The sequence below is a fragment of the Candidatus Protochlamydia phocaeensis genome (genome assembly GCF_001545115.1).
Taxonomy (GTDB): domain Bacteria; phylum Chlamydiota; class Chlamydiia; order Chlamydiales; family Parachlamydiaceae; genus Protochlamydia_A; species Protochlamydia_A phocaeensis.
This window is the reverse complement of the sequence record NZ_FCNU01000021.1, coordinates 1-57,671: the sequence shown is the minus strand read 5'-3', so window position 1 is coordinate 57,671 and position 57,671 is coordinate 1. Positions and strand designations below refer to the sequence as shown.

Here is a 57,671-nt window from a genome sequence, read left to right as displayed (position 1 = left end):
CCGGATTTAATCAGCGAGTCTTTTAAGCAGCTTTTCACAACGGTCAAAACGCAAGGGGAGCTGATAGGGACTCTGGCATTTGAAACAGCTCCGCAAAAGTCTTCTTTGAATCTTTCCTTAAATGATGGCATTTATCAATTTAAAAACCGCTCTTGGGATTTAAAAAATTGCCGGTTTGCTATCGCGGACGAGCAATTGTCGTTCTCCGCCCTTTCTTCACATGAAAGATGCTCTTTTCAAATCCAAGGGACAGCTAATTGGCCTGATTGCGACAAGGGCGCATATGTCTTAAATGACCCATTTAATCCTTCTTCTGCGCTTTCTTTTCCTTTAACAATCAACTGGTCCGATCGTTCTAAGGAAGGCTTTCGCATTCAAGCAGTTAAAGGCCTATTTGGCGGGATAAATTGCGACTTGAACGCCTCTTCTGTAAGTGAAGAATCTCCAAATTGGTCAGCTTTGGAAGGGAGCATAGAAGTGGATTTTAACCAAATAGGCCCCTTGTTGACGCCTTCTTTGGCCCAGAAGATTCACGATTTGAAACTTGGCTCCCTCTATACTTTTTCGGGCCATTTTTGGCTTAATTCCAATGAGGATGGCTCTATTTGGGACGCTCTCTTCTTTCAAGGAAAGCTCCTTAGCCGAGATGCGATTTTAAAGGGATATCAATTTGCCTGGCTGGAGTCGGATATGAATTATAGTCCCAAGCATGTCGAATTGCAAAATTTGACGATTCAAGATCCAGCTATTTATCTGACCAGTGCAAAAATGACTGCCGTTGAGGATGAGCGCACGCAAGATTGGTGGCTATTTATCCCGCAGCTTAGCATTAAAAAATTTAGGCCGGCTTTATTAAGAAAAAGTGAGGAAGATATCCCTTCTTCTAAATTTAAAACGCTTTTAATTAAGCGCTTGGATTTCCAGAATTTCTCAGGCAACTTCGCTCATCTTCCTAGCTGGCAAGCGCAAGGGAGCTTGCACTTTCAGAATGCGTCGCGCAAGAATATCTATCATCCCTTATTGGCTATTCCTGCAGAAATTATTTTGCGGCTAGGCCTTGATCCCCATGTCCTAAATCCCGTTACCGGGACGATTTATTTTAATTTGCAAGGAGATCGGTTTTATCTAACAAAATTTAAGGATGTCTATAGTGAAGGCAGAGGATCAAAATTTTATTTAGCCGATAGCCATACACCTTCTTGGATGGATATGGATGGTAATTTGTCTATTCAAATTCGAATGAAGCAATATAATTTGTTTTTTAAATTAGCCGAGCTCTTTACTGTCTCTGTCCAAGGTCATTTGAAAAATCCCAAGTATGCCCTGCAAAAGCATGTCAAAATGCCAAGGAAAGAGCCGCAACCCTCTCTGGTTGGCGATCAAGACTACTAATCGGAATGTGGAGTTTTTTGCCCTTTCGACTGCGTCAAAGCCGTGGAGATAAATAAATGATAAGCGCTTTCACGTCAGTCCAAAGGACAAAAAAACTCCAAACTCAGGTTACTAATCGCTTCTTAAAAACACATGTTTTTATTCATTACAAGAGCAGAGGAAAAATAAGAACGGGAACGGATCTAAAAAATCCTTCAAGCGTCCTGTGTGGCCTGCTCTGCCTTAATCTTTATCAAGGGGCAGGAAGGGTATCTAGTTTTAAATTCACTTGTGCATAAATTATCTAAACCCTCAAAATTGAACGTTTTAACTCGAGTTTTGAGTTTTTAAGCGTCTTTTGGCAAATTGCGGGTACTAAGTCGGAGAAAAAGGACAATGAAAGTCACACAATGGAAAAAAGTCATCTATGGAGGTTTACTGGCCTCATTGCTTCTCTTTGGAGCGGCCCGCCTCTATTATTCTTTAACAGATGACTTTCGTCTGTCTAATATGACTTATCAATTTGATTTTGAAGTTCCTTGGAAGGTTGAGCCTTTAACGGGGGAAGAGCAAAGGGATTTGACTGCCATTCTACAGCAAAAATTCTTCTATATTGGGAAGGGAGCGCAAAGCTATGCCTTTGCAAGCGAAGATCAAGCCTATGTTTTAAAATTCTTTAAATTCAAACATGTTAAGCCGAATTGGCTGATTCATCTCCTTCCACCCGTTTCTCCCTTTAATCACTATAAGGCGCATTATTTGGAGCGCAAAAAGCGCAAATTAATCGGGGTGTTTGAGGGCTATGATCTCGCTTATCGTAAAAATCGCCAAGCGGCAGGGCTCATTTATTTGCATCTTGGGCCAACGGATTTTATCAAGCAGCAAGTAACCGTCATAGATAAATTGGGCTTAAGGCATCGCATTAATCTGGATGACGTCGTGTTTATGGTTCAAAAAAAAGGGGAGACCCTTCGCGCTCGCCTCACGCAGTTGCTTAACGCCAATCGAGTGCAAGCGGCAAAAGAGGCCATCTCCCGCTTATTGGATATGTATGAACAGGAATATCAAAAGGGAGTATACGATAGGGACCACGGCGTGCTATTTAATACCGGCTTCATTGGAGACACTCCCTTTCACTTAGACGTAGGCAAATTAAGTGAAAATGAGCAAATGAAGCAAGTCGGTTATTATAAAAAAGATTTAGAACACGTGGTTTGGAAAATTGATGCTTGGATTAAAGTCCATTATCCTGCTTATTATTCTGATTTGACAGCTCATTTAGCGCAGGAATATAAAAAAAGGACAGGAGAATTATTTGATGCTTCTTCCATTGATCCGCAACGTTTTAAAAGAAAAAAACGGTCTATGCTCTGGGGGCGCGGATAAAGGAAAAATATGGCTGCGGGCGCTCAAGGCTTCTTGCTTGCATTTATTCTTTCCTTCGCGTTGTTTGCATTGCCGGGAATTTCTCTCTCCCGATCCGGCTGTTCTTTGTATGTCGTGTGCGTCTTTATTGGAATTGCTCAATCCCCAAGATTTTTGCCCATCTTGCTTCAATATAAAAGAGGAAGATGATCCCCTTTGCCTCCATTGCCTCCACTTTCCCTCTCTTTTTTTTCGGATGGCAGCAGCTTTTGATTATGAAGGGCCCGCCGGTTCCCTCATCAAGCATTTAAAATATTTTAATCAGCCTTATTTGGCAAAAGGAGCTGCCGCTTTTTTGCTCGCTCAGTTTTTTCGCTTAAAATGGCCCATTCCCGATGCGCTAGTTCCCGTTCCTCTTTCTAGGAGCCATTGGATTGCTCGTGGCTACAATCAAAGCGCCTTAATTGCAGAAGAACTAGCAGCCCTTTTACAAGTACCCGTTTGGCATGCCCTCAAGCGTACAGGCGATCCTTATAGCCAAGCCGGGCTACTGTTTGAACAAAGGCAGAGACTGGAAAAAGAGGCGTTTAAATTAAAAAAGACCTATTCGATTCAAGACAAAACCCTTCTTTTGATCGATGATGTCATGACAACGGGAGCTACCCTTCGCCACTGTGCCGAAACTTTAAGCGAAGGCTATCCCTGTGCTTTATACAGCCTAACATTTTGTCGAACTAAAATTGTTTAAAAGCAAAAATCGTATGAATTAATTTCCTTCTTGGATAAAGAAGGCTCTTTTGCAGCCTTCATCCAAGCCTAAACGCAGAAATAGAAATGGCTATTTTGCCAACTCTTGCCTGGATATATTATCCATAAAGGAAATTAAACGAGTTAACGGTCTTTTAGATCTTGTCGTTTACGTTTAAGAGATGTTTACCATGCCTGCGATGACGCTTAATCGCCTCAGTGGCTTGGACGTCATTGGCGGCAGGATTGGTAAACGGAGCGGGGGCAACTCCCACGGAAGCGGTTGTGCCTGTTGTCGCTGTTAAAGAAGAGCCTGAAATGGAATTGGAAGCTGCACTAGGAGAAGAAAGCCCGCTTGCCCCATCTTGCGCTTTTTGCGCTTCTTCTAAGATTTCCTCTTGGATCCTTTCCTTTTCAAGCGTGTCGGCATCAATATCCTCTTGAGTGATCGCGTCTTGCGCTTGCAGAATGCTAGGATCTGTGTACGTTAAAATGCTTGGATCTAAAGGGTTTAGAGAACCGGAGTTAATAGAACTCATAATAAACCTCTAAAAACAATTAAAAATATGAAAGCATGCCAAAAACAGAAAAGAGCCGGCTTGGTTTTTGCCTAGGCTATTTCTACTTTTGGGAGTAAAGCTTGACTAAGCTTTGGTATTAACGCTGCGCAACCGTTTGGTTTGCTTGCGATGCTGCTTGTTGAATTGATCTATCTGAATTGGATCGGGCGGAGTCGGATTCATTAAAGGGCTAGATTGCAAGGAGTGAATAAATTCTTCGGTTTTCTCTTCCTGCTCTTTTTGGATCCCGTTTTTGATGTCTTCGGTAATGTCTTCTTGAACTTTTCTATCTTGATCGATTGCTTCTTGGGCAATTATGTCTTGATTGATGGCTTTTTGTATTCTGGTCACTTCCTCTTCAGTCGAGGAGGAAACAGGACTGGGATTTAATGCACTCATAAGTGACCTCATGAATAGCACGCGATTTATTAATCTCTCTAACTTCCTATTTTGAATTATAGCATTTCTTTAATTATTTTTAACTAAATTTTAATTTTAAATTGTTTTCAATTTAATAGAATTTGAGTTAATCTGTAACTTTCTAATATATTGTTGTATTAAACTATGTTAACGAACATATCTTCTTCTTCTATTGCTAACTTTATTCCCTTCTCTATTGGTCAATTGACTAGAGTAAGACCGCTGAATTGTTTAATTTATGCCATTGCCCTTGGAATTTTAGCCACCTCTCTTTACTTTACTTTTTCTTATTTAAAGAATCGATTTTCTTACAGGCAAGAGACAAATGCGCCTATTCCTGCTCTTTTTCATCGTACTTTGCCACCTTCCTTGCCCCCTACCTGTCAAGTACAGCCTGTTGCCCCTTTATCTCCTCCTCAAGAGCCTTTGTTGACTTTTGATCTACTTGTCCAGAAGTCCCAAGCCTTTGCTCAATCTGTCCCTTTCCCAACGGTTAACAACTTGATTAAAAATTTTGCAGTCACTCCTCAGCTTCAAACTGAAGTGTTAGAGCATGCGCGCGCAACGCGACCGATCTTGCATGCAAAGACATTCCATTTAATCGAAGAGTTTTTAAACCATAAGCGGCAGACGGGGAGCGCTATTGAAAAGGCGCTTTATCAAACGCTGTCTCCGGAAGAATTTTTGGACCGCCTGCTCAGCAAACGGCCTTTGATGTTTATGCAGGCGAGCGATCAATACTTGTTGCGAGATGGAAAAAGGGACGAGGGCGGATTTGAAACAATAGGAACAGCGCAAGAGCAGTCTCCTCTTTGCCTGAGCGACTATCTATCCTATGACGAAATGCAGCTTTCCGCTTTGATAGGCGTATCTGTCCCTACTCATTTTATCAATACGGGTAGTCGATATAACTATGCTAAGTTGGGAAAAAAGGTTTGCGAAGCAAAGGGCATTTATGTGGGGTTGGTAGGGGCGCGCTTTGAGAGGCCTGGTGTAATGGAGTTTCAGCATATGCTGATTACTCCTGAACAGAACTGCCGTGAAAAGGGATATGGGAGGCTTGCCGATCCTTCCCATCCTCAAACGCAAGCAAATAGGATGTGGGCAAAGTTTTATGGAGAAAAGACTGGAGAGAAAGATAATTTTCCATCTTTTGAAGAAGCGGTAGCCGACCAAACGGGGCAATACCTTTGCATCCTTCCGGATTGCTATTTGAACAAAAAAGTTTATAAAGAGCGCTTAAAGCTCATTCTTGAGCCCTTTTTACAAGAGGCCAATCAACGCGCAAAAGAGCAGAATAAGCAGGCTTATTTGCATCTGGCAGGATTAGGATTGGGCGTATGGAAAGTCTGCGACGAGCAGAGCGATTTGATGCTTGAGGTTTATGCGGAGCTATTGGCCAAGCATGAGTTTGCTCATATTTCGGACCTTCATTTTGCTTATTTTCCTCCTCATTCCACTTGTGGAGGTGTTGGGGATGGAGAGTCGCTCCATACGCATGGCCGCCCTATTAAAATTCATTTTTCAAATAGGGACCCGGCAGATAGGCTGGAAGGGGAAAACCAAGGCAAATTACTGGTAGCCCAATATGCATGGGATGGAAATGCCTATCCTGGAAACGAATACTGGGCAGGAGCTCTGAGCGCTTCCGGAGATCCAGCAGCCGCTTGCTGTTCTTTTATTCCCGAGCTGCAAAATCCTTTGATTAATCCCTGCCTGCGAGCAAAACAAGCTTTTATAGCTTCCCAATAGATTTTAAAGCCATTTTTTGCGATGAAAAAATAACAGCATGGCAATGGCCATGCTGGCCATGACTAAAAGAACAATGGGATAACCCCAACGCGTATGCAGCTCTGGCATATGATCAAAGTTCATGCCATATAAACTGCATACAAAAGTTAAGGGAACAAAGATGGTGGAGACAATGGTCAACACCTTCATGATTTCATTCGTGCGAATATTGATATTGGAAAGATAAATATCTAACATGCCTGAAACGACGTCTCGGAAGCCTTCAATAATATCAATCGTTTGAATGAGGTGATCATAAACATCCCTTAAATAAATTTGCGTATTGGGGCTGACATGCGAAGGTTCTAATCGCTGAAAGTGGCTGACGACATCCCGCATAGGCCAAATAGACTTGCGCAGAAAGATCATTTCACGTTTGGCCTGTTGAATGTGCTGCAAAGTGCCGGCTTTAGGAGATCGCACAAGCTCTTCTTCTAAGTTGTCCAAGCTTACGTCTATCTTCTCGAGCACGACAAAATAATAATCGACGATCAGATCTAAAAGCGTATAAGCCAGATAGTCGGATCCCTGCTTGCGAATGCGGTTATTCCTCTGCTGCAAGCGGTCTTTAATAGGCTTGAAAAAATCCGCCTCCCTTTCCATAAAAGAAATGAGAAAGTTCGGGCCGAAAATAATGCTTGCCTGTTCATCTTGCAGCTGGGATTTGGCTTCATCATAGTGGAGCAGGCGGGCGACGATAAATACCTGGTCCTGGTAAACGTCTAATTTGGGGCGCTGCAGCGGATTGAGGACATCTTCCATGACCAAGGCATGAAGTTTAAAATGATTGCCGATGGAGGCTATAGTGGAAGGGTCATTGACGCCATACGCTTGGATCCAAGTCATGTTAGGCTTTTCAATATATTCCAAGCATTCTTGAATAGAAGCATTGTCCTTTTCAATGTATTCGCTTTCGGTATATTCGATAATAGATAATTTGATTGGATGAGAAGGCGGCTCTCCTATAGGGACCAAGGAGCCTGGCGACAGGCCAACTCTTTTGGAACGGCTCTTCAATAAGCGAAACATGTAAAGAGTTAAGCTTCAATGTTACGGCGGACCATGCCGATTTGGCGCCGCAAATTTTCGTCCGTTGCAACTTTCTTCTCTATGCTTTTGCATGCATGCAAAATGGTAGAATGCGTTTTGCCAAAAGATGCGCCTAACATCATTAAAGATTCATTGATCATTTCTTTGGCTAAATACATCGCGACCTGGCGGGGAAGCGCTACATCCTTCGTGCGCGTAGAGCCTCTTAAATCGCTAACGCGTACTTGGAAAACAGCCGCCACACTTTTGAGAATTTGTTCTACCGAAATTTTTTCGCGAGGAGCTTGTTGCAACATCTCTCTCAATGTTTTAGACACAAGCTCTTCCGTGATATTAAGATCGAGAAGCCGACAGTGGGCGCTTAAGCGATTAATCGCCCCTTCCAGCTGGCGAACGTTGTTATGAATATGCTCTGCAATAAAAAAGGCGACTTTATGCGGAATATGCAGTCCTTTCTGCTCAGCTTTATGCTGAAGGATAGCCACTCTCGTCTCTAGCTCGGGTACGCCCATGTGAGCGACCAATCCTCCCTCCATTTTTCCAATTGTCCGCTCAGACAATTTGAGCAGAGAGGGCGGCTTATCGCTAGTAATGACAATTTGAGCTCCCTTATTCTTTAGCGCTTCAAAAGTATAGGACAGTTCCTCTTCAAAGTTGAGACGGTTTTGCAGGAATTGAATATCGTCGACCAGTAAGACATCAATTTCAGAGCGGTAAAAGCGCTTCATGCGATCGACGGATTTATTGCGTAAACTATCGACTAAATCATTGATGAAAGCTTCTGTTGTAATACACTGTACGCGAAGTTTCTTGTGATGCTCTTTTATATAATGGCCAATACTGTGCAAGATATGCGTCTTTCCCAGCCCTACACCGCCATGAATAAAAAGGGGATTATAAGATTGCCCCGGCCGCATCGCCACTCCCATGGCCGCTGATTTGACAAATTGATTGGTAGGCCCCTCAATAAAATTTTCAAACCGATAATTATTGTTTAACTTCAATTCAGGATTCGTTCCATTCTCCTGTTGACTATCCGGCACCTGGACTGAAAAAGACGGCGTAACGGCTTTCTTCTGAGGAGAAGCAATGACAAATTGAATAGCCGGTTCCCCCAGAGCATTAACGGGTAAAAAAGCGCACAGGTCTTTCTTGTAATTAGATAATAAATATTCCTGAACAAAGATATTTGGAATTTCTAAGATAATCTCTTCCGTTGTCGCTTCCAAAACTCGGATAGGGGCAAGCCAGTTACCATATGCGGTGGGTGAGCAGCGTGTTTTGGCAAATGATAAAAATTGAGTCCAAGCATCACGTGTATCACAAGCTAGCATAGTTTCGGTCCTTAAAAAGTTATGAACAACGTTTCCACAACCCAGTCTGGGGCGGTTTCAACAAAGAATCTAGCATGAGCTAATCTTAGCTGGCAAGCAATTTCATTGGGGGCAAAAAGCCGCTTAATGATAACTCATTGATTATCAAAATAACAGCTTCTAAAGAAAAAAACTCTTTTGACTTTAAAATGTTAAAAAATGATTTTAATAATCGTAAGTTGTTAGCAATGAATTTTTTACAATAAATTTCTTTACTGTCATAGCCTTCTTATTGATTCAGACTTAAATGGATAGTACAAAAATTTTCTTTGATGAAAAGAATAAAAAGAAGTGTCAGAAGGGAAAATCGGCAGCTCATATTCTTATTTAAATGCAATTTTAGGGAATTTTCCAAAGAGTTTTTAGAGGGTATCTAAAACCGCTAATGACCTATTCGCGTTCTTTGCCCCTAGAGAGAGAACAATCTCGCCTATCGCTAATTAGTTAACAATGCGGCGCAGTCTCTTAAAAGCCATTCCTGATCTCAAATAAGCCTGCTTTGCCGCTTTGTTAGGAATGCGGAAAAATTTTAAGTCCTATTTTTTAATATGACTTAAAATTTTTTCGCGTTTATAACTACATTCGCATACAGATCATATTATTTCAGATCAAGAACACCCTCTTAAAGGGTGTATTAAAACCCATGATAACTTATATTTGAGATTATTTTCTCTTTAAGAGGCAATAGGAAATAGCGGTTTTAATACCCCTTCTTAAAAGCCCATTAAGATATAGAACGTCCAGTTTTGAATGAAAAGCGTATAGATAGGGAGACATGTAATGCCGTTGTCCTTTTTGCCTTATGCAAAACAATCTATTCAACCGGAAGATATTCAAGCAGTCGCTGCCGCTTTGAAAGAGGATTTCATTACCAGAGGGCCGCCTGTTCAGGCTTTTGAAGAGGCAATTGCCGCGTATTGCGGAGTGCGCTATGCAGTGGCTTTTACGAGCGGGACGGCGGCTTTGATGGCGGCTTATTTTGCAGCCAAGCTTACTCCAGCAGACCGCGTTTTTTCTACACCCAATACGTTCATTGCCACTGTTGGCATGCCCATACAGATGGGAATTTGTCCCCACTTTATTGACATTGACCGTAAAACAGGCAATTTAGACCTAAACTTATTAGGAAAGCTTTTAAAGGCTCCTTCGACTAGAGGACGACCCGTTATTGTGCCCGTTCATTTTGCCGGCCTTGCAATGGATATGCGCGCTTTGGATCATCTCATTTGCGATCCGGAAGCCGTAGTGATAGAGGATGCTGCTCATGCCTTGGGGTCTTTTTATCCAACAGGAGAAAAAGTGGGAAGCTGCGCCTTCAGCCAGATGACCATATTCAGCTTTCATCCAGCTAAAACCCTGACTACAGGCGAAGGCGGCATGGTGACGACAAATGATGAGGGGCTTTATCATCGCCTGCTTCTTTACCGTGACAATGGAATTGAGCGCTATCCTCCCTATTTGCAGCAAGCTGCCTCGCCTGGATATTATGAAGTGCAAGCCATTACAGGTAATTTTCATTTTACAAGTTTTCAAGCGGCTTTGGGATTGAGTCAATTTAAACGCTTAGATGATTTTATAGACAAGCGCCGCCGACTGGTCAGACGCTATCGCATCAACCTTAAGGATAGTCCTGGCATAGGCCTATTGACAGAGGCAAACGAAGCGCAAACGGCATTTCATCTTTTTGTCGTTCAAATTGATTTTGAGAGCTATGGACTTAGTCGGGAATGGGTCATAGATGCCCTTAAAAAGAAGGGGATAGGCGTACAGGTGCATTATATCCCCCTTTATCATCATCCTGTCATGAGTCGCTTCTATCAAGATCAAGAGTGGAAGGACGTTTTTCCGGAAACAGAAAAATACTATGCGCAAACGCTCTCTTTGCCTCTGTATTTTGACTTATCAGAAGAAGAGGTGGATTATGTCTGTCAATCGCTATTTGCTGTCTTAGGAAAATATAAGCGCTAGGATAAAGCTTAGCTATAGGCTAGAATAAGGGCCTTTGCCACATTCGCAATGGCTGGATTGGATTCATTCTTAAGAATATGAGCGAGCTTTAAGGCTTCTTCCTTCTTGCCCAGCATAAAAAAGGCCTTGGTTAAGTTCAGCAGCGTCGGCCCATGGTCAGTTTCCAATTTTAGCGCTTTATCAAAGCATTTTAATGCTTTTGCGGGCTCGTTGAGCTGCAAGTAAATCGCTCCTAAAGTTTGGGCATCATAGGCGCTTTCGGGATCAAGCACATTCAATGCTTCGAAAAAAGCTAAAGCAATATCGTATTTTCCCTGTCTAATGTAAGCATAGCCTGTATAGCGCAGATCTTCAATATGTTCCTCTGTCCACCCGAGCCTTTCCAGCCAATTGATTCTACCCATGATTATCCTTGTAAGAACTGACCTACTCGCCCTACAATAAAGCTTAGCCAATTATTAATCTTATCTATTTGAGCAAAGCAAGCTTTAAGCGCTGATTTTTCCTTCTCTTCACTATCCGATTCGCAGATTACTTCTTCTAATTTTTTCTCGTCTTCATCTTCTTCTTCAAAAGACCCCAAACTAGGGGCGACACGGAAAAATCCAAAAGGAGAGCGGCGTTGATAACGGAAACGAGGGGGAGGAAAAAAGTAGGCCCAAGGCGTCTGAACGGGGATAACTCCCAACAGAAGATCCATTTCCGATAATTTCGGATAAATGTCGACTAACAGGATCTGGGGAGGAATCGACGCCGCTTCGTCTAAGTGATATTGCTGATTGATCTGCTCGATCAACTGTGTCCGGCGCGCATATTGAATATAAATGCCGATGTCTAGCTTATCAATGGTTGTCATACGATCACCTACTTTGAAAAGTATTACTTTTCATAGTCTATTTTAACAGTTATTACATTTTTTAGTAAAATTTACTACTAATTATAATCTATAATTTTAATAATGTGATAGAATTAAAAATCTAATTTTACTGAACAAGCGGTTTTAATGGAAAGGGAAAATCTCTTTTCTCGCAATTTTGATTGGATTCGAGCGAAGAAAAGGCAGCTCCTTACTCGTCGCTGCCGAAGGGCGGCTTATCGGTTTGAATAAAGGGAAAGCGTTTCGGTTTCATTCGCAAGAGCCGCTACGCTGTTTAGTTTTGATAAGTTGATGGTGGTTTCATAGACTTTTAAGAAGTCTGGAAGGAGAGGCGCCGCTAACGCTTCCATATCGCCCAGCGTATGGCTGCTATGTTCGCAAGCAAAGCCTTTGGCTTGATAAATGAGTTTTTCTAGCCATTCGCCGATAGCTGCCGATCCTCTTTGGTAGGGCATGCAATGGGCAAATAAATAGCGGATGAGGGCCACTTGCTGTATGAATGCTTGTTTATCTCCAGTAGAGGAATCCCATTGCATGGCTTTCTCAAAAATTCTTGCAATCTCTTCTAGCGTTTCGTCAATGAGAAACTGATCTTGGTGCATAATGACGACGACGGAGCGCTTGATTCTTTCCACCGGATCGGTTCGAAGATCTTGGTGGGACCAGGTCACGTATTCCGAAAGGGCGTACATCTTGCCGTTCATTTCTAGGCGCACCTTTCCGAATAAGAAAAGGGATTTAAGATAATCTGCATTCTTTTTTATCTGGACGCCTTCCGGAGTTAAAATCTTTTGAGAATAAGGAAAGGAATTAGAGATTTCTCTAAGAATATAGGCGAATTTTCCATGAATATAGAACGCAGCATGCTTCTGCTTGACATACTTGAAGTTTTGTTTAAAGGCATCGATGATTTTTTGCTCTTTTAGGGTAGGAGGATAGTTTTTGTCATCGACATCGGCTTGCTCAATTTCTGGCAGGTCTTTTATATTTGGATCTCCTTGGACTTTTTCTATATAACTAGGAATAAGGCGGTCCAATTCTCTCTCAGCTAAGTCTTGAGCATCTAAGATTTCCACCTCGAAAGAGCACTTTCTCTCCAGACAAGACGTTTCTGTTTTAAAGGTATTTTTCTGTAATCTGCCTTTAAGCGGAATGTGATTTTTAAGCAATTCGCTCAAAAACTGCGTGATTTTTGAATTGAACGCTCCGTATCTTCCCGATATCGCTGTATGAGAGACATCTCCTAAGACATCCCATCTTCTCCTTCCAAAATAATGGCCTTCTTCTGTTCCGTGGGAAATAGCCAGCTCGTGGCGTGTCTGAGCAAAAGAAGAAAGGGCCTGGTGAAAGAACTGTTTTAAATCCCCTTTTTCTTCTACAGCTTTTTCCAGATAAATAAGCTGCCGGGCAATAGCTGCGTCTCGCTTTTGAATATAGTCGCCTTGCTGGCCGCCATAGGCAAGCGGTTCTTGAGACAGGATATAATTGGAAGGATTAAGATTAAGCATGGAATTTCTCAATTTGTTAATAAGATGTTAGTTAATGACTAATAGAATGTGGAATAATTATAATAATTTAATTAAATCAAAGGAATAGTTAATTTCCTATTCTATTTATTTGATTGCATTATTTTTTTTGAATTTACTGTATAAAAGGCAAAAGACTCCAAACTCAAGTTATAAATGTTAAGAGGGAATACTAAAACTTAAATTTGACCCGAAAAGGGAAGGCAGCTGCGAGAGAGCAGCTGCTGTTGATAGGCTTATTGATTTGAATGTATAGAAAGCGTTTTATTCACAAGAGATGTCACGCTATCTAATTTTGATAAGTTGATAGTGGTTTCATAGACTTTTAAAAAATCGGAGAGAAGAGGCGCTGCCAACGCTTCCATATCGCCCAATGTTTGGCTATTGTGTTCGCAAGCAAAGCCTTTGGATTGATAAATGAGCTTTTCCAGCCATTCGCCGATAGCTGCCGATCCTCTTTGATAGGGCATGCAATGGGCAAATAAATAGCGGATGAGGGCCACTTGCTCCATGAACGCTTGCCTATCTCCTGTAGAAGAATCCCATTGCATGGCTTTTTCAAAAAGTTTTGCCGTCTCTTCTAGGGTCTCATCAATGAGAAACTGATCTTGGTGCATGATGACGACGACAGAGCGCTTGATTCTTTCTACCGGATCGGTTTGATGATCTTGGTAGGTCCAGGTGATGTATTCCGATAAGGCGTACATTTTGCCGTTCATTTCCAGGCGCACCTTTCCAAATAGGAAAAGGGACTTAAGATAATCCGTATTTCCAATAAACCTAACTCCATCTGTAGTAAATATTTTTTGAGGGGAGGGGAAGGAATCCGCCAGTCCCTTAAGCGCATAGTTGACTTTTCCATGAATATAGAATGCCGTATGCTTTTGCTTGACGTACTTGACCATTTGCTTAAAGGTATCGATGATGTGTTGTTCTTCTAAGGTGGGAGGATAATGATTTTCATCGACTTGATTGACTTCAGGCATGGCTTTTACGTTTGGGTCTTCATCGACTTGTTTTATATAACTGGGGGGATAGCTGTCCCATTCCCTATCGGCTAAGTTTTGAGCATCTAAGATTTCTACCTCGAAAGAGCATCGTCTGCCCAAACACAATGTTTCCGTTTTAAATTTATTTTTATGTGGTTTGCCTTCGAGTGGAATTTCATTCTTAAGCAATTTGCTCAAAAAATGCGTGATTTTTGGATTGAACGCTCCATATTTTCCTGCTAAACCTGTATGGGACATATCGTCGATGACATCCCATCTTCTCCTTCCAAAATAATGGGCTTCCTCTGTTCCGTGGGAAATGGCCAGCTCGTGGCGTGTCTGAGCAAAAGAAGAAAGAGCCTGGTGGAAGAACTGTTTTAAATCCCTTTTTTCTTCTATAGCTTTTTCCAGACAAATAAGCTGCCGGGCAATGGCTGCGTCTCGTTTTTGAATATAATCGCGTTGCTGGCCGCCATAGGCAAGCGGATCTTGAGAGAGAATATAATTTGAAGTATTAAGATTAAGCATGGAATTCCTTAATTTTTTAATAAGATATTAATTAATAACCAAATAATAGAACGCGGAATGATTATAATAATTTAATTCAATCAAGGGAATACTTAATTTCCTATTCTATTTATTTGCTTGTATTATTTTTTTTTTTTTGAATTCGCTTTGTCATAAAAAATTATTCTTTATGCTAAGAGGTTCTCGTCGCATTGCTAATTGCCTTACGATGCGAAGAAAAGAATGGGAGTATAGGCGATGATAAATTCAGGGAAACTCTCTAAAGACTGGACTTAAACTCTCTTCTATAAGCAAAATAGTATTCTTCGATCATCTTATGGCTATTTACTTATTTAAATTATGAATACATCTGTCCCTCATCGTTCTGTTTTATTAGATGAAGTCTTGCAGGCTTTTGAAGCGACCGCATTAACGGTATTTGTAGATGGCACGCTTGGAGCGGGCGGTCATGCGGAAGCGCTTCTTAGAAGACATCCTGAAATTAAGTGCTACTTAGGCATCGATCAAGATCCTCAAGCGTTAGCTTTGGCCGGCGCTCGGCTGGAGCCTTGGAAGGATAAAATTCAATTAAGGCAGGGCAATTTTTCTCAATTCGATCAATTTTTAAAAGAGTTGGGTCTTGCAAACATGCAAGGCATACTCGTCGATTTAGGCGTCTCTTCTATGCAGCTTGACCAAGCAGAAAGGGGATTCAGTTTTTCTCGCGAAGGTCCGTTGGACATGCGCATGAATCCGCAAGGGCCTCTTACGGCTGCTGACATTGTCAATACCTGGTCCGAGCAGGAATTAGGCCGCATTTTCCGCGAATATGGCGAAGAGAAGAAATGGCGCGCAGCTGCGCACGCGATTGTTCAGGCTAGAAAAATAAAGCCTTTCCAGACGACGGTCGATTTGGCGGTAGCTCTGAGACCTGTTTTGCCCTGGAATCCTAAAAAAGGGATTAATCCTTTGACTCTTATTTTTCAGGCGCTTCGCATTTGCGTGAATGGGGAATTGGATGTGTTGGAGCAGCTATTGCCCAAAGCTATTGAGTATTTATCTCCAAAAGGACGTTTGGCCGTTATCAGTTTTCATAGTTTAGAGGACCGTCTTGTTAAAACGCAGATGAGGCTGGCGGCAAGCGACAAATGGGATACGGTTGGACTGGGAAGCGGCTTGTTCCGCGACAAAGAGCCTACTGTTTCTTTAATAACCAAAAAGCCGGTGGTTCCCACGGAAGAAGAAGTAGCGGGTAATCCGCGCAGTCGCAGTGCTAAGTTGCGGGTTATTGAAAAAATATGAGGGAATGATGGGGCTTCTCATCCGCCTGCTTGTCTGCATTTTAATTGCTGGAATTACGCTCTATAAATACATTGATAAACTCAATGAATTGACAGAGCTGAGGCTGTCCATCCCTGCTGTCACGAAAGAATTAAAGGAAATCCAAGAAGAAAATTTGGAGCTGCAATACAGTATAGAGCGCTTCGAAAGCCCTCTACACCTGATGGAGCTAGCGCGAAAGCCTGAATTCGGCCATCTCAAGCATCCGCCTTTGACGATGATATTAATGGTGCCCGAAGAAACCGTGGATGCAAACGAAGAATAGAGTTATTTACCAGATCAATTATGTCGAATGTACCTATTCACTCTTCAGAACGCAGCAGGCTTGTTTGGATTGCCTTGTTTCTCTTTGTTTTATTTTCCCTTCTGATTGCCCAATTTTATAACATTCAAATCCTAGAAGGTAAAAAATGGGCCCAGCAAGCACAGAAGCAGCATTTTTTTATCGTCAAAGAGCCTTTTATCCGCGGGACGTTTTATTCCAATCCTTTTATTAAAAAGGGGCATTTAGCCAATCCACAGCCATTTGTCATGGATGTTCCAAAATTCCATTTATACATTGATCCTGAGTCCATTCCCTCTCTTCTTAAAGAGGATATTTCTGATTATTTAAGCGCTTCGTTGGATGTGCCCCTTGCCGAAAGGCCTGTCTTCCGCCAACAGTTTGATAAGCAGACCCGCAGCCGCAAGCTGGCCATGTGGCTGGACAAGGAAACCTATCAGGCGATCTACAAGTGGTGGCAAGGCTATGCCAAGCAGCACAAGATTGCGCGGAATGCCCTTTTTTTTATTAAAGACTATCAGCGTTCCTACCCTTTTGGAAAGCTGCTTGGGCAAGTCTTGCACACCATTCAAAAACATAAAGATGAGGCGACTCATCAAGCGTTGCCGACAGGCGGGCTGGAGCTCTATTTCAATTCTTATTTGCAAGGCAAGCAGGGGAAAAGGCGGCTGATGCGTTCTCCGCGAAATTCTTTAGAGACGGGAGAAGTAATCGACTATCCGGATCATGGAGCGGATATTTACTTGACTATCAATCCTTGCCTGCAAGCCATTGCGGAAGAAGAAATCGAAAGAGGAGTCAAAAGATGCAAGGCAAAAGGCGGATGGGCTGCGATGATGGACCCTCGAACGGGAGAGATCCTAGCCCTTGCACAATATCCTTTTTTTTATCCTCCCGACTATCAAAATTATTTCAACGATCTGCAATCGGTTGAGCACACAAAAGTCAAGGCAATTACAGATGCCAATGAGCCTGGTTCCGTCTTTAAGCCTTTCACCGTCGCTGTGGCTTTAAAAGCCAATAAATATTTGAGGCAAAAGGGAGAAAAGGAACTTTTTTCTCCGGAAGAAAAGATGGCAACGAGCAATGGACGTTTTCCGGGCCGTTCCAAGCCAATTACCGATACCAGCTTGCATTACTATCTGAATATGGATATGGGGATGCAAAAATCCTCTAATATCTATATGGGGCGTTTAGCCGAGAAAATCGTTGCGCGCCTAGGAAATGAGTGGTATCGCCGGCAGCTTCAGCTATTTGGATTCGGTCAAAAAACGCATATTGAGCTGCCGGCGGAGAGTCCGGGAGTATTGCCGACTCCCGGTAAATATCATCCGAATGGCGCTCTAGAATGGTCTATTCCCACGCCTTTCTCGCTTGCCATGGGGCATAATATTCAAGTCACCAGCTTGCAGTTATTGCGCGCTTATTCTGTTTTGGCTAATGGCGGCTTTCTTGTCAGCCCGACCTTGGTTCGCCGCATCGTTAAAAGGGACCGCAATGGAGAAGAGTATGTACTAGTTGATAATACGACAGAGGAACGCCTAAAGCAGTTTCCCCGTGTATTAGATGAAGATATTGTTCAGCGCGTCGTGCAATCTATGCGCTATGTCACGAAACCGGGAGGAACGGCTATCCGGGCAGACGTTCCGGGATATACGGAAGTGGGGAAGACAAGTACGCCTAAAAAAATTGTCAATGGCGTCTATTCAGAAACGCTGTACTGTCCGACTTTTGCAGGGTTCACTCCTGTTAAAAATCCGGCATTTGTGCTGGCTGTGACGATGGATGAACCAGAATATGGCTATACTCCCGGCATTGGAAAAAATCACAATGGGGGAAATTGTACAGCTACCGTTTTCCGCGAGATAGCCAAACGTTCATTGGAGTATTTAGGCATTCCGACAGACGATCCTTATGGCTATCCTTATGGAGATCCGCGAAGCAATCTTGAAAAAACGGAATGGATGCCGGAAACGAGAAAGTTGCAAGAAATATACAATAAATGGAATAAGGTTCATCGAGTTGGTAAATAACGCCTTATTCGATTAAGGAATTGCTTGGCTAAAGGACATGCCCTAAAAATGATCGGATAAGTTTATCATTCCATACAAATATAGATAGGTGGATTTAATAGGCGCTCATGATGAAATTAAAAAAATTGCTAAAAGAGGTCTCCGATTATCAAATTAAGGGATCTAAAGAAATTTCCATTACTGGTATCAGCGCAAACTCGAAGCTAGTGGCTCCCGGCAATCTTTTTATTGCCAAGAAGGGGAAGACACATGATGGAGGACAATATATTCCCGAAGCAATTGAAGCGGGCGCCTGCGCTATTTTAACCGATCTTTTCGATCCTTCCCTTAAGCAAGCCGTTCAAATCATTCATCCGCGCATAGCGGAAATCGAGGGGACTCTAGCAGCGGAATTTTATCAGCATCCGTCCGATGAATTATTGATGGTCGGCATCACAGGGACAAATGGCAAGACAACGACCTCTTTTATTATCAAAAATTTATTGGATGAATTCCGAGGGCCTTGCGGATTGATAGGAACGATTGAGTATATTGTCGGAACCCACCGCTATCAGGCTTGCCGCACTACTCCTGAAGTGACTATGAACCATAAAATGCTGCGCGAAATGCGCGCCAATGGATGCCGCTCGGCTGTTATGGAAGTGACGTCTCATGCCCTCGATCAAGGGCGCGTCGATAAAATCGACTTCGATGTGGCTGTTTTTTCCAATTTAACCTTGGATCATTTAGACTATCATCAGACCATGGAAAGTTATTGTGAGGCTAAAAACAAGCTCTTTAGCCAGCTTGGCAAGTATACGAGAAAAAAATCCTCTCCCAAATACGCAGTAATCAATCAAGACAGCCCCTGGAGTGAATGTGTACTTAAAAACTGTTCAGCCATCCAGCTTTCTTATGGCTTAAATCCCATGGCCGATTTATATGCCTCGGATATTCAATTGGGCCGGCAGGGAACGCATGCCAACGTTACTTATCGAGGACAGACAATAAAGGCCTTTTGGCCTTTTGCAGGACGTTTCAACGTCTATAATTGTTTGGCATCCATGGGGGTACTTTTGACTCAAGGAATTTCTTTAGAGGCTATTATTCAGAAAATGGCCAATTTGCCATCTGTTAAAGGGCGCTTGGAACCTGTGCAAAATGAATTGGGATTAAAAATCTATGTGGATTTTGCCCATTCGGATGATGCGCTGGCCAATGTGTTGGAAACTTTAAAAGAAATTAAGAAGGGCAGGGTGATTACTGTTTTTGGCTGCGGTGGAGACCGCGATAAAACGAAGCGCCCTAAAATGGCAGAAGTAAGCGAGAAATATTCTGATTTGAGCATTGTCACTTCAGACAATCCGCGTTCGGAAGATCCTCAGAAAATTTGCCAAGAGATCATACAGGGATTTAAGCAAAAAGACTCTTATCTGGTAGAGGTGGATCGTCGGCAGGCGATTCAGAAGGCGATAGAAATCGCTCAACCGGAAGATATGATCTTAATTGCAGGCAAAGGCCATGAGGCTTATCAAATTTTTGCGCATAAAACAATTGAATTTGATGATGCCAAAGTGGCAGCCGATATTTGCTCCCAGCTCGCTCATCAGTCTCATTCTTGTATATAAAGGTAAGCATGTCTCGGTTGATTAGCTTGTTTAGCTTAATTTGGCTGGTTGTTTTATCAAACGCGTACGCTCAGCCTCTCTACCGTTCCAACGCTTCGCTAGCCAAGCCGGGTTCAATTCCCCAGCTAGGGCCAAAAGAGTTGGCTAATCCGGTCAAGCCCCCTTTGCTTGTTCAAAAATCTCTCATCGTCATCGATCCCGGCCATGGAGGCCATGATGTGGGAACGCAATCGATTTCTAAGCCGCGCTATCAAGAAAAATCGCTCAATCTCGTAACAGCGCAATTTGTTCGCGGTTTCTTGCAGCAGCTGGGCTACCAGGTCATCATGACGCGCGAAGACGATACATTCGTCTCTTTGGAAAAACGTGCACAGCTAGCAAATGAAAAAAAACCGGCTCTCTTTGTCAGCATCCATTACAATTCAGCGCCGAGTGCGCAAGCCCAAGGGATAGAGGTCTATTTCTATCAGTCTAAAGAAAAGAAAATGCGGGCGCAAAAATCCAAACGCTTGGCACAGGCGATTCTTAAAAATACAGTCGCGGAGACTCAAGCGAAATCGCGAGGAGTCAAGCATGGCAATTATGCGGTTATCCGCGAGACGACTATGCCGGCTATCCTCATTGAAGGGGGATTTGTGACCAATGAAGCAGAAATGAAGAATTTAAAAGATCCTACCTATTTAAAATCTTTGGCTTGGGGAATTGTAAAGGGCATCGACGAGTATACGGAAAAGAATAAGGGAGCAAAATAAGGAAAAAAGTGTGTCCTCGGCGCGACTCGAACGCGCGGCCTGTTGCTTAGGAGGCAACCGCTCTATCCACCTGAGCTACGAGAACATAAACTGCTAGCGAATGCTATAAATTCCTGTCTAATAGAGTAAAGGATTAAAGGGTTTCCCTCAAGTTCTTTCCGTCTTTCCCTTCACGAGCGGCTTTGCAAGGGGATAGGCCATTGCTTTTCATTTTTCTTCCCTTCAGGTGCAAGCTTCTCCTTTCCTCCTTTATAAGCTTTTCTTTATTTAAGAATAATTCAATTATTTATCGTTACTTGTTAAGTTAATTTAATTGATTGATTGAATTTTTATGATTTTAATAAATTAAAATTGAATTTAATGTTTTTTTTTGAATTAAAATTCAAAATAAATTGTGATTCATTTAATCAAAAGGAGTATATGTCTTTAATTCGCGATGTTGCGACTGTAGCAAGTATTTTTTCTCTTCCTATTGCTCCTGTTTCTTTTCCTATCATTGGGGCAATTGGTTTACCGGTAGCAGGAGTAAAGGCCCTCTATCATGCGGCGCAATGTTTTTATAACACTTATCAAAGAGATCAATTGTTTCCGGATAGAAGACCTCAAGAGTATATGACTCAAGAGGAGAAATTCTTTTCCAAAAAAGATTTGAAATGGTTGCAATATGAAAATAAGCGCACCGAGCATCGGGATCAATTATTTGAAAGCGGAAAGTTGGCCCGCGCATTTGCCAAGATGCTAGTTCCCATTTTTGGCATTTTCTGGGTGTTGAGCGAATTGAATGCAGGCGGAGCATCGGAAATAGGCTGCTGTTGCGTAGACGATGATCACTATAATCATTGGACTGATCGGGAAGCCGTTCAATATCATATTAACAGATTAGAAGAAAAATTGCGGAACGGTGAAACAGCGGAAGAGGCCATTCAAGCTATCTGCATCCGCGCTCAACGCAGTTAATGAGAGTAAAATTTATCCTGGGTTTTGATTCTTTTCCATTCTAAATTGATTTATCAAATTTAACTTTTATGTTATGCGTTGCTGTTTTAAGTTAAATTAGGATAAGCAATTATGAGTTTATGGAGAACAAAGTCATTAGAATTTTTAGAAGCTGAAGCGAATAGCGGAACGCAAAAACTTGAGCGTTCTTTAGGGGCGATGAGTTTAATTTTACTGGGAATAGGAGCGATTATTGGAGCTGGCTTATTCTCTATTACGGGCATTGCAGCGGCTGAAAATGCCGGGCCTGCCATCGTTATCTCCTTTCTTCTCGCTTCAATCGGCTGCGCTTTTGCAGGACTGTGTTTTAGCGAATTGTCATCAATGATCCCCATTGCAGGCGGAGCTTATACCTATACGTATGCGACATTGGGGGAGTTTGTGGCCTGGATCATCGGATGGGCTTTGATCTTGGAATATGCAGCCGGCGCAGCGGTTGTTGCCATTAGCTGGTCCGCTTATGTCGTCTCTTTCCTGCACGATTTTAACATTCATTTACCTGCCGCCTTATCGGCTTCTCCTTGGCAACCGACCCATCTTCCCGATGGAACCGAGATTCACGGCTTCATTAACCTGCCGCCTTTGCTCATTATTAGCCTGCTTTCCATTCTCTTAATTGGGGGAATCGATAAATCGGCAAAAGTCAACGCCGTTTTAGTTGCCATCAAAGTGGCCGTTGTCCTCATTTTCATTGCAGTGGGATTTCAATACATCAATCCAGACAATTATGAGCCGTTTATTCCACCCAATACGGGGACATTTGGCGAATTTGGATGGAGCGGGATTTTGCGGGCGTCAGGCATTGTCTTTTTAGCTTACATTGGTTTTGACGCCGTCTCAACGGCTGCTCAAGAAGTGAAAAATCCACAGAAAGATTTGCCTATCGGCATTATTGGCTCTTTAGGCGTATGTACAATCCTGTACGTTTTTTTTGCCCTGATTCTTGTTGGATTGGTCCATTACTCAAAGCTTAATGTAGCAGCGCCAGTCGCCCAAGCCATCAATCAAACGCCTTATCTGTGGTTGAATGGCTTGATCAAATTGGCCATCATTTCGGGATTGACCTCGGTCATTTTAGTATTGCTGCTTGGCCAGTCGCGCATCTTTTTTACCATGTCAAAGGATGGGCTGCTTCCTCCTGTATTTTCCCTTGTCCATTCTCGCTTCCACACTCCATGGGTATCCAATCTTGTTTTAATGGCGGTTGTCGGAATCTTTGCCGCTTTTGCTCCTTTATCTTTAGTCGGCCATTTGACAAGCATTGGAACGCTTTTGGCTTTCACAATTGTTTGCGCCAGCGTCATCGTTTTGCGCAAAACCCATCCTGACTTGAAAAGGCCTTTTAAGACTCCGTTTGTTCCGCTTGTGCCCATTCTTGGAATTGTCACTTGCTTAATCTTAATGTTGTCTTTGGGATGGGCGACTTGGGCCAGATTGACGATCTGGGTTTTAATTGGATTGGTTGTCTATTTCCTTTATGGGAAGCACAATAGCCATTTGGCTCGCCCGCGATAAAGACAGCTTTAGCTGGAATGGAAAAAAGTTGATGGCTGAACCATAGGCGAGCTTGTGGAGAAATGCGCGTAACCAATCAATATTCATAGATATCATTGGAAAATCATTGAAGCTCAGGACTTTGGTGGGGTGAAAAACCAATTTTTCGATTCCGCTGTGCATAGCGCTGGCATCTGAAATGGCAATATTATATGCTGCAAACAAGCAAGAATTTTTGAAGGTAGGGATATGGCAGAAGCAGATATTGGCTTGATCGGCCTAGCGGTCATGGGACAAAATTTAGTGCTGAATATGAATGACCATGGATATACCGTGGCTGTTTTTAACCGCACAGTGTCCAAAGTGGATGAATTTTTAGAAGGACCGGCCCGCGGGACGCGCGTGATCGGTACACATTCGTTGGAAGAATTTATTCAAAAGCTCAAGCGTCCGCGCCGCATTATGCTGATGGTGAAAGCAGGCGATGCGGTTGATTCTTTCATTCAGCAATGCCTGCCTTATCTTGAACCGGGGGACATCATCATCGACGGCGGCAATAGCTTATTTACGGATACAAACCGCCGCTGCCGCGCCCTTAAAGAAAAAGGGATCGCTTTTATTGGCACAGGTATTTCAGGTGGGGAGGAAGGCGCACGCCATGGACCCTCTATTATGCCGGGAGGAAATCCTCAAGCCTGGCCGCATGTCAAAGATATTTTTCAATCTATCAGCGCTAAAGTGGATGGGGAACCCTGCTGCGATTGGGTGGGAGAAGACGGAGCTGGTCATTACGTTAAAATGGTGCATAACGGTATCGAATATGGCGATATGCAATTGATTTCCGAAGCATATTTCCTTCTCAAGCATGCCTTAGGGTTGAAGCAACATGAGCTGCAGGTTGTCTTTGCTAAATGGAATGAAGGTGATCTGGACAGCTACTTGATTGAAATCACCTCTAAAATTTTCGAAGTTAATGACGAGGATGGCTCACCTTTGCTCGACAAAATTTTAGACGTGGCAGGTCAAAAGGGAACGGGAAAATGGACGGTCATCAATGCCCTTGATTTGGGAATGCCGCTGACATTGATTGGCGAAGCGGTTTTTGCACGCTGCTTGTCCTCTTTAAAAGACGAGCGTGTGGCGGCAAGCGCCTTGCTTAAAGGCCCCGATGCAAAATTTACGGGCAACCGCGAAGAGTTCACTCATGCCATCCGCCAAGCGCTTTATTCATCTAAGATCATTAGCTATGCCCAAGGCTTTATGCTCATGAAGCAGGCTGCTGCCGATTATAAATGGAATCTCAATTATGGGGCCATTGCCCTTATGTGGCGTGGGGGATGTATCATACGTAGCCAATTTTTAGGCAAGATCAAAGAAGCTTTCAACCATAATCCGGATTTAAAGAACCTGCTTTTGGACAGCTATTTCTTGCAAGAATTGCAACAGAGACAGCAAGGATGGCGCCAAGTAGTAGCTAAATCGGCTGAGTTGGGAATTCCGGCTCCCTGCTTTAGCACGGCTTTGGCTTTTTATGATGGCTATCGCACAGCCCAACTGCCTGCCAACCTCCTCCAAGCTCAGCGCGATTTCTTTGGCGCCCATACATATGAGCGCATTGACCAGCCGCGCGGACAATTTTTCCATACCGATTGGTCAGGAACGGGAGGAAAAGTCAGCGCAGGCTCCTACAACGCTTAATGAGCCCACCCTCATGCCGGGCGTTTGGCCATCCTATCAAGCGCTCGGCAAAAAAAACTTCCTATCCCGCCATCCTAATGCCATTAAGGCCCAACCATGGGCTGTGACAACCGGATCGATCAAAATTTTGCCAACAGCTTGGGCAGTCTTTCTTCCTGCAGGAAGGGCTTTAACGACCTTGGCCAAGCGGACAGGAATTTTTGCGCCGAAGCCAGGACATCTCCCGGCAACTGCAAAAATGCCGCCTAAAATAAAAAGTCATTCGAAAAAAATGTAAGGGGTTTAATTCAATCACCTAAACGCCTCTCTTCTTTCGACTTGAATCATTCATCCTTTCCATTCCCAGCATAAGCCAGACTTCATTCATTAATGAATGAGGGGAAATAAAAATATTTATTTTTTATTCTTTGTAATTTCTTTTGATAAATAATTAACTTTAAATTTAATATATATATATTAATTTTTTTCTGGAAGTTAATTGATTTATTAATTCTTTGATAAAAACTGAAGCATGCTAAGTATATCCCATTTTGAAACAGGCATTAAAATAACAGGGCAGAGCCAAGATATTGAAGGGGATGGCACCCTAGAGGCTACCGATCCAGAGAATGTGGATTTAATAAATGAGCCAGAGAATAAAGAGGTCATTCAAAGCAAACAAATTGCTTTAAAAATTGATACGATCTTTAAAGCGTCTATTAACGTCATCGGTCAAGCCTTTCAAGATCATGTGCAGATCCCAACAGCGTTAGAAGCAATTAATAAGTTGCTTAAGCAAGGGGTTTTAATAACCCGAGAAGTCGAGATAAAAGGGTATGATCGGGAAGAAATTAAATTGAATTTTAATTTTAAACGGAATGGATTCGGATACTGCACACTTGAAGCGGATGCCGTTGCAGGATTAAACGAGTTAGCGCAAAGGCCTGAAAATCGTGCGATGCGCGTCGCTTTTAGAAAGCTGATGATTTCGGAGCTTGAAAAATGGGGAAAAACTCAAGGCTTCTCTTTTAAGGCGGTTATTCCTGTGGATACCGTTTATAGAAAAACAGATCAAACAGCGCGTGCGATTTTTAATTCTGTCTTTCTATCCCATGTCGATTTTTCTGCTTATGACTCTGAAATCTTAAAACATTTCAAAGATACGTGGAAGCCGAATATGGAAGAAATATTGGGCTCTCAAATGTCTGATGAAGACTATCATCAAATGAAAGTCGTTCAAATGGTTAATATATGGATGCCGCTCAATAGGGAAACACCGGAAAATATTTTAGCCCTGTTAGATATTTCAAGTATGCAAGGCCAAGAATTGCGTCCTTATACGGCGGTCCGCAGAGGCGGCAGGCGTTTCTTTACGGCTCTGGCTCTCGCTGATAAGCCCTGGCATCAATGGATTTTTCAGTTTGATATGAAGCGTGGAGATGCTGTTATTTTTGATTCGTTTAAAACGCCCCATACAGCCGTACAAATTGAGCGGCTTTCTGCGGTTCCTGCTAGAGAAAGCGTAGAAATTCGAGCGCTATTTATTGATTATCCTTAAACGCACCTCCTTTTGCCTTCCTTGCCTGATCCTTATTCTTTTGCACCTGCTTCGAGCCAATTGCGAAGCTCTCCAATCGATTGTTGAACGCGCTTGGTTAGCTGCTCTTGCGCGTCTTTTTTATTCAAATGAAGATAGGCATCAACGAGGATAGGAGAGCCGAATACGCAAGTAATTGGAGGGCCTATTTTAGGGAAGCGTCGCTGTCGAGGCCAGGCTTCGAATGTGCCTGAAATATAAATAGGGATGATCGGACAATGCATGCGCAGGGCAAGCATTGCAATGCCGGATTTAATGGGATTGAGCGTCCCGTCTTCCGAGCGAATCCCTTCTGGAAAAATGACGACTTTTTTTCCTTCGCTCAATAGTTGGCAGATAATCTTGAAAGAATAAATATCTTGAGCGGATCCATGAACGGGGTGGGCGTTGAGATGTTTAAGAAACCAGCCGAATAAAAAATGGCGGAAAAGACTGGCCCGGGCCAGGTAATGCACTTCTTCCGGACAACAGGCCCCAATGAGCGGCGGATCAAAGAAGGAGGTGTGGTTTGGGGCTAAGATGGCGCTTCCGGGGACGATGTTCTGCTTTCCATAGATACGACAGCGATGGAACAGTTTAAAATAGCCTTTAGCGCAATATAAGACTATCCAATATAAAATGTGCATATCAACCTGAGTTTTGAGTTTTTTGTCCTTTGGGCTGCTTGAAAGCTCTCGCAAATGAAAATGGCAAGCGGGCCAATTCTTTTAATATAGGCCTGCTTAGCATTTGTTCATATTCTAGGGATATGCCCTAGGCTTTGACGCAGTCCAAAGGACAAAAAAATCAAAACTCAGGTTATTAGCTAGATGGCTCAAGAGGCAATACTGCGTTTGGTTTTTAAGGAGTCTCTATATTCTAAAATTTTGTGAACCACTTCATCGATCGTCAAGTCTGACGTATCAACCACAAAGGCATCTTCGGCCTGTTTGAGGGGAGAATGCTCACGGGTAGAATCGTAATGGTCGCGCTTTGTAATTTCTTCCAAGCATTTCTCCAAAGTCAGGTTAGCCGCTGCTTCAGGATATTTAGTGGTCAGCTCATCATAGCGTCTCTGAGCGCGCACTTCTTTGCGGCCTGTCAAGAAGACTTTAAGGGCGGCATCAGGGAAAACCACTGTTCCCATATCGCGTCCTTCAAAAACGGCATTGACCCCCACGGCAAGCTCGCGTTGAATAGAGACAAGCTTATCCCTGACTTCTTTTTTAGCAGAGACGCGGGAAACGGCCGATGTGACTTCTTCCCCCCTAATTTTTTGCGTAATATCTTCACCTTCAAAAAAATAATGACGCTCGTGGCGAAGCACTTTAATATCAAATTGAAAATGGTCTAGGAAATCTTTAAGTTGGTCGGAATTATCGATGTCGACCTGATGTTTAAGAATGCCATAAGTCAAAGCCCGGTACATCGCACCTGTGTCGAAGAAGATATATCCAATTGCTTGGGCCAGCTTTTTGGCAATTGTGCTTTTTCCTGTTGCAACAGGTCCATCAATGGTAATGATCATAATTGTCTCTTCTTTCTTAATATTATTTCATTAAGTGCCTAGAATGTCCACATCATGCGCTATCCTATAAACTGCATCTTGAGTAAAAGATACATCAAAGGCAAGGTAAATACAAGCGAATCCACTATATCGAGAACACCGCCTAAACCGGGGAGATGATTGCTATCCTTTACTCCGGCATCGCGTTTGAGAATGGATTCTGCCAAATCTCCGAATTGAGATAGAATGCTTATCAGCAATCCAAGCCAAATACTCTGCCATAAAGTGATCTTTAATATGTTAAGGGGATGCAAATGAAGAAAATAGAGATGGAAGACAAAGCTGGTGATTAAAGCTGCAGCTGTTCCTCCGATGGCCCCTTCGACAGTTTTTTTAGGGCTGATATAAGGGGCTAGCTTGGTCTTGCCGAATATTTTACCGGAGAAATACGCTCCCACGTCTGTCATTTTAGTCACAATCAAGACATAGGTCAGCCACAAGCGGCCATCATTTAATGTTTCGGAACTAAAAAAATAATTGATGCGCAATCCGCAACTCAAAGGAATGGCCAAGTAAGCGAGGCCAAAGAAGGTCACGGCTAAATTAGCTAATGGGTTTTGCTGCCGATTAAAAAAAGCTGCAAAGAAGAGGATGAGCGAACCGAACAAGGTAAGGGTAGGCAATGTCTGCAAATGCAAATGATGCAAGCTGAAATAGCTGGCAATGACATAAGCGGTGGCTGTACCGACCCCCAATGCAATGAGCGGCTGAAAACCTTTATGCTCAGCTAAACGGTAATATTCAATTAGGGCCAAGCCAATGATGGCTGCATTGAGCAAGATGAAAAACGGTTTGAATAGCGGATGATTGGAAAAATAAATCGTGAAGGCCAGCAAGGTAATACCGATGCTGCTCATGATGAGTCGCTGTCTAAAATGGCTCGTCATGTGATTAATTGCCTCCCAAACGCCGATCGCGTTCTTGATAATCTAAAATTGCTTCTAAAAGATGCTGAGGACTAAAATCCGGCCAAAGCACCGGAGAGATGTAAATTTCCGTATACGAAATTTGCCATAATAAAAAATTGCTGATGCGCAGCTCGCCGCTCGTGCGAATTAATAGCTCGGGGTCTTGCCAGTCATGCGTATCCAAATAACGGGAAATTGTCTCTTCATTAATGTCGTCTTTTGAAAAATGCTTGCGATCATAGTCTTGCAGCATTGCCTTGAATGCCCGGCAAAGCTCATTTCTCGCTCCATAATTAAGGGCTAAAATCAGGCGGATTTTATCGCACTCTTGTGTAGCCATTTTAGTGTCATGGATCGTCTGCCTAAGAAAAGGAGGGAGGCTGTTTAGTTCGCCGATGGTTTCCAGCTTGATTCCGTTTTGAACCATTTCTTCGCAATGCTCGGTCAAATATGAGCTGAACAAAACCATTAAAGCCATGATCTCTTCTGCAGGTCTGGTCCAATTTTCGGTGGAGAAGCAAAAGAAAGTAATTCCCTTGACGTTTAGTTCTTTCGCCGCTTTGACGACTTCCATCAAAATATCGGCACCCTCGCGATGGCCTTCGTTAGCAGAGGAAAGGCGCTTTTTGGCCCAGCGTCGATTTCCATCGGGAATAATGGCAATATGGCGAGGAATGCGTGAGCGATCCAAACGCGCAAGCTGCGCGGGATGGAAACGGGTAGACTTTTCCTGGAAAGGCATAACAGCCATATCAACCGACATAAAAAAATCCTATAGAATAAAGGTTTGCGAAAGAATAACTAAAATAGAATTGCACGAGTAGTTTTTTTTATTTTCGCTTTGCCTTTTATACCGAAGTGAATGCAGAAATCAATTTGAAATCACTTCGGTAAAATCGTTAGTCGCCTGCTTTTAAAACTTCCATGAAAGCGCTTTGAGGGATGTTGACCTTTCCTATCTCCTTCATGCGCTTCTTCCCTTTCTTCTGCTTTTCCCATAGCTTGCGTTTACGAGTGATGTCTCCGCCATAGCATTTTGCGGTCACGTTCTTGGTGATGGCGCGTATGGTTTCACGAGCGACGATTTTTCCGCCAATTGCGGCCTGAATGGGGACTTTAAATAATTGCATGGGAATGACTTCTACCAGCTTGGCGCAGATGGCCCTTCCTTTGCTTTCTGCCTTAGAGCGGTGGACTAGGCATGAAAATGCGTCAACAGGCTCTTCATTGACCCGAATCTCAAGTTTAATGATATCGCTTTGTTCATAAGAGTCGAATTCATAATCAAATGATCCATAGCCTTTCGTAATGGACTTGAGCTTGTCATTAAAATCGGTGATAATTTCATTTAGCGGAAAGCGGTAGGTAAGCAGCAAGCGTCTCGCATCCATGGTTTCTGTCTTTACGCAGACGCCGCGCTTATCCATCCCCAGATTCATGATGGCTCCTAAGTATTCCGACGGGATCATGATATGGCATTTGACCCAAGGCTCTTCGACTAAGTCGATAAAGGTCGGATCAGGATAATGGGCGGGATTGTCCACTTCTTTGGATGTTCCGTCATTGAGCGTAAAGCGGTAAATGACGCTTGGAGCTGTCGAAATGATGTCGATGTCGAATTCACGTTGAATGCGTTCGAAGACGATTTCCAAGTGAAGAAGGCCCAAGAATCCGCAGCGGAATCCAAATCCCAAAGCCGTACTGCTTTCTTGTTCGATATGCAAGGCCGAATCGTTGAGCTGAAGCTTGACGAGCGCATCGCGCAAAGCCTCGAAATCCGTTGCATCAATGGGATAAATTCCGGCAAATACGACAGGTCGGATCAAGCGAAAGCCCGGCAATGGATCGGCAGCAGGGTATTTCTGCAAAGTAATGGTGTCGCCGATCTTGACATCCGTCGTGTTTTTAATATTGGCGATCATATAGCCCACTTCGCCTGGTCGCAAAGAATCGACAGGCTTTTCTTTGGGCGTAAACATTCCCACTTCCAACACTTCGAAATTTTTATTGGTCGCCATCATTTTAATCAGCGATCCCTTTTTGATTTCACCGCTCATGATGCGGATATACACCATTACGCCGCGATAAGTGTCATAATGTGAATCAAAAACCAAGGCCCGCAGAAGGTCGTCTTCCGGCTCTTTTGGAGAAGGAACAGAAGTCAAGATGCGCTCTAATACCTGGTCTATTCCAATGCCCGATTTAGCCGAGCAGCCAATGGCATCCGATGCGTCTAGTCCGATCACATCTTCGATCTGCTTGCGGACGCCTTCCACATCTGCGGCAGGAAGGTCAATTTTATTGATAACGGGAACGATCTCCAGGTTTCTTTCCAAAGCCAAGTGGACATTTGCCAGACTTTGCGCTTGCACGCCTTGGCCGGCATCGACGACAAGCAAAGCTCCTTCACAAGCGGCAAGAGAGCGCGACACTTCATAAGTAAAGTCAACGTGGCCGGGAGTGTCAATCAAATTGATTTGATAAATTTCGCCATCTTTGGCCTCATAATACATGGTGACAGGATGCGCTTTGATGGTAATCCCTCTTTCTCGCTCTAAGTCCATGTCATCGAGAAGCTGCTCTTGCATATCGCGGGCGGCAACAGTATGAGTCAACTCAAGGAGACGGTCAGCTAAAGTCGATTTGCCATGGTCGATATGAGCAATAATTGAAAAATTACGAATATTTTTTATGTTGTATTTGTACATGTGATAGTTTTCCAAAATAATTAGGAAGAGAAATAAATTTAATTGATTTAGCTAAACTTTTCAAGAGGGGAGTGAAATAGATAATCTCTCTCTCATGCTCGATTGAAATAGGGCCAACGCTACAAGAAAATAAAGATCGAAAAAGTTGCGGCCAAGATGACTCGAACATCCACCGAGTTGCCCCGACTAGAACCTGAATCTAGCGCGTCTACCAATTCCGCCATGGCCGCAAAGAAAATACCGAATGGAATTGAGGATGATTATAAAGCAACAACTGATTTTGGTAAATTGAATAATGCATGTGGAGTGAAATAGTAAAAAATAAAAAAATTTTTTGACAAAGCAAACTAAACCCATTATGAATGGAATGAAGCTCTAAACGGAAAAAACTAATAGGAGGGTTGATATGCAATCTGTTTCATCATCGCCAGTTGTTCAGGCATGGCATCCAAACTTTGTGGGGCATAGTTTTTTTAAAACAGCTTTAGAAAAATGTAAGGCCGAGCATCAGGAAACTGAGCTTGGGAAGGAATTGATAGAACACTTTGAAGCGCATATTAAAGATTTGCAAGAGTTAATCCAGCATTATCACCCTTTGACGGTTGAATTGCGTGAAAAGATAAAAGAGCTATTCGGCAGCGATAAAGCGTTGAATAAAGTGTATTCTGCCGGCAGTCATTATATCCCTTTAAATTTTACTAAGGGCATTCTTCAACGCCAAGATGTAGGCAAAAAAACAAACGAAAGTGCGGATCCCGTCGTCAATCAAGCCTATGACATCACAGCCGTCACGCAGCAATTTTACAAATCTGTGCATAGCATTGATTTAAATAAGCTGCTGGCCGAATCTGTGGCTAGCACATTACCTTTAGTGTCTATTGTTCATTACGGCGGAGCGTCCGGAACGAAAACAGGCTATGACAATGCCTTTTGGACTCCCCAGCCAGGTGAAATGGTTTACGGCGATGGCAGATTCTTTAAACCGTTAGTCGGAGAGCCGACAGTCGGCATTCATGAAATCTCCCATATGGTAACGCAAGAGTTGGGAGGAGCGAAGGTGAGCCAGACAGGCAAACCGACGGGGATTGATTATGTAGCGGATGCAGGCGGAATAAATGAAGCTAATTCGGACCAAGCGGCCGTCGCTGCTTTACAGCAAAAAGACAAAAAAATGCCGCGCGATGAGGATTGCCCATGGCGCATCGGTCAGGGATTATTTAGAGACAATCCTAGCTATGCGCTGCGCGATATGAAGCAGCCAGGAAACGGCTATAAAGATGATCCGTATCTGGGCAGCGATCCGCAAGCGGGCTATGATGACTATCTGAGCTGGAAGGATCATGCGCAGGATGTCGATCCGCACTTGTCTTCGGCTGTCGGCCTCAAATGGTATTATGAAACGGCCGTTTTATGCGCGGATGCCAAGAACCTCCCCACTTGGGAAACGGTTGAAAAAATTCGGGTTGCCGCTCTGCCTTTATGTCCGGCTAACGTCACCTATCCGCAATACGCCACTGTTACCATGAAAGTGGCCCAAGAGCTTTTCCCTGAGACGGATGCCATCTGGCAAAATGTTGGCAAAGCATGGGGTGTTGTGAAGGTATTGACCTAATCCGCTATTTTTGGAGCGTGGCCGCTTGCTGCTGCGCTCCTTCCTTCCTCTATATTTTTTAATTCAGATAAATATTAGAAAAAAATAGCAGAAATGGCTTATGGTTTGTCTCAAAAAATAATTAATCATTCGCCATGTTCTCTCTTTATCCTCATCTTCTCGATCCCTTCCCGTGCGCATCGGAAAAAAAACAGGCTTACGCTTTACTGACTGAAAGGCATTTGCAAGCTGTCTGGCTGGAACAAAAATATGTGCGCGGGTGGACGACTAAAGAAGGGGAGAGAATAGAGGTGCTTTCTCCTGGAATTTGGAATACAGAGGCAGGGCCCGATTTTTTAAAGGCCCATATCCGCATTGGCAAGCAAGAGTATAGAGGCGATATAGAGATTCATTTAAGCGATGAGGAGTGGTATGCTCACGGCCATCATCAAGATCCCCGCTACAATCAAGTCATGCTGCATCTGTCCTACCACCTTCCGTCTCGTGCATTATCTATTAGGAAAGAGAACGGCCAGGCTGCCGTCCAAGTTTATGTGGAGAAAAGCTTGAGCGTTCCGCTTTCCCGTCTCATGCGCTTGGTCGATTTAGATCTTTATCCTTATAGACGCTTTGTCAGCAGCGGGAAATGCGAGAAAGAGCTTTTTCAGCGTTTAAGCGAATCTCAAATTAAAGATTTGTTGATGTCAGCCGCTTACTGGCGTTTAGAAAGAAAAGCTGATTATTTGCAAAATCGGCTGGCCGACCGTTCTCTTCAGTTGGCAGGAGGCATGGCGATGGCTCTGGGGTATCGGCACAATGCGGAGGCGTTCTTAGAGCTATTTTTATTTTTGCTTCCCTACCGGGATCTTCCTTATTCCGATTTATTGGCCATCGCTTTGGGTTGCTGCGGCTTTTTCGAAGAGGGGCGTAAATGGAGTTGGGAGCAGTCGATCTATTATCAACAGCTGCGAACAGCTTGGGGTGCATGGAAAGATCAGATTATCCACCAAGCCTCGCTGCGCTTGGACCGCATCCGGCCGCTCAATCATCCTATTCGACGCTTGGCTTATTTAGTCAAGCTTCTGCAAGATCGCAAACTCGATTCTTTGTGGTTTGATTTATTAGCGGTCTGGCAAGCGCAGGCGATAGATGTCCAATCTCCGAAAGAAGTGGTTAAACTGGTGCAGCGGCTCATTGACCTTATTCCCAATTATGAAGACCCCTATTGGAAGCGGCACTTTACCTTTGAAGCTTGCGTTCAAAGAGAAGAGTTGCCGTTGGTCGGAGAAGATCTCAAGCGAGAGATGCTAATCAATACGTATTTGCCCTTGCTTTATGCCACTATTAAAGAAAAAGGAGATTATGAGGAATGGCGCGCTTTTCAACGGCTATACCAAACATTAAAATCTCCTCTCTCCAGTAAGAAACGTTATTTGATGCATCGCTTTTTTGGGGAAAGTTCCAAAAAGAATCTTTTAAAGTACTCCGAAATGGCTCAAGGAGCCTATCAACTGCATAAAGATTTCTGCTTGCATTTTGAAGCAAGCTGTGATGGCTGCCCTTTTGTCGAGCGCTATCTTAGCCGGGAAATGTCTTAGCAATAGGCAGAAGGAGTGAGCGAAGGTCATTATGAATTTAAAAGATTTCATCAAGCATCAGCATGCATCATTGCCTAGCTGATCAATTCCGGGCTATTGAAGGAGCATGCGCTGATAAGTCTTCTAAAGTAGCTGAGAAAAGATGGATAGGTCTTTATAATCGACAATATAGCCCTTAAAGCATAAGTTTTTGCTGGCCCATTTGGCCTTCTTGGCAGCAATCTATAAACGCTTCCATTTAAATTGGGTTTGAACCACGCTTTGCTTTAAAGAAGCCTTTTCTTCTTGAATGCGCTGCTCTTCCTTTAGTTCCATTAACTCTTTTAACAGGCTCATTAAAGGGCGTCAGGGGCATCTTCATTGCCTTTTATACTTAGCCAAATTTTGAGATTAGTTGCTTTAGGGAAAAGAACGCGAATGAAGTCACTAGCGATTTTTAATACATCCTCTAATAGGTTATTCTTAACCTCAGGAGGTTGAGAGCGGACTTTCCTTTTTACTTAATTTAATGAAATTTTCCTTCTCGATTTTGTATTCCCATTGCCAAGTGGGCCGTTCGATTTTAACAAGTTCTTCTACCCATTCTCCTTGCTGGTTGGCAGAAAGCGTCAAGCGATGGAAGGCCGGGACTTCAAAGAGGCAATTGCCTTCTAACGTCACCTGATCGGCAAAAAATTCAGCCCCTTCATGCAGAATAATTTTGACGCACTCTTGGCGCTTGATTTGATTCTTCCAGAACGTGTGTTCGGCTTGGTAATCGACGCCCTTGTTCCGGACGACGACGCGGTGAAGCATGCAGCGGCTTTCGCGTCCATAGGACAAGAGTCCGTCTTGTCCTTTTGTTCCTAAAGGCTCCGCCGCTTCAATGAGCAAGCTGCCTGTCAAATCAAGGGAGCTAATATCCACTTCAGCGATTTCAAGCTGGAGCTCTGCGCCTGGGGCAAAACGGCCTTTGCGAATTTTTTGGGCAATAATGGCATATAAAGGACCAAGGGCAGGGTGAAAGAGAAAAATACAAGCAGGGCCTTTTTTTAAATACTCTTCTACATTTGCATTTGGCGGCATGTCAAATTGGCAATTTTGCTCTAGAAGGTTGCGGTTGTTCGAGAGCATGTCATAATAAGCCTGTTCAGGCGTAGACACGGGCGATTCACCGGGATTATAAGATTTCTTGGTCGTCGAAATGGTCTTAACCCGTTGATTATAGACGATAAAAGTTCTTAAATTTTTTCTAAAATTTTCCCGTTTAAGGGGATGTTTGAAACGATCGACAAGATAGTCTGCAATATTCTGCATGGTTGATTCCAGGCGGCCTCCAAGTACAGCAGAAGCCTTTCCTTCCGGATCAATATAGGAGACTTTTGATTTCATGTTAATCAATTGGCCTGGGATCGGACAGTCTTTCAGCGCTTCTCGGATAGAGGGAATATGGACGAATAAAATATTCGTATTGGTCGGGTAGATTGAGAAAGGGCTGCCAGGCTTGGCTGGTTCTTCTCCAATGCCTTTTTGAGCAAAATCCGTATATTCAATATTGGTCAGGCGGTATTCAAAGCCTTCGCTTGTTTGCGTCTCGATGACAACGTTAGTCCCCTCGGCGCTATTTAACAACCGCTCGCATGAAACAAAACCAAGCGCTTTGTCCATTTTGCATCCAATCCCTATTAATCCCAACAGAGAGCAATCCGTCCCAGCTAAAGGATTGTTAATTTGCCTGACTAAGCAATGCTGCCTCTTTTGTGCAAGCAGCCAATCAAAGACGCCTTGCTCTTCGGCCAATTTCCAAAGAACTCCATGTCCTCCTGGTTTGCGGGTAAGAGTCAAAGAAGAAGATAATGACCAGTTTCCTTCCTGAGTAATGACGGGCACAAGCGGTTGAATAAAAAAGTAAAAACTTTGAGGGGATCTGCCAAACCAGCGATTCTGCCTGCAAATGGCCAAAATGTGATTATGGTTGTTTTTCTCTATAGAGGTCATCATGGCAATAGGGGTCTGCAGCTGCTTGCCATATAATTTGAAGTATAAATATTCGCGCGCTTGTAAGTCTCGGATTAACCCTTCCAAAAGAGTGCGGCCCAAGAATGGAAGAACGGCTGCCGGCAAAGGAACGCCTGTATATTCATCTATGAGGTTGAGGCGATCTCCCGCTCCGCCGACGGGATAAATTTCTCCCAGTTGATCTAGGCTTTCAATTCCCCAATCAATGGATTGCCTGACTTCGCGATTGTCCTGGCCCAAATAAAGCCCTTCCGGATGGATGTATTGTGCGTGATCTAGAGCAGCGCCAGAAGAGTTATTTTGATTGACGATGAAAGTTAAAACGGTGAGATGATAGCCGATGATCCCGCCCATATAGCGGTAAAAATCTTCTAAATTCAGTAATTGCTCCAGCAGGTTTCTCAAGCGGTCTGGCCAATCGTCTTTAGTGTGATGCATATTAAAAACAATAGGGCCTTGGCCAATGGCTATGATGGATTTAATGACGTAATCGCACTCGGGATTCAATCCGGCTAGAAAAGTTTTTAAAGGACTCGGGGAATGAAGGAACTCTTGTACAACCGGAAGAGAATTTAAAATAGAGAGCTTTTCAAGCGTATTTGAAGCTTTTTGAAGAGAAGAGGTCAAGAGAGTCAACTCTTGGATTTGCTGTTCTAAAGTTAAACTCGTTTTACTGCTGCACATGCGAATGCTCACAAATAAGAAATATGCTCATCTATCCTTAATAAGTTCAGGGTGCCAGGATTAGCGGTTTACTTCAAGGTTATCTAAATGATTCAACGATTAAACCGCTAATTTTAAATAACTTAATAAATTCTTGCTTTGGCATTTTATTTTAGGCTCTTTAGAAAGCGTTTATTCCCTTCCTTCCCTGTTTGCAATCAATTCCAAGAAGAGTATGTTAAAAAAATATCTTTCATTAAGAAACTTGAAGGAGCTGCTATATTAAAGGAGTAAGTATGTCAAAGCAAGATCAAAATTGTTCAAAAGAAGAAGAAAAAAAGAAAAATTATGAGGAACCAACCGGATCCCATAAAGAAAAAGCTCCTGAGAATCAATTACATGCTGCAGGCAAGGGGGATAGGCAAGGCGTAAAATCTGGAGAAATCAAGCATCAGGAAAAAGATAATAAAAAGAAACAGCCAGCAGATTCTACTCAGCGAGATTTGGATCGCAATGAAGGACAAATGCGCGAACAAAAGCCCTAAACTGCTTACGAGAGACTTAAATAACAATTAAGAGCTTGATCAATAAATTGCTTTGACTAGAAAATGTAACAGAGATAAAAGAATCCCGATAAGATAGCTAGAGATTCTCATTTATAAATTGTATCCATCAATATCAAAGGAGATTAGGGATGACAAAAGACAAGAAAAATTCTGCATTTATGAGACCTGTACAAGTAAGCGAAGCCCTTGCTGAGATTGTCGGCAATGGCCCTATGCCACGAACAGAAGTGACAAAACGCGTTTGGGATTATATTAAAAAGCACAAATTGCAAGATCAAACAAACAAGCGCAATATCAATCCTGATGCTAAACTTGGAAAAGTATTGGGATCTACACAAGCCATCGATATGTTTAAAATGACAAGCAAAATTGCGAAGCACTTAAAAGAGCCAGAATTAACAGGTTCTAATAAGCATTAATCGCTTTTGCAAGGAGCCGTGTCTAAATCTATTCAGCTATGTCCTTTCCTGACTTTGGACAAGATTAGAAAGAAGGAATCAATCAACAAAGAATTGGTTTTCTTTTATTTTAATGGATAGACAAGTCGCTTGGATCGGCTGGATGACAATTTTTTGGGCACGGCTTTTTTTTATCCTTTCTCTCTTTTTCTTCTTTAACAGGCATGCTTTGAGAGCGTGGACAGTCTCTGAATAGCAAAGCCTTTTAAACGTTCTTTTTTTTATTTAATGCAATGCATTATAATTTCTTACATTATACTTCTCATTCCTTTTTAAAAAATATTTTGTCTCATTACAAAGTAAACAGTTGAATCCAATTTTGGATGAGAAGATTAATTAATAGGGAAGACATGCGTAAGAAAAAATGGTCGGAATGGTTATGGGATGCATGGTGTATGGCCTCTGTGATAGGCGTATGGCCGCGTTTTATAGAACCGCATTTGCTTTCCCTCACCCGGCTGTCTTTGCCCATTCCTCTTTTGTCAAAAGATTTAATTGGGCTTAAAATTTTGCACATGAGTGATTTGCATTGGAACGATCATTTTTCTCCTTTGCTTAGCAGAAAAATGATTAATCGCATTCAGCGTTTGCAGCCCGACCTGATTGTGTGCACGGGAGATTTTATTTGCCGCTCCAAATTGGAAAATAAAGAAGGGTTGAAGCGGCTTCTTTGTGCGCTAAAAGCTCCTCTCGGCTGCTTTGCCGTATTGGGAAATCACGATTACGAGCGCTTTGTAACGGTAAATGCTAGGGGAGAATATGATGTGGAGCCCGCTTCGCCGCATTCGGATATTGGCAAGGGATTTAAGCGGTTGTTCAATTCTACGCCTTTGGCAAAGACCATTACGCCTGAAGCGCAGAAAGTCGGTTTGCATGAAGAGTTGATAAATCTATTGGAGCAAACACCTTTTCAAGTTTTAAATAATACGACTAAGCTGGTAGCGGTCAAAGACAGCTGGATAAATATATGCGGAGTGGGGGAATACACGCTCGGCCGGTTTCAGCCCCAGCAGGCGTTTCAGTCCTATAACACGCTTTATCCGGGTATTATTCTTTCCCATAATCCCGATACGCTTACTATCCTCAAAAATTATCCGGGAGAGATTATACTAGCCGGTCATACTCATGGCGGACAGGTCAATTTGCCCGGCTTATGGAAAAAATTTACGCGCATTGAAAACTTAGAATTTAAGCGCGGGCTTAAAAGAATCGGCAAAAAATGGGCGTATATTAATCGAGGCATTGCCAGCGTATTGAGGTTCCGCTGGTTTTCCATGCCTGAATTGACCTTAATAACTCTTGGAAAAGGCTAATCCATGAATCAAATAACCTCTTTTAGCGTCGTCTTTTTAGCAGGAGGAATGGGAACCCGGATGGGAAGGGATATCCCAAAGCAGTATCTGCCTATTCTCAATAAACCGCTTGCTTTGCATAGCTTTGAAGTCTTTGTCCATCTTCCGGAGGTAAAGCATCTCATTGTCGTATGCGAACCTGAATATCAGAAGTTGTTTCTTCCCTATCAAGAAAAGAAATCGTTGAGCTTTGCTTCTCCAGGCATGCGCCGCCAGGACTCCGTATTTAATGGTATTCAGCTCCTGCAAGGCGATCCGCTTGTTTGCATTCACGATTCCGCCCGTCCGCTGATTTCCGCTGGGCTTGTCCGCCAGGTCGTTCAAGCTGCCGATGAATGGGGAGCTGCCGTCGCCGGCGTCCCTGTGAAAGCCACCATTAAAATCTGCAATGACGATCAGATTGTCCTTAGCACGCCCGATCGCGCGCAGGTTTGGGAAATGCAAACTCCGCAAGTGGTACGCTTAAGCCTGTTGCAAGAAGGCTTTGCAAAAGCCCTGCAGCAAAATTTGACCGTAACGGATGATGTCTCTTTGGTCGAACTGCTTGGCAAGCCCGTCAAAGTGGTCAAGGGACCTTATGAGAATATCAAAGTGACGACGCCGGATGATCTTTTTATCGCGCAACAACTGTTAGAGAGAGCATGCACACCTACAAATTGACAATTGCTTATGACGGGACCCATTACAGCGGATGGCAGATCCAACCGAATGCGCCCTCGATCCAACAACATCTCCAAGAGACCCTTTGTACGCTCTTAAGGGAAGAAAAGGTCGTGGTTACCGGATCCGGGCGCACAGATGCCGGTGTGCACGCCATTGCGCAAATCGCCCATTTCAAGTCGGAAAAAAGGCTCGATCTCAACCGTCTGCAATTTGCCCTCAATGGCATGCTGCCCCATGATATACGGATCAAACAGGCGGAAATGGCCGCCCTTCACTTTCACGCGCAATATAGCGCCATTGGAAAAGAATACCATTATTTTTTGCATCTCGACCGCGTCATGGATCCTTTCCGCCGCCTCTATTGCTGGCATGTCCACAGCAAAATCGATAGCGATTTATTGAAAGAAGCGGCAGCACGGTTTGTCGGCACGCATGATTTTACCTCATTTGCCAATGAGGCGCATACGGGCACGGCTGCGCACGATCCTGTTCGCACGCTTTATCGTTTGGATATCAAACCGGTCGAAGGCGGGTTGCGAATGGAATTCGAGGGGAATGGATTTCTATATAAAATGGTGCGCAACATTGTCGGGACTTTGGAGGAAGTGGCATCCCATAAACGTCCTTTAGAGGATATAGAGGCCATTTTTGCAGCCAAAGATCGCCGCAAAGCCGGCAAGGCCGCTCCCCCGCAAGGCCTTTTTTTGGCGCGAGTCGATTATCCGGGCGATCATTTAATGAAATTATCGGGTAGCGAGCCTCAAGGGGTGCTTTGAATGGCAGTAAAAGTGGGATAGTAGCAAAGATGCGAAACGAGGGTTTGGTTTAAATAAGGGGAGTCGGGAGGGCAGATCAACACAGCTTTGGCAGGCGTTTGCAAAAGCGCATTCAACCCGCGCGGACTATCTTCAAATCCAATGATGCGATCGTCCTCTCTAGCATACCGCTTAATGGCTAATTGGTAGCATTCGGGATGCGGCTTTGGATGGGTGTAATCCTCGCGGGTAATCCAATAAGGAATGGTATCGAGAATGGGATTTTGTTCGCGAATGGTTTGAATGACGGCAAGGGGAGAGTGAGTGACGACACAGCGGCGGATGTCCGCTTGCTGCAGGGCGAGCAAAAGAGAATGGACTCCGGGCATAAGCTGCGCTGCGCCTTCTTGTAAAAGCGCTAGAAAAGCGCGCTTTTTATCTTCGTAAAGGACGGACCAGTTAGGCTCTTGTGCCTGCAAAGCGGGGAATTCGGCATAAATTTGATCGCGCAGGGCAGTCGGTTGATGATGCGCCGCATCGGAATAGCGCTGAAAGCTCCAATTAAGCGTAAACCCTCTTTGGGCGCACATGCGAAGATAGGCTTGATAATGGAGATGTTCGGTATTGACTAAAAGGCCGTCGAAATCGAATAAAAAAAGCTGATAATGATGAATCCATTGCATAGTCATATCCTTCCTGAACATGCAATTAGTTTAAAGTAGATGAATTTAAAAGGGTAGCGCCATGATAGGCAGAAAAGTTTTAATAGGCTTCCTTGCTTTGCTGATGCTATTAAGCTGTTCGTCTTCTAAACCTTCCTCGCCCCTTTCTCCTCCCTTAAAAGGGGAGTATCTCTATCGTCATCATGGGGAATCGCTTTTTCAAGTCGAACCCATGGCGCCTTTGAAACGGGAGTCTTATCCGTGGGAAGAAAGAAAAGGCGGCGTTTATCCTGCCATTACCAAAGATTTTTTCCGTTGCAAGGGAAGCAGCCTGAATCCCGTCCATTTTGTGCAAAAAGAAAAGGAGCTGGTCCGCTATTACGATTGCGGAGGGCCGCAGCGGCATAGCCTGCCTTTGCGCGAGAACAAAGAATTCATATACCCCATTCTCATCGATTTGCTCAACTACTTGCAGGATAAGACCGGCAAACGCATCGTCATCACTTGCGGGCATTGCTGTCCCGATCACAATCTCTATTTAGATCCCTCGCCGGCCAATCAAGCCTCGAAGCATTTGCTCGGAGCTGAAGTCGATTTTTATATTCAGGGCATGGAGCAGCAGCCGGAGGCTGTCGTCAATCTCATTCTCGCTTATTACAAGGAGAATCCCAAGTATAAGGGACTTAGCGACTTTGAAGAATTTAAACGCTATGACAAAGGCGATAGCCGAACGGCTATCCAGCCTTGGTATAATAAAGAAATTTTTATCAAGCTTTTTAAAAAGACAGAGGGAAGGGATTTTGACAACCGGCATCCCTATCCTTATATCAGCATTCAAGTGCGCTATGATTGGGACTTGCAGGAGAAGGTGATTTATACGTGGGATAAGGCTTTTCGCAATTTTCATCGCTGGTAATGCATTTTCTGCTTTGACAAAATGTGGATAATCCTTATACTCTTGGGTATTCTATGCCGATGTGGCGGAATTGGTAGACGCGGTAGACTCAAAATCTACTTCTAGCAATAGAGTGCTGGTTCGAGTCCGGTCATCGGCATCATGGCGCTTTCCCAGGGGAAAGCGCCTTTTTTATTTTAAGCCTCTGCAAGAAATCGCCCTCTCTGCATTCATTCCCTTAGTTTCATCCCTATTTTTCTGAAAATGCCATTTTGCGAGAAATATCAAGTCGCTTTTGCTTAATTTTTATTGAATCCTCTATGTATAAAATCCTTTTAGATATGCAGAAGCGAAAGATTAAAATGGCAATATTTTCATAAGCCATCTTTCATGGCTCTTCTGCAATTCAATTTGCTTTCTCAGAATGACAAGTAGTTTTAATTTTGGAATCCGAAGTCTGATGGATTCTTTTATTAATTCTTTTTTGTGTAATTAATAAATGACTAACAAATAAATATTTGCGATTGAAAGTCTCATGAAAATTGATTAGAATGCTCGGAAAAATTATGGAATCTTGAGCGATGGCAAAAGATGTAAAAAATGCTCGAACCCCTGTTTATTTTTGAACGAAAAATACAAGCGCATAGCAAATAGAATTCTTGAGAAATTTCAATATCTTGAATTCTTTTTTATGTACTTAACAAGTTTTTAAAGTATGCGGATAAAGGAGTAACAAATGAAAACGAAAGTAAATTCGACATCAGGCGCTAACCTTGGCTTTGAGCAACAATTATGGGCTGCGGCCGATAAAATGCGCGGTCACATGGACCCAGCAGAATACAAACACGTTGCTTTAGGTTTGATTTTCCTTAAGTATATCTCAGACGCTTTCGAAGAGAAATACAATAAGCTCAAAACTGAAGAAGGGGCCGATCCCGAAGATCGTGACGAATACCTTGCAGAGAATGTCTTTTGGGTGCCAAAACTTGCTCGTTGGGAAAATATTAAATCTAATGCCCGTTCTGTAAAAATCGGCACGATCATCGATGAAGCCATGTCAGAACTCGAAAAGGAGAACAGCGCACTCAAAGGCATTTTACCTAAAGACTATGCAAGACCTGCTTTAAACAAGGAAAAGCTTGGTGATCTCGTTGATTTAATGAGTACAATCAGCATGCATACACAAGGACAGAAAGACGTTCTTGGTCGTGTTTATGAATACTTTCTTTCCCGTTTTGCCAGCGCAGAAGGCAAAGGCGGTGGAGAATTCTACACACCTCAATCCATTGTTCGTCTCCTTGTCGAAATGCTAAAACCCTATAAAGGGCGCGTATATGACCCTTGCTGTGGCTCAGGTGGAATGTTTGTTCAATCAGAAAAATTCGTCGAAAGTCACGGTGGTCGGATCGGCGATATTTCTATCTACGGCCAAGAATCCAATCCCACCACTTGGCGTCTCTGCAAAATGAATCTAGCCATCCGTCAAATTGAAGGTAACATTGGTTCGAGAAATGCTGACACCTTCCACAATGACTTACATAAAGACCTAAAAGCAGATTATATCATTGCAAACCCACCCTTTAACATTTCCGATTGGGGCGGTGAAAATTTACGCGAAGATATGCGCTGGAAATTTGGAGTACCTCCAGTAGGAAATGCCAATTATGCTTGGCTTCAACATATGGTTCATCATCTTGCCCCTCATGGAGTAGCAGGAGTTGTTCTTGCCAATGGCTCGATGAGTTCGAATACAAGCGGGGAAGGGGAAATACGCAAACGTCTTATTGAAGAAGATCTTGTTGATTGCATGGTTGCTCTTCCGGGGCAGCTATTTTATTCAACACAAATTCCCGTATGCCTTTGGTTTTTAGCAAAAGACAAAAGTGGTGGCTTAGCTGGAAAAGGCAAACTTCGTGATCGCAGAGGAGAAATCCTGTTTATCGATGCGCGTAAGTTAGGTTTTATGGCAGATCGCACTCATAAAGACCTCGATTTAGCAAAAGACATTAGCTATATCACCAGTACCTATCATTCTTGGCGTGGTGAAAAAGTCGATCATCTTTCTTTCTTAGACGGTTATCAAGATATTCCTGGATTCTGCAAATCAACGACATTAGAAGAAGTTCAAGAACATGGTTACGTTCTTACCCCAGGACGTTATGTCGGCACTGAAGAAATTGAGGAAGAAGAAGGCTCTTTTCACGAGAAAATGCAAGAATTGACAAAGATTCTTGCTGAACAAATGGCTAAATCCCAAGAAATGGACAACGAAATTCGTAAGCAACTAGCGAGGGTTGGGTATGAGTTCTGATTGGAATGTGGTTTGCCTTGAAGAAATCTGCTTAATGATTAAAAGAGGAATTAGTCCAAAATATTCTGAAAAAGATGGTGTTCTTGTAATTAATCAAAAATGTGTTCGCAATCAAAGACTTTCACTAAAAGAAGCTAGGAGAAATAATTTTAAATTAAAAAATGTACCTCAAGAAAAATATATTCAGATAGGAGATGTTTTAATTAATTCCACAGGAACTGGAACATTAGGGAGAGTAGCTCAAGTTAAAAAAATTACTGAACCGACAACTGTTGATTCTCATGTTACAATTGTAAGGCCCAATTCAAATCTTATAAACAAAGATTATTTCGGTTGGGTATTACGTTCAAAGGAATCATTTATAGAATCTTTAGGAGAGGGGTCTACTGGTCAAACCGAATTGTCCCGAGCGCGACTAGAAAAAATGCAATTACATATCCCTTGTTTACAGGCTCAAGAAACTATAGCCAATATTCTTAACTCTCTGGATGATAAAATTGAACTAAATCGTCAGATATGCAAAACGTTAGAAAATATTGCTGACAGCCTTTTCAAAAGCTGGTTTATCGATTTTGATCCTGTAAAGACGAAAGCAGTAGGCCGAAGGCCTGAAGGCTTGAGCCCAGAAATTGCGGATCTGTTTCCTGAAAGTTTTATTGATTCACTTTCAGGACTTATACCTGCTGGGTGGAAAATTGTACACCTCCATGATGTGTCAAATATAGTTTATGGCAAGAACCTCCCAACTAGTGAATTAATTGAAAATGGTTTTCCTGTTTTTGGAGGAAATGGTCTAATCGGTTACCACACAACTTTTTTATATGACGAACAACAAGTAATAATTGCTTGTCGGGGTGCAGCTTCAGGAAAAATTCATCGAACAGATCCTAAATCTTTTGTTACAAACAATTCACTCATTTGTGAAGTGTTAAAAAACAGGGATATAAATAGATACTATCTTGAATACATGCTTAAATATTTAGATATGACTAGATATGCTACTGGTTCTGCACAGCCTCAAATAACAATTCAAAATTTAAAAAATGTTACTTTTTGGATACCTAAAAAGAAATTAATGATTGCGTTCGGTGAGATAATATCATCTCTTCATGAAAAAGTGTTGGCTCTCAACATTAACACAGAAATTCTATCAGAAATTAGAGATACCTTTCTTCTCAAACTCATCAGTGGAGAAATCAAAATTCAAGAGGCTGAAATGTTAATTTCAGCCACAATTTAAGGAAATTATTATGAGCCAAGGAAGGTTCTCAGAAGACATAGTAGAACAAGCAACACTTGCTTGGTTTGAAGACTTGGATTATGAATTAATTCAAGGGGCTAATATTGCTCCTGATAGTCTAAATCAAGAACGCAAAAACTATTCCGATATCGTTCTTGAACAGCGTCTACTTTCCTCATTAACAACGATAAATCCGAATCTTTCCACCGAAATTCTAAAAGACGTTTGTCGAAAAGTAATCGCTTCTAGAGCGCCGGATCTTATTGAAGACAATTATTTATTCCATCGCATGCTTGTCGAGGGGGTCGATATTGAATATACAAGAGAGGATGGCAGCATCGCCGGAGATAAAGCCTACTTAATTGACTTTGAAAACATTGCGAATAACAGTTTTATAGCCGTCAATCAATTCACAGTTGTTGAGAACAAGCGCAATCGCCGTCCTGATATCGTTATTTTCATTAATGGTATCCCTTTAGCAGTTATTGAGCTCAAAAATGCGGTCAACGAAAATACCACCCTTACTCATGCCTACAATCAGCTTCAGACATACAAGAAAGATATACCGTCTATTTTTAGAACAAACAGCCTTCTAGTGATTTCAGATGGAACTGAGGCAAAAGTTGGTTCTTTGACCGCTAATAAAGAACGCTTTATGCCATGGAGAACAATTGATGGCAAAACGATAGCGCCGAAAGGAACTGCTGAACTTGAAACATTGTTAAAGGGCTTGTTTCGCCACGATGTTCTTTTGGATCTCATACGCAATTTCATGGTATTTGAAATCGATGGAGAAAAAATTGTCAAAAAAATTGCAGCCTACCATCAGTATCATGCAGTGAACAAAGCCATTGAATGTACGATCGATGCTTCCGCCCCAAGCGGGGATAAAAGAGCCGGAGTCATTTGGCATACCCAAGGGTCTGGAAAAAGTTTGTCCATGGCATTCTATGCGGGAAAAATTATTCAACAAAAAGCGATGCAAAATCCAACCCTGATTGTTTTAACGGATAGAAACGATTTGGACGAGCAGCTTTTTGGAACATTCTCGAGCTGCAAAGAACTTTTACGCCAGACGCCCGCTCAAGCAAATGATCGAAAACATTTGAAAGAACTACTTTCTGTAGCTTCAGGTGGGGTAATTTTTACAACCATTCAGAAATTCTCACCATACAACGGAGAATCCTATCAGCTACTTTCAGATCGACGCAATATCATCGTGATTGCCGATGAAGCCCATCGCAGCCAGTACGATTTTATCGATGGTTTTGCAAGGCATATGCGTGATGGGTTACCAAATGCTTCTTTCATTGGCTTTACAGGCACACCGATCGAACTTTCCGATAAAGATACCTATGCTGTTTTTGGTGACAATATTCACACCTATGATATTCAACAGGCTGTTGAAGATGGCGCAACCGTTCGGCTTTACTATGAAAGTAGGCTCGCTAAAATTGAGCTTAACGAAAAAGAACGTCCTCGCATTGAGCAAGACTTTGAGGAACTTACCGAAAAGGAAGAGGTTGACCTCAAGGAAAAACTCAAAAGTAAGTGGGCGAGATTAGAAGCGCTTGTCGGAGCTGAAAATCGAATTAACCTGATTGCGGCGGATATTGTGGATCATTTTGAACGACGCACAGAAGCGATGGATGGCAAAGGCATGATTGTGTGCATGAGCCGTCGCATTTGCGTAGAGCTTTATAAAGCCATCATCAAACTTCGCCCGGATTGGCATAGTGACGATGACAATCAAGGACTCATCAAAGTAGTTATGACAGGATCTGCAAGCGACCCTGAAGATTTTCAACCTCATGTAAGAAACAAAAAGGCACGAGATCTATTAGCTAAGCGAGCGAAAAACCCTAATGATACTTTAAAGCTTGTCATTGTGCGAGATATGTGGCTAACAGGTTTTGATGCCCCTTGCATGCACACGATGTATATAGATAAGCCGATGCAAGGCCACGGACTTATGCAAGCTATCGCTAGAGTTAACCGAGTATTCAAGGATAAGCCTGGCGGATTAATTGTTGATTATTTGGGGATAGCCGATCAACTTCGAAAAGCCTTAGCTAACTACACCGAACAGGATCGGGGAGAGATTGGAGTTCCTCAAGAAGAAGCAATCGCTTTGATGCAGGAAAAATACGAAGTTGTTCAGCAGCTATTCTATAAATTTGATTACTCAAAGGCAATCATCGGTACGCCACAAGAAAGGCTCTCCATCATTCCTGCAGCTATGGAGCATATTTTGTCCCAAGAAAAGGGACGAGAACGTTTTATGCAAGCAACTCTTGATTTATCCAAAGCCTTTTCGCTTTGTGCTGCAAGCGATGAAGCAAAGCAAATTAGAGATAGTGTTGGCTTTTTTCAAAATGTAAGATCCGCATTTGCAAAGTCCACTGCAGGATCAGGGAAAGATATGGATGAGCTCAATACAGCTCTTCAACAGATTGTTTCTAGAGCTGTTGCCTCAACTGAAATGGTTGATATCTTCGCTGCCGCAGGTCTTAAGAACCCTGAAATTTCTATTCTTTCAGACGAGTTCCTTGCAGAAGTCAAAGGCATGGAACGCAAAAATCTGGCCTTTGAGATGCTAAAAAAACTCTTAAAAGATCAAATTCGCAGCAGATCAAATAAAAATATTGTTCAGGCCAAGAATTTCACTGAAATGCTTGAAAATACTATTCAAAGGTATCAGGGGCGCTTAATCGAAACCGCTCAAGTCATTGAGGAGCTTATCCAATTAGCTAAAGAAATCAGACAAGCCAACCAAAAAGGGCAAGATTTGGGGTTGAGCGATGATGAATATGCTTTCTATGATGCCCTTGCTGATAATAAGAGCGCGCGTGATGTTTTAGGCGATGATCAACTCAGAGTCATTGCTAGAGAACTTGCAGATTCAATTCGCAATAACACAACCATCGATTGGACCTTAAAAGAAAGTGTAAAAGCTAAGTTGCGTGTACTCGTAAAGCGGATTCTAAGAAAATATGGTTACCCGCCTGATCTTTGCGAAAAAGCTACCCAAACTGTATTAGAGCAGGCAGAGTTGCTGTCAGATCAATGGATGAATGAAATTAAATAGAGATTAACTAGTTTCTTCTGAAATGCCATCAGTGCAATAAATTCACAACAAGCCTTAAGTCATCATTTTAATGGTTTTGCTCGATCAAAAAATTTTTGTTCCTCCTTTAGGAGTTCAAACCTTTTGATAAGGAGATGAAAATTGGTATACGGGTCTTCTCTTGGCTGCTCATATTTTTTGGACACCAATGCTGAAGCATTTTTGCAAGCCGTTCCAATTAAATGGATTGTATCTTTAAATATTTGCACACCATCTTTGTCGTAATTCTCAAACCTTGGACATTTTCTCAACGCCTTTATCATTTGTTGCGGACTTCCAAAACCGGATTCGCGCATTTGGAAATGTAGAAATATCCATAATTCAAAACAGGGATTTGAGACTATCGGAATAAACTTTTTAGATCTACACAGTTCGACCGCCTCTAGATAATCTAAGAGGTTGTTATCTCTGTCAAATACACAAAAAATTTTGTCGTATTTTACCCCATCTTCTTTTAACTTGCGTTTTGCGGTATTCACAATACTTTTAGGATCAGTCCCATCACCTTTACAAATATGAGCGTGAATTCGCCAATTTCTAGCAAGTTCTGAGAGATAATCCCTTTCTGATTCTCCTTCGCAAACCACTAAATCAATAGGAGCATAGCGAGCATCAGGCTTTCGAAATGAACGTTTAGAGATTGGTCTGGTCATGAGAAGCGAAATTTCCCCACAAATGGAAGAGCCCCATAACGCCCTTGTAGATAACCTTTGCCAATGGCTTCACCTTTGCGAGGCTTAAAATCTAAAAGAGAGTAAAGACGTGATCCTTGTTGTTCATCTTTTTGCACAAACCACACTTGATCTCTTCTAAATAAATCACTGTCTAGCAAAGAAGTGTCATGAGTGGTGAAAACAAGTTGAGCATTTTTAGGGTTAGTTTTTGGACTATGAAAAAGCTCTATTAAATATCGGACAATGTTCGGATGAAGATGGAGATCCAATTCATCGACAAAAAGTACTAATCCTTCGCGCAATGTTTTCAACCAGCCACCTGCTTGCCAAAAAAGCCTTTGTGTTCCTTCAGATTCATCCATCAACAAGTCAAAAAGAACTTTTTGGTCCATATCATTCATCTTATGCTGTGTTCCTACAGCTATAGTTTTTATAGGTGATTCTTCTTTTTCAATTAGCTGATAGATCTCGATCCCAACGTCTGCACATTCCATGAATTTATGAACCAAAGGGGCTGTATTGGAATCTTTTAAAAATTCAATGGTAAGACCTAAATTAAAATTAACTTCTTGTGAAGGACCATTTTTTAGCAAAATGACAAGTTGATCTCTAAACCAAAGAAAGATGGGTTTTAGCTGCTCGCTATTAAATTGCACTGCTGTGGAAAGATATAAAGCGTTTGCACGCGTCATCTGTTCCCAAACTTTATGTTCCCCTTTAAAGCTTGGTCCATGATACCACTCATATGCTTTTGAAGATGCATTCCATTTTCTGGTAAACCATGTCTGTCGATACTTTTTAGGGTATGCATAAAGCTCTTCACTTATGATTTGATCTTGGGTAAGAGCCACATGATAAGTGAACCGGGTATCATTACAAACGAAATCGATAGAAAACTCGCTCGGTTCATTTTGAGATTTTGCATTAAGTCGAAATGGTTGTAGGGGGATTTTTTGCTTTTCCTGATAGGTCGTTGAAGACGCAAGAACAAACTGCTGCAGAAAAAAAATTGCTCGAATCAAATTGCTTTTGCCGCCAGCATTAGGCCCATAAATCACAGCAGAACGAACCAGACGCTGACTTTGAGAATATTCAAATGTGTTTGAATCTCGAAGCTCAGATCCCTTGCCAGCCGATAGGTTCAGGACCTCTTCGTTCTCGAAAGATCTAAAGTTTTTGACTGAAAATTGCAATAACAAGGCATTTTCTCCTGTATAATTTCTGTATTTTCCTTATTTTTGCACATTTTACGCAAAATGTCTAGACTTTTTATTATTTTGCCCATATATTAATGAAAACATAGAGATGCTTAATGAAGCATTTGACTCAACAGGGTTAAAGAAAAATGGCTAAGCCTGAAACTATTAAATTAACTATAACGTTATCAAAAAAAACTTATATCCTTGGAATACTGAGTTTTAATGTAAAAAAGGAAGAATTCTCCTACCATTTTACATATCCTTCAGATGTGCCACTAAATCATTTCAACTGCGACACCGGCTTAAAAACAGCCAGATTTGACCACATAACTTGGCATAAAAGCAGCGTGCACATCAAAAGATTAGATGATGTGGCTATCGAGCGTATTGATTTAAACCAAGGTCCTCTTTTCTGTGATAAGCCTATTATAACACCTCTTTATCTTGAGTCTATTTATTTCAATAATAACTCCCCTTGCCTACAGGAATTAGGACATCTTCAAGGCTGGAAATCCAGTCAAATTCAAGAGATTTTAAACGTTGGAGAATCTTCAGGTTTTAGCGTTATGTTTATCTTAGTACCTTCTTCAACGAAAATGGAAGACTTCCTACTTGGTTTACAATTTTTAGAACTTCCAGAGGGAATGAATTATCCGCCTTGCTTTGTGGATCTTTGCAACGAAACTCACCGTGCAGGGCGAATCATTTTATGGAGTGGATGGGATCTTATTATTTTAACCTCACCCTATACCTGCCGAATTAAATCAATAATTCCAAAAGAATTAGGGGATAGCTACAGATTGCCCAATTATAAAAATGTTCCCGCAGCAGTTACTGATTTATTAATGCAAGCTAATGATTTGACAAGAGTTGGTGATCGACTTGTCAAAGTCAGTTAATTTTATATTCAGGTTTTCACGTATCCACACTATAGCCTCGGCAGTCGCCAACATCTAATCAAAAAAAGATGTGCACTCCAAAAAATCTCCCCCTTAGAACCCCCTCTGTCGTTGACTTTGTTGTTCTATTGTTATGAAGGAGGTTAAGGAAAAAGCAAAACTTGCTGTACAGCTTCCCTAGATTGCTTTTTTGTAGCTTTTTGATGTCTTGTTTGTCTTATCACATTCTAAATCTTCCAACTTTATAAACGGTTCAAGCTCATAGATCTTGCGCATTCCCTCGACAAAATGGTTCGATAATTGTCCGGTCATCGGCATCATGGCTCTTTCCCAGGGGAAAGCGCCTTTTTTATTTTAAGCCTCTGCAAGAAATTGCTCTCTCTGCATTCATTCCCTTAGTTTCATCCCTATTTTTCTGAAAATGCCATTTTGCGAGAAATATCAAGTCGCTTTTGCTTAATTTTTATTGAATCCTCTATGTATAAAATCCTTTCAGATATGCAGAAGTCCAAGGAATGAAACGCAAAAATCTGACTTTTGAAATGTTAAAAAAGCTGCTGAAGGATCAAATTCGCATTAGATCAAGCAATAATGTTGTTCAAGCCAAAAACTTTACCGAAATGCTTGAAAACACTATTCAAAGGTATCAGGGACGCTTAATCGAAACCGCTCAAGTCATTGAGGAACTTATCCGATTAGCTAAAGAAATCAGGCAAGCCAACCAAAAAGGGCAAGATTTGGGGTTGAGCGATGATGAATATGCTTTCTATGATGCCCTTGCTGATAATAAGAGCGCGCGTGATGTTTTAGGCGATGATCAACTCAGAGTCATTGCTAGAGAACTTGCAGATTCAATTCGCAATAACACAACCATCGATTGGACCTTAAAAGAAAGTGTAAAAGCTAAATTGCGTGTACTCGTAAAGCGGATTCTTAGAAAATATGGTTACCCGCCTGATCTTTGCGAAAAAGCTACCCAAACAGTATTAGAACAGGCAGAGTTGCTGTCAGATCAGTGGATGAATGAAATTAAATAACAATCTCTGAGCATAAAATTTCCGGTTGCATATCTATTTTTGTTAATCAAACTGTCGTTTGGCGCTTAATTCGTAGCAATCAATTATTACAAAAAAATGGTACTTAAATGAAGAAAATGACTCATAGATTAACCGAAGAACTTAAATTATTGTCGTTTGAAAATCATGATAGCTGCATTAAATGCCAATATAATTTTGTTGCAGGTGATACAACACATTTAGGATATGATTCAGAAAACGAGCCTTTATATGTGTGTGAAAAATGTTCATCTTCATTAAATGAAACAGCTATCAGGTATCACTTTAGTCCACGTCCCTATGAGATCCCAAATGCTAATACTCAGTTATGGCGTTACATGGATTTTGCAAAATATGTCAGTATGCTAGCAAATGAAGGACTATATTTTGCTTCTGCTGAAACTTTTGATGATTTATTTGAAGGCGCTAAAGGGGTAAAGAAAAATAAAGACAAATGGGACGAATTTCATCTTGAATTTTTTCGAAAAGCGATTGAAAATCCACCTGAAGGATACCTAAATGAACTTTCGAAAGAAGAAGTAGAGCAAAATTCTCAAAGGCTCTTAAAAGGGCTAGAAAGAGCTGGTTTATCCAGTAAAAAATTTACATTTGTTAATTGTTGGCATGAAAATGAATTTGAATCTGAAGCCATGTGGCGATTGTATTCTAATTATTTTGAGAATGCTGTTGCAATTAAAACATCTTTTAAAAATCTTTACATCTCAATGGGTAAGAACCCATCTATTAGCATTGGTCGTATAAAATATTTAGATCTTAACAATAAATATGCTGGGGTTAACAATGCTTTTTGGCGAAAAAGAAAATCTTTTGAATACGAAAGAGAAGTTAGAGCTATCTTAATTGATCCTGAATGTAATGACAGAGGGAAAATCATTAAATGTGATCTGTCAATTTTGATTGAAGAAATATTTGTCTCCCCAAAGTCACCAGCATGGTTTGTAAAAACCATCAATGATGTAAATAATAAATATGGATTGAAAGTAAAAGTCAGTACGTCTCAACTCAACGAAGAACCGTTTTTTTAGATACTGGTTCAGTAACTTATGAACATTTTCACCCTCCCCCTTGGAACCCCCTCCGTCGTTGACTTTGTTGTTCTATTGATATGAAGGAGGTAAGAAAGAGAGGCAAAAATGCCGTTTACCACTGCTAAACAGCTCTTTTGTAGATTTTTAGTCCTTTTTTATTTTAAGCCTCTGCAAGAAATCGCCCTCTTTGCATTCATTCCCTTAGTTTCATTCTATATGATAAGTCTTCTTTTAATTTTTAAATCCGAAGACTGATGGATTCCTTTATTAATTTTTTTTATCATTAATAAATGGCTAATAAATAAATATTTGCGATTGAAAGTCTCATGAAAATTGATTAGAAGGCTCGGAAAAATTATGTAATCCTGAGCGATGGCAAAAGATGTGAAAAATGCTTGAATCCCTCTTTATTTTTGAACGAGAAATACAAGCGCCTAGCAAATAGAAATACTTAAGAAATTTCAATATCTTGAATTCTTTTTATGTACTTACAAGAGTGTTTTTAAAAATATTTTTAAAAGATTTACAGCGTTTTATTAAATTAATATAATCTTCCCTAAAATTAAATTTTAAGCTGATTAGAATACTTGTAACTAATAATCTCAAATGCTTTTGTTTTTTTGAAGGCTTCTTCCTCATGAGAAATATTTAATAGCCTTTTTCCTCCATCTTTAGAGGCTAAATTAGCAACCTTTTCCAATACTTCTTTTTCGGTATCAGAAAATACGCATAAATCCGGCTTGCCAACGGATTTCAACGTGTGGTTTTTGCAAGCCTCCAAAATTCCATTGGAAAGAAGCAATTGTATCAAGTTTTGATATTGATCAGGACATGGACCATACTCCAAATGTATATAGCGGGTGCCTGTTATTCCGGTCCCATAAAGCTGAAAATGTTTAAAATCGGCATAAAAAAGTGCCTTATTCAAAAATAAAGGGCTTTTCGTAAATTCGCATAAATATTTTACAGCTTGCTTAAACAACTCTAAACAAAAAGATCTATTACCACTGTAAATATCGGGTGCATGACTTTTCCAGTGAACCTCAAGAGCATTAAGTTCTGCGTAAGCCTCATCACATTTCAAACGGATATGATCGTCTTGAACAACATCCTGAACATAGTAAGTTTCCCAACGCTTGATGCTTGCCTCTCCAACCTTTAAGTAGTTTGCAAAAGCTGCTTGAGACATTCCAAGCGAAGCTCGATATTTAATAATCTCTTCGGATGTCAAAAGCTTATGTTGCTTGCGGTATTTATCCGCAGCACTCCTTCTAAGCCTATTCATTTGTTCTCCATCCATTAAAGGCGTCTGACATTTTGTACAAACAAAGGAAGGCACAATTACCTCTACTTCCTCTCCCTTGACCTCAGGACTAAAACGGATGTTTTTGGATTCAAATTTTTCTGAGTCGCAATTTAGGCACTTCATTTTAATCTTCTCCGTGTTGTTCTGCAGAGCGACTTGGGTGTAGTGAGACGTAATAATATCGCTCATCCTTCAAAACAAATTTGATATACATTTGCTTAGCACATTTAAGGCTCCACCAGCTAAAGGCTAGTAATTCAAGCCCCTCTATTGCTTTCTCATAGGACTTTTGCGGGGGTCTTGACCCCTTGTAGTCCTTAGGTGAAATTTCATCCAGCAGTTCCCTAATCAACAGCCAAACATCATTTGCATCACCGATATATAGATCATTTAACTCGCCCATAGCTTTTGATGGATTAGCAAATAATCCATGCCTATTTTTTAAAAATTCCTTTGCTTCACTTAGTCGTTTGATTAGTTCGCGATCCGAAGGGCGCTTATCCTGCATGTGATATCTCTTCGTATATTATTATAGTGTCATATGATACTAATGTAAAGGCGAAAAAGTCAATAACCTAAAGTCATTCTCATTCGAGAATAGTATTAGTCCATTAAATACAAGATGCTTATAACAATAAAGAAATTGTATCTTCTTGAAACAAGGGCATTTTTTATTTTAAGCCTCTGCAAGAAATCGCCCTCTCTGCATTCATTCCCTTAGTTTCATCCCTATTTTTCTGAAAATGCCATTTTGCGAGAAATATCAATTCGCTTTTGCTTAATTTTTATTGAATCCTTTATATAAAAGCATTTTCTTATATTTTATAAAAACAGGAAAACTGTATCTATTTTAATTGTTATTTATCTTAGTTTAAATAGTTGGTTTATTTTTATCTAACTTGATAAATTGATTTATTAAAATGGATAATTCCGCTTGTTTGGTTCTATAAGAATTTTTGTGAATTTCCTAGGCATGCTTAAAAGCATTTATTAACCTTCCATAGGAAACATAAAGTCTGCTATTTCTGTTCCTATAGCGACTTTTAGCTATTAGGAGGCCTCATGAAAATCACCGTTATTGGCGGCAGCGGACTTATCGGTGCCAAGTTAGTCAAGCTTTTACAGTCTGCAGGCCATGAAGCGATCGCTGCGTCTCATTCTTCCGGAGTGGATGTGACGACCGGTAAAGGTCTAAAAGAGGTGCTCAAAGGCTCTCAAGTGGTTGTCGATGTCGCAAATTCTTCTTCTTTTGATGAAAAAGCCGCTGTTGAATTCTTCGAAAAATCCAACCAAAATTTGTCTGCCGCAGAAAAAGAAGCCGGTGTAAAGCATCATGTTGCTCTCTCTATTGTTGGAACCGATCGACTGGCAAATAGCGGCTATTTTCATGCTAAATATATCCAAGAACAACTTATCAAAGCATCTGCAATTCCCTATACAATCGTGCAGTCCACCCAGTTTTATGAATTTTTAAATAGCATTGCTCAATCGGCCACTACAGGAAATACCGTTCGGCTGCCGCCTGTTTTATTTCAACCGATTGCGGCAGATGATATCGCTTCAATTGGCTGACATTGCAGTAAAACCGCCCCTGAATCATGCCATTGAAATAGCAGGCCCTGAACGCGCGCGCTTTTCCGATTTGATCTGGCGATATTTACAAGCCACGCAAGATACACGTGCAGTGATATGATAGCTGATGACGAGGCGTGTTATTTTGGTGGGGTTGTCACGGAAGATACCCTTGTACTAGGAGGAAATCCGCGGCTCGGCCCCACTACTCTTGAGAGTTGGTTAAAGGAGCTAGTTTATAAAGCAAACGGTGTTTAAGAGGGGTATTAAAACCCATAATAATCTCAAATCTAGGCCATTAGCAGTTTTAAGAAATCCTCTAAGACTCAATGGCTTCTTTAAACTTTACTAAGCGATTCGGTTAGAAAAAACTTGTTCTTACTAAGGGATGCCTTCTAAATAAGATTTAGTGTATAGTATTTCTCAGAGCCTGTTAAAAAACTTGGTTTGTCAAACGTTTTAGCATTAATTTAGACATTGCCAAATAGATAAAAGCTTCAGAAGTTGAGGGATAATATTCATAGTCTTTACTCAATCTTCGATACCTTCCAA

General features: G+C 42.0%; 47 protein-coding genes, 3 tRNA genes and 2 pseudogenes (1 of these 52 running past the window's edge). 31 read left to right on the top strand and 21 right to left on the bottom strand.

Translation table 11 applies throughout. The annotated features are described in order from the left end of the window. The 3 genes from BN3769_RS07065 to BN3769_RS07055 all read left to right on the top strand — a co-directional run. Positions 1-1,392 carry the final stretch of a hypothetical protein gene (locus BN3769_RS07065; protein ID WP_068469018.1) on the top strand. The gene continues 3,756 nt to the left of window position 1, outside the view, so the window shows 1,392 of its 5,148 coding nt (coding positions 3,757-5,148); its start codon lies beyond the left edge, outside the window; it ends in the stop codon at positions 1,390-1,392. 375 nt (positions 1,393-1,767) lie between these two features. Then, positions 1,768-2,757, top strand: a complete 990-nt coding sequence (locus BN3769_RS07060; RefSeq protein ID WP_068469012.1) for a hypothetical protein — start codon at positions 1,768-1,770, stop codon at positions 2,755-2,757. Further along, positions 2,690-3,484, top strand: coding sequence for a ComF family protein (locus BN3769_RS07055; protein ID WP_228840647.1), 795 nt, complete (start codon positions 2,690-2,692; stop codon positions 3,482-3,484). Before BN3769_RS07060 ends, BN3769_RS07055 begins: the two co-directional genes overlap by 68 nt. A gap of 154 nt (positions 3,485-3,638) precedes the next feature. Here BN3769_RS07055 and BN3769_RS07050 read toward each other — a convergent pair whose 3' ends face one another. Together BN3769_RS07050 and BN3769_RS07045 are read right to left on the bottom strand one after the other, a co-directional pair. Continuing rightward, positions 3,639-4,022, bottom strand: a complete 384-nt coding sequence (locus BN3769_RS07050) for a hypothetical protein (RefSeq protein ID WP_068469010.1) — start codon at positions 4,020-4,022, stop codon at positions 3,639-3,641. A 105-nt stretch (positions 4,023-4,127) separates the two neighbouring features. After that, a complete protein-coding gene (locus BN3769_RS07045; protein WP_068469008.1) occupies positions 4,128-4,442 on the bottom strand; it encodes a hypothetical protein in 315 nt (104 codons plus the stop codon). 165 nt (positions 4,443-4,607) lie between these two features. On the opposite strand from BN3769_RS07045, the gene BN3769_RS07040 reads away from it, so the two are divergent. Next, on the top strand, positions 4,608-6,215 hold the full coding sequence (locus BN3769_RS07040; protein ID WP_068469007.1) for an ADP-ribosylhydrolase MavL family protein: 1,608 nt from the start codon (positions 4,608-4,610) through the stop codon (positions 6,213-6,215). Between the two features lie 3 nt (positions 6,216-6,218). Here BN3769_RS07040 and corA read toward each other — a convergent pair whose 3' ends face one another. Both corA and dnaA read right to left on the bottom strand, forming a co-directional pair. Beyond that, positions 6,219-7,283, bottom strand: coding sequence for a magnesium/cobalt transporter CorA (gene corA / locus BN3769_RS07035; RefSeq protein ID WP_068469005.1), 1,065 nt, complete (start codon positions 7,281-7,283; stop codon positions 6,219-6,221). Positions 7,284-7,291: 8 nt separating this feature from the next. Beyond that, complete coding sequence (gene dnaA, locus BN3769_RS07030) at positions 7,292-8,638, bottom strand: chromosomal replication initiator protein DnaA (protein WP_068469003.1); 1,347 nt, start codon at positions 8,636-8,638, stop codon at positions 7,292-7,294. Between the two features lie 819 nt (positions 8,639-9,457). Between dnaA and BN3769_RS07025 the strand changes: the two genes are divergently transcribed. Beyond that, entirely contained in the window at positions 9,458-10,645 is a 1,188-nt protein-coding gene (locus BN3769_RS07025) for a DegT/DnrJ/EryC1/StrS family aminotransferase (protein WP_068468999.1), read from the top strand. 8 nt (positions 10,646-10,653) lie between these two features. On the opposite strand, the gene BN3769_RS07020 is transcribed toward BN3769_RS07025, so the two are convergent. The 4 genes from BN3769_RS07020 to BN3769_RS07005 form a co-directional block, all read right to left on the bottom strand. After that, the gene (locus BN3769_RS07020; protein WP_068468997.1) at positions 10,654-11,049 is read right to left on the bottom strand and encodes a tetratricopeptide repeat protein; all 396 of its coding nucleotides are present in this window, start codon (positions 11,047-11,049) and stop codon (positions 10,654-10,656) included. Positions 11,050-11,051: 2 nt separating this feature from the next. Then, the gene (locus tag BN3769_RS07015; RefSeq protein WP_068468995.1) at positions 11,052-11,501 is read right to left on the bottom strand and encodes a DUF5399 domain-containing protein; all 450 of its coding nucleotides are present in this window, start codon (positions 11,499-11,501) and stop codon (positions 11,052-11,054) included. A gap of 236 nt (positions 11,502-11,737) precedes the next feature. Further along, positions 11,738-13,030, bottom strand: a complete 1,293-nt coding sequence (locus tag BN3769_RS07010) for a hypothetical protein (protein ID WP_068468993.1) — start codon at positions 13,028-13,030, stop codon at positions 11,738-11,740. A gap of 254 nt (positions 13,031-13,284) precedes the next feature. Further along, positions 13,285-14,565 (bottom strand): hypothetical protein, encoded by a 1,281-nt coding sequence (locus BN3769_RS07005; protein ID WP_068468991.1) that lies wholly within the window; start codon positions 14,563-14,565, stop codon positions 13,285-13,287. Between the two features lie 339 nt (positions 14,566-14,904). Between BN3769_RS07005 and rsmH the strand changes: the two genes are divergently transcribed. The 5 genes from rsmH (at position 14,905) to BN3769_RS06980 (ending at position 20,560) form a co-directional block, all read left to right on the top strand. Next, positions 14,905-15,846, top strand: a complete 942-nt coding sequence (gene rsmH, locus BN3769_RS07000) for a 16S rRNA (cytosine(1402)-N(4))-methyltransferase RsmH (RefSeq protein WP_068468989.1) — start codon at positions 14,905-14,907, stop codon at positions 15,844-15,846. Between the two features lie 4 nt (positions 15,847-15,850). Further along, positions 15,851-16,150: a hypothetical protein gene (locus BN3769_RS06995; RefSeq protein ID WP_228840644.1), complete on the top strand. Its 300-nt coding sequence runs from the start codon at positions 15,851-15,853 to the stop codon at positions 16,148-16,150. A 20-nt stretch (positions 16,151-16,170) separates the two neighbouring features. Further along, the gene (locus BN3769_RS06990; protein ID WP_068468984.1) at positions 16,171-18,201 is read left to right on the top strand and encodes a peptidoglycan D,D-transpeptidase FtsI family protein; all 2,031 of its coding nucleotides are present in this window, start codon (positions 16,171-16,173) and stop codon (positions 18,199-18,201) included. 107 nt (positions 18,202-18,308) lie between these two features. Then, positions 18,309-19,808 carry a UDP-N-acetylmuramoyl-L-alanyl-D-glutamate--2,6-diaminopimelate ligase gene (locus BN3769_RS06985; RefSeq protein ID WP_228840643.1) on the top strand — a complete coding sequence of 500 codons (1,500 nt, stop codon included), beginning with the start codon at positions 18,309-18,311 and terminating at the stop codon, positions 19,806-19,808. An 8-nt stretch (positions 19,809-19,816) separates the two neighbouring features. Further along, positions 19,817-20,560, top strand: a complete 744-nt coding sequence (locus tag BN3769_RS06980; protein ID WP_068468979.1) for an N-acetylmuramoyl-L-alanine amidase family protein — start codon at positions 19,817-19,819, stop codon at positions 20,558-20,560. Between the two features lie 11 nt (positions 20,561-20,571). Here BN3769_RS06980 and BN3769_RS06975 read toward each other — a convergent pair. Beyond that, positions 20,572-20,645, bottom strand: a tRNA-Arg gene (locus BN3769_RS06975). A gap of 335 nt (positions 20,646-20,980) precedes the next feature. Between BN3769_RS06975 and BN3769_RS06970 the strand changes: the two genes are divergently transcribed. The 5 genes from BN3769_RS06970 to BN3769_RS06950 all read left to right on the top strand — a co-directional run bounded on the left by BN3769_RS06970 (position 20,981) and on the right by BN3769_RS06950 (position 26,285). After that, positions 20,981-21,517, top strand: coding sequence for a hypothetical protein (locus tag BN3769_RS06970; RefSeq protein WP_068468977.1), 537 nt, complete (start codon positions 20,981-20,983; stop codon positions 21,515-21,517). A 111-nt stretch (positions 21,518-21,628) separates the two neighbouring features. Further along, positions 21,629-23,071, top strand: coding sequence for an amino acid permease (locus BN3769_RS06965; protein ID WP_068468975.1), 1,443 nt, complete (start codon positions 21,629-21,631; stop codon positions 23,069-23,071). 228 nt (positions 23,072-23,299) lie between these two features. Next, positions 23,300-24,748: a decarboxylating NADP(+)-dependent phosphogluconate dehydrogenase gene (gnd, locus tag BN3769_RS06960; protein ID WP_068468973.1), complete on the top strand. Its 1,449-nt coding sequence runs from the start codon at positions 23,300-23,302 to the stop codon at positions 24,746-24,748. A 13-nt stretch (positions 24,749-24,761) separates the two neighbouring features. After that, positions 24,762-25,025 (top strand): hypothetical protein, encoded by a 264-nt coding sequence (locus tag BN3769_RS06955; protein WP_068468972.1) that lies wholly within the window; start codon positions 24,762-24,764, stop codon positions 25,023-25,025. A gap of 234 nt (positions 25,026-25,259) precedes the next feature. Further along, positions 25,260-26,285, top strand: a complete 1,026-nt coding sequence (locus BN3769_RS06950; protein ID WP_068468970.1) for a hypothetical protein — start codon at positions 25,260-25,262, stop codon at positions 26,283-26,285. 32 nt (positions 26,286-26,317) lie between these two features. On the opposite strand, the gene BN3769_RS06945 is transcribed toward BN3769_RS06950, so the two are convergent. The 6 genes from BN3769_RS06945 to BN3769_RS06920 all read right to left on the bottom strand — a co-directional run bounded on the left by BN3769_RS06945 (position 26,318) and on the right by BN3769_RS06920 (position 31,716). After that, on the bottom strand, positions 26,318-26,950 hold the full coding sequence (locus BN3769_RS06945) for a lysophospholipid acyltransferase family protein (protein WP_068468968.1): 633 nt from the start codon (positions 26,948-26,950) through the stop codon (positions 26,318-26,320). Positions 26,951-27,138: 188 nt separating this feature from the next. Next, positions 27,139-27,831, bottom strand: coding sequence for a (d)CMP kinase (cmk, locus tag BN3769_RS06940; RefSeq protein ID WP_068468966.1), 693 nt, complete (start codon positions 27,829-27,831; stop codon positions 27,139-27,141). A 59-nt stretch (positions 27,832-27,890) separates the two neighbouring features. Then, positions 27,891-28,757, bottom strand: a complete 867-nt coding sequence (locus BN3769_RS06935; RefSeq protein ID WP_068468964.1) for a phosphatidate cytidylyltransferase — start codon at positions 28,755-28,757, stop codon at positions 27,891-27,893. A gap of 4 nt (positions 28,758-28,761) precedes the next feature. Then, the gene (uppS, locus tag BN3769_RS06930) at positions 28,762-29,541 is read right to left on the bottom strand and encodes a polyprenyl diphosphate synthase (RefSeq protein ID WP_068468962.1); all 780 of its coding nucleotides are present in this window, start codon (positions 29,539-29,541) and stop codon (positions 28,762-28,764) included. Between the two features lie 136 nt (positions 29,542-29,677). Next, complete coding sequence (gene lepA, locus BN3769_RS06925; RefSeq protein ID WP_068468960.1) at positions 29,678-31,486, bottom strand: translation elongation factor 4; 1,809 nt, start codon at positions 31,484-31,486, stop codon at positions 29,678-29,680. A 146-nt stretch (positions 31,487-31,632) separates the two neighbouring features. Beyond that, a tRNA-Leu gene (locus BN3769_RS06920) sits at positions 31,633-31,716 on the bottom strand. A gap of 176 nt (positions 31,717-31,892) precedes the next feature. Between BN3769_RS06920 and BN3769_RS06915 the strand changes: the two genes are divergently transcribed. Both BN3769_RS06915 and BN3769_RS06910 read left to right on the top strand, forming a co-directional pair. Then, positions 31,893-33,098, top strand: coding sequence for a M4 family metallopeptidase (locus BN3769_RS06915; protein WP_068468958.1), 1,206 nt, complete (start codon positions 31,893-31,895; stop codon positions 33,096-33,098). A 134-nt stretch (positions 33,099-33,232) separates the two neighbouring features. After that, positions 33,233-34,675 carry a DUF2851 family protein gene (locus BN3769_RS06910; protein WP_068468955.1) on the top strand — a complete coding sequence of 481 codons (1,443 nt, stop codon included), beginning with the start codon at positions 33,233-33,235 and terminating at the stop codon, positions 34,673-34,675. A 468-nt stretch (positions 34,676-35,143) separates the two neighbouring features. Here BN3769_RS06910 and BN3769_RS06905 read toward each other — a convergent pair whose 3' ends face one another. Then, positions 35,144-37,357 (bottom strand): UTP--glucose-1-phosphate uridylyltransferase, encoded by a 2,214-nt coding sequence (locus BN3769_RS06905; protein ID WP_068468954.1) that lies wholly within the window; start codon positions 37,355-37,357, stop codon positions 35,144-35,146. 275 nt (positions 37,358-37,632) lie between these two features. On the opposite strand from BN3769_RS06905, the gene BN3769_RS06900 reads away from it, so the two are divergent. From BN3769_RS06900 to truA, 5 genes are all read left to right on the top strand, one after another. Further along, positions 37,633-37,881 (top strand): hypothetical protein, encoded by a 249-nt coding sequence (locus BN3769_RS06900; RefSeq protein ID WP_068468953.1) that lies wholly within the window; start codon positions 37,633-37,635, stop codon positions 37,879-37,881. Positions 37,882-38,030: 149 nt separating this feature from the next. Continuing rightward, positions 38,031-38,321 (top strand): SWIB/MDM2 domain-containing protein, encoded by a 291-nt coding sequence (locus BN3769_RS06895; RefSeq protein ID WP_068468952.1) that lies wholly within the window; start codon positions 38,031-38,033, stop codon positions 38,319-38,321. A gap of 389 nt (positions 38,322-38,710) precedes the next feature. Further along, entirely contained in the window at positions 38,711-39,673 is a 963-nt protein-coding gene (lpxG, locus tag BN3769_RS06890) for a UDP-2,3-diacylglucosamine diphosphatase LpxG (RefSeq protein WP_068468950.1), read from the top strand. Positions 39,674-39,676: 3 nt separating this feature from the next. Beyond that, positions 39,677-40,372, top strand: coding sequence for a 2-C-methyl-D-erythritol 4-phosphate cytidylyltransferase (gene ispD / locus BN3769_RS06885; protein WP_068468948.1), 696 nt, complete (start codon positions 39,677-39,679; stop codon positions 40,370-40,372). Beyond that, positions 40,354-41,151 carry a tRNA pseudouridine(38-40) synthase TruA gene (truA, locus tag BN3769_RS06880; RefSeq protein ID WP_068468946.1) on the top strand — a complete coding sequence of 266 codons (798 nt, stop codon included), beginning with the start codon at positions 40,354-40,356 and terminating at the stop codon, positions 41,149-41,151. Before ispD ends, truA begins: the two co-directional genes overlap by 19 nt. On the opposite strand, the gene BN3769_RS06875 is transcribed toward truA, so the two are convergent. Beyond that, on the bottom strand, positions 41,136-41,819 hold the full coding sequence (locus tag BN3769_RS06875; protein WP_228840642.1) for an HAD family hydrolase: 684 nt from the start codon (positions 41,817-41,819) through the stop codon (positions 41,136-41,138). The genes truA and BN3769_RS06875 overlap by 16 nt on opposite strands. A 55-nt stretch (positions 41,820-41,874) precedes the next feature. On the opposite strand from BN3769_RS06875, the gene BN3769_RS06870 reads away from it, so the two are divergent. The 5 genes from BN3769_RS06870 (at position 41,875) to BN3769_RS06850 (ending at position 49,326) form a co-directional block, all read left to right on the top strand. After that, positions 41,875-42,708 carry a hypothetical protein gene (locus BN3769_RS06870; RefSeq protein ID WP_068468943.1) on the top strand — a complete coding sequence of 278 codons (834 nt, stop codon included), beginning with the start codon at positions 41,875-41,877 and terminating at the stop codon, positions 42,706-42,708. A 55-nt stretch (positions 42,709-42,763) separates the two neighbouring features. Beyond that, positions 42,764-42,847: transfer RNA gene (locus BN3769_RS06865), tRNA-Leu, on the top strand. 576 nt (positions 42,848-43,423) lie between these two features. Continuing rightward, positions 43,424-44,998: a class I SAM-dependent DNA methyltransferase gene (locus BN3769_RS06860; protein WP_068468942.1), complete on the top strand. Its 1,575-nt coding sequence runs from the start codon at positions 43,424-43,426 to the stop codon at positions 44,996-44,998. Continuing rightward, on the top strand, positions 44,988-46,238 hold the full coding sequence (locus tag BN3769_RS06855) for a restriction endonuclease subunit S (protein WP_068468941.1): 1,251 nt from the start codon (positions 44,988-44,990) through the stop codon (positions 46,236-46,238). The genes BN3769_RS06860 and BN3769_RS06855 overlap by 11 nt, the downstream gene beginning before the upstream one ends. 10 nt (positions 46,239-46,248) lie before the next feature. Continuing rightward, positions 46,249-49,326, top strand: a complete 3,078-nt coding sequence (locus BN3769_RS06850) for a type I restriction endonuclease subunit R (protein WP_068468940.1) — start codon at positions 46,249-46,251, stop codon at positions 49,324-49,326. A 62-nt stretch (positions 49,327-49,388) separates the two neighbouring features. Here BN3769_RS06850 and BN3769_RS14470 read toward each other — a convergent pair whose 3' ends face one another. Continuing rightward, positions 49,389-50,018, bottom strand: a complete 630-nt coding sequence (locus BN3769_RS14470; RefSeq protein ID WP_079989454.1) for an RloB family protein — start codon at positions 50,016-50,018, stop codon at positions 49,389-49,391. Continuing rightward, complete coding sequence (locus BN3769_RS06840; protein WP_068468939.1) at positions 50,015-51,238, bottom strand: AAA family ATPase; 1,224 nt, start codon at positions 51,236-51,238, stop codon at positions 50,015-50,017. Before BN3769_RS06840 ends, BN3769_RS14470 begins: the two co-directional genes overlap by 4 nt. Before the next feature lie 146 nt (positions 51,239-51,384). On the opposite strand from BN3769_RS06840, the gene BN3769_RS06835 reads away from it, so the two are divergent. From BN3769_RS06835 to BN3769_RS06825, 3 genes and pseudogenes are all read left to right on the top strand, one after another. Next, positions 51,385-52,137: a hypothetical protein gene (locus BN3769_RS06835; protein ID WP_068468938.1), complete on the top strand. Its 753-nt coding sequence runs from the start codon at positions 51,385-51,387 to the stop codon at positions 52,135-52,137. 500 nt (positions 52,138-52,637) lie between these two features. Continuing rightward, a pseudogene (locus BN3769_RS06830) lies at positions 52,638-53,174 on the top strand (DUF3387 domain-containing protein); the annotation flags it as partial. Between the two features lie 107 nt (positions 53,175-53,281). After that, positions 53,282-54,238 (top strand): hypothetical protein, encoded by a 957-nt coding sequence (locus tag BN3769_RS06825; RefSeq protein WP_228840641.1) that lies wholly within the window; start codon positions 53,282-53,284, stop codon positions 54,236-54,238. A 565-nt stretch (positions 54,239-54,803) separates the two neighbouring features. Here BN3769_RS06825 and BN3769_RS06820 read toward each other — a convergent pair. Then, complete coding sequence (locus BN3769_RS06820; protein WP_068468934.1) at positions 54,804-55,670, bottom strand: type II TA system antitoxin MqsA family protein; 867 nt, start codon at positions 55,668-55,670, stop codon at positions 54,804-54,806. 1 nt (position 55,671) lies between these two features. Continuing rightward, entirely contained in the window at positions 55,672-56,055 is a 384-nt protein-coding gene (locus tag BN3769_RS06815) for a hypothetical protein (RefSeq protein WP_068468932.1), read from the bottom strand. A gap of 554 nt (positions 56,056-56,609) precedes the next feature. Here BN3769_RS06815 and BN3769_RS06810 point away from each other — a divergent pair. Continuing rightward, positions 56,610-57,377 (top strand): annotated as a pseudogene (locus tag BN3769_RS06810) (SDR family oxidoreductase). Positions 57,378-57,671: the final 294 nt, after the last annotated feature.

Bases quoted from the DNA above. Each gene is read 5' to 3' on its own strand.
- rsmH (WP_068468989.1), top strand. From the start codon at position 14,905: ATGAATACATCTGTCCCTCATCGTTCTGTTTTATTAGATGAAGTCTTG.
- BN3769_RS06905 (WP_068468954.1), bottom strand. From the start codon at position 37,357: ATGTGCAGCAGTAAAACGAGTTTAACTTTAGAACAGCAAATCCAAGAG.
- BN3769_RS07050 (WP_068469010.1), bottom strand. From the start codon at position 4,022: ATGAGTTCTATTAACTCCGGTTCTCTAAACCCTTTAGATCCAAGCATT.
- BN3769_RS07055 (WP_228840647.1), top strand. From the start codon at position 2,690: ATGCTTCTTCCATTGATCCGCAACGTTTTAAAAGAAAAAAACGGTCTA.
- BN3769_RS06875 (WP_228840642.1), bottom strand. From the start codon at position 41,819: ATGACTATGCAATGGATTCATCATTATCAGCTTTTTTTATTCGATTTC.
- BN3769_RS06935 (WP_068468964.1), bottom strand. From the start codon at position 28,757: ATGACGAGCCATTTTAGACAGCGACTCATCATGAGCAGCATCGGTATT.
- BN3769_RS07060 (WP_068469012.1), top strand. From the start codon at position 1,768: ATGAAAGTCACACAATGGAAAAAAGTCATCTATGGAGGTTTACTGGCC.
- BN3769_RS06910 (WP_068468955.1), top strand. From the start codon at position 33,233: ATGTTCTCTCTTTATCCTCATCTTCTCGATCCCTTCCCGTGCGCATCG.
- gnd (WP_068468973.1), top strand. From the start codon at position 23,300: ATGGCAGAAGCAGATATTGGCTTGATCGGCCTAGCGGTCATGGGACAA.
- BN3769_RS07025 (WP_068468999.1), top strand. From the start codon at position 9,458: ATGCCGTTGTCCTTTTTGCCTTATGCAAAACAATCTATTCAACCGGAA.
- BN3769_RS06825 (WP_228840641.1), top strand. From the start codon at position 53,282: ATGAAGAAAATGACTCATAGATTAACCGAAGAACTTAAATTATTGTCG.
- uppS (WP_068468962.1), bottom strand. From the start codon at position 29,541: ATGTCGGTTGATATGGCTGTTATGCCTTTCCAGGAAAAGTCTACCCGT.
- corA (WP_068469005.1), bottom strand. From the start codon at position 7,283: ATGTTTCGCTTATTGAAGAGCCGTTCCAAAAGAGTTGGCCTGTCGCCA.
- BN3769_RS06995 (WP_228840644.1), top strand. From the start codon at position 15,851: ATGATGGGGCTTCTCATCCGCCTGCTTGTCTGCATTTTAATTGCTGGA.
- BN3769_RS06990 (WP_068468984.1), top strand. From the start codon at position 16,171: ATGTCGAATGTACCTATTCACTCTTCAGAACGCAGCAGGCTTGTTTGG.
- BN3769_RS07005 (WP_068468991.1), bottom strand. From the start codon at position 14,565: ATGCTTAATCTTAATACTTCAAATTATATTCTCTCTCAAGATCCGCTT.
- BN3769_RS06900 (WP_068468953.1), top strand. From the start codon at position 37,633: ATGTCAAAGCAAGATCAAAATTGTTCAAAAGAAGAAGAAAAAAAGAAA.
- BN3769_RS14470 (WP_079989454.1), bottom strand. From the start codon at position 50,018: ATGACCAGACCAATCTCTAAACGTTCATTTCGAAAGCCTGATGCTCGC.
- BN3769_RS06980 (WP_068468979.1), top strand. From the start codon at position 19,817: ATGTCTCGGTTGATTAGCTTGTTTAGCTTAATTTGGCTGGTTGTTTTA.
- BN3769_RS07015 (WP_068468995.1), bottom strand. From the start codon at position 11,501: ATGACAACCATTGATAAGCTAGACATCGGCATTTATATTCAATATGCG.
- lpxG (WP_068468950.1), top strand. From the start codon at position 38,711: ATGCGTAAGAAAAAATGGTCGGAATGGTTATGGGATGCATGGTGTATG.
- BN3769_RS06985 (WP_228840643.1), top strand. From the start codon at position 18,309: ATGATGAAATTAAAAAAATTGCTAAAAGAGGTCTCCGATTATCAAATT.
- truA (WP_068468946.1), top strand. From the start codon at position 40,354: ATGCACACCTACAAATTGACAATTGCTTATGACGGGACCCATTACAGC.
- BN3769_RS07010 (WP_068468993.1), bottom strand. From the start codon at position 13,030: ATGCTTAATCTTAATCCTTCCAATTATATCCTGTCTCAAGAACCGCTT.
- BN3769_RS06945 (WP_068468968.1), bottom strand. From the start codon at position 26,950: ATGCACATTTTATATTGGATAGTCTTATATTGCGCTAAAGGCTATTTT.
- ispD (WP_068468948.1), top strand. From the start codon at position 39,677: ATGAATCAAATAACCTCTTTTAGCGTCGTCTTTTTAGCAGGAGGAATG.
- BN3769_RS07040 (WP_068469007.1), top strand. From the start codon at position 4,608: ATGTTAACGAACATATCTTCTTCTTCTATTGCTAACTTTATTCCCTTC.
- BN3769_RS07045 (WP_068469008.1), bottom strand. From the start codon at position 4,442: ATGAGTGCATTAAATCCCAGTCCTGTTTCCTCCTCGACTGAAGAGGAA.
- BN3769_RS06870 (WP_068468943.1), top strand. From the start codon at position 41,875: ATGATAGGCAGAAAAGTTTTAATAGGCTTCCTTGCTTTGCTGATGCTA.
- BN3769_RS06965 (WP_068468975.1), top strand. From the start codon at position 21,629: ATGAGTTTATGGAGAACAAAGTCATTAGAATTTTTAGAAGCTGAAGCG.
- BN3769_RS06855 (WP_068468941.1), top strand. From the start codon at position 44,988: ATGAGTTCTGATTGGAATGTGGTTTGCCTTGAAGAAATCTGCTTAATG.
- BN3769_RS06860 (WP_068468942.1), top strand. From the start codon at position 43,424: ATGAAAACGAAAGTAAATTCGACATCAGGCGCTAACCTTGGCTTTGAG.
- cmk (WP_068468966.1), bottom strand. From the start codon at position 27,831: ATGATCATTACCATTGATGGACCTGTTGCAACAGGAAAAAGCACAATT.
- BN3769_RS06815 (WP_068468932.1), bottom strand. From the start codon at position 56,055: ATGCAGGATAAGCGCCCTTCGGATCGCGAACTAATCAAACGACTAAGT.
- BN3769_RS06820 (WP_068468934.1), bottom strand. From the start codon at position 55,670: ATGAAGTGCCTAAATTGCGACTCAGAAAAATTTGAATCCAAAAACATC.
- lepA (WP_068468960.1), bottom strand. From the start codon at position 31,486: ATGTACAAATACAACATAAAAAATATTCGTAATTTTTCAATTATTGCT.
- BN3769_RS06835 (WP_068468938.1), top strand. From the start codon at position 51,385: ATGGCTAAGCCTGAAACTATTAAATTAACTATAACGTTATCAAAAAAA.
- dnaA (WP_068469003.1), bottom strand. From the start codon at position 8,638: ATGCTAGCTTGTGATACACGTGATGCTTGGACTCAATTTTTATCATTT.
- BN3769_RS06915 (WP_068468958.1), top strand. From the start codon at position 31,893: ATGCAATCTGTTTCATCATCGCCAGTTGTTCAGGCATGGCATCCAAAC.
- BN3769_RS07020 (WP_068468997.1), bottom strand. From the start codon at position 11,049: ATGGGTAGAATCAATTGGCTGGAAAGGCTCGGGTGGACAGAGGAACAT.
- BN3769_RS06850 (WP_068468940.1), top strand. From the start codon at position 46,249: ATGAGCCAAGGAAGGTTCTCAGAAGACATAGTAGAACAAGCAACACTT.
- BN3769_RS06895 (WP_068468952.1), top strand. From the start codon at position 38,031: ATGACAAAAGACAAGAAAAATTCTGCATTTATGAGACCTGTACAAGTA.
- BN3769_RS06950 (WP_068468970.1), top strand. From the start codon at position 25,260: ATGCTAAGTATATCCCATTTTGAAACAGGCATTAAAATAACAGGGCAG.
- BN3769_RS06955 (WP_068468972.1), top strand. From the start codon at position 24,762: ATGCCGGGCGTTTGGCCATCCTATCAAGCGCTCGGCAAAAAAAACTTC.
- BN3769_RS06970 (WP_068468977.1), top strand. From the start codon at position 20,981: ATGTCTTTAATTCGCGATGTTGCGACTGTAGCAAGTATTTTTTCTCTT.